Annotated in this window: 50 protein-coding genes (2 of these 50 running past the window's edge); 37 read left to right on the top strand and 13 right to left on the bottom strand. The window is 54.3% G+C overall.

All coding sequences use genetic code 11. The annotated features are described in order from the left end of the window. The 3 genes from FE784_RS07525 to FE784_RS07515 all read left to right on the top strand — a co-directional run. Window positions 1–950: the 3' portion of an extracellular solute-binding protein gene (locus FE784_RS07525; RefSeq protein ID WP_139601523.1), read on the top strand. It extends 709 nt beyond the left edge of the window; 950 of the gene's 1659 nt are visible here — the last part of the coding sequence; its start codon lies off the left edge, out of view; it ends in the stop codon at window positions 948–950. Window positions 951–1392: 442 nt separating this feature from the next. After that, window positions 1393–2250 (top strand): ABC transporter permease, encoded by an 858-nt coding sequence (locus FE784_RS07520; protein WP_139601552.1) that lies wholly within the window; start codon window positions 1393–1395, stop codon window positions 2248–2250. 17 nt (window positions 2251–2267) lie between these two features. Next, window positions 2268–3152, top strand: coding sequence for a carbohydrate ABC transporter permease (locus FE784_RS07515; RefSeq protein ID WP_139601522.1), 885 nt, complete (start codon window positions 2268–2270; stop codon window positions 3150–3152). A 16-nt stretch (window positions 3153–3168) separates the two neighbouring features. Here the strand turns inward: FE784_RS07515 and FE784_RS07510 are convergent, their stop codons facing one another. Continuing rightward, complete coding sequence (locus tag FE784_RS07510; RefSeq protein ID WP_139601521.1) at window positions 3169–3516, bottom strand: type 2 periplasmic-binding domain-containing protein; 348 nt, start codon at window positions 3514–3516, stop codon at window positions 3169–3171. Window positions 3517–3681: 165 nt separating this feature from the next. On the opposite strand from FE784_RS07510, the gene FE784_RS42340 reads away from it, so the two are divergent. Both FE784_RS42340 and FE784_RS07500 read left to right on the top strand, forming a co-directional pair. Beyond that, on the top strand, window positions 3682–3813 hold the full coding sequence (locus tag FE784_RS42340) for a hypothetical protein (protein ID WP_281287035.1): 132 nt from the start codon (window positions 3682–3684) through the stop codon (window positions 3811–3813). A 272-nt stretch (window positions 3814–4085) separates the two neighbouring features. After that, window positions 4086–5120: an NAD(P)/FAD-dependent oxidoreductase gene (locus FE784_RS07500; RefSeq protein ID WP_139601520.1), complete on the top strand. Its 1035-nt coding sequence runs from the start codon at window positions 4086–4088 to the stop codon at window positions 5118–5120. A 99-nt stretch (window positions 5121–5219) separates the two neighbouring features. Here FE784_RS07500 and FE784_RS07495 read toward each other — a convergent pair whose 3' ends face one another. After that, window positions 5220–5420 (bottom strand): hypothetical protein, encoded by a 201-nt coding sequence (locus tag FE784_RS07495; protein ID WP_139601519.1) that lies wholly within the window; start codon window positions 5418–5420, stop codon window positions 5220–5222. Between the two features lie 81 nt (window positions 5421–5501). Between FE784_RS07495 and FE784_RS07490 the strand changes: the two genes are divergently transcribed. The 7 genes from FE784_RS07490 (at window position 5502) to FE784_RS07460 (ending at window position 17388) form a co-directional block, all read left to right on the top strand. Then, entirely contained in the window at window positions 5502–6428 is a 927-nt protein-coding gene (locus FE784_RS07490) for an ABC transporter permease (RefSeq protein ID WP_342779078.1), read from the top strand. 24 nt (window positions 6429–6452) lie between these two features. Continuing rightward, on the top strand, window positions 6453–7325 hold the full coding sequence (locus FE784_RS07485) for a carbohydrate ABC transporter permease (RefSeq protein ID WP_139601518.1): 873 nt from the start codon (window positions 6453–6455) through the stop codon (window positions 7323–7325). Between the two features lie 70 nt (window positions 7326–7395). Next, entirely contained in the window at window positions 7396–8946 is a 1551-nt protein-coding gene (locus tag FE784_RS07480; protein ID WP_139601517.1) for an extracellular solute-binding protein, read from the top strand. 108 nt (window positions 8947–9054) lie between these two features. Then, window positions 9055–11463, top strand: coding sequence for a helix-turn-helix domain-containing protein (locus tag FE784_RS07475; RefSeq protein ID WP_139601516.1), 2409 nt, complete (start codon window positions 9055–9057; stop codon window positions 11461–11463). Then, window positions 11456–13381: an SUMF1/EgtB/PvdO family nonheme iron enzyme gene (locus FE784_RS07470; protein ID WP_139601515.1), complete on the top strand. Its 1926-nt coding sequence runs from the start codon at window positions 11456–11458 to the stop codon at window positions 13379–13381. Before FE784_RS07475 ends, FE784_RS07470 begins: the two co-directional genes overlap by 8 nt. A 568-nt stretch (window positions 13382–13949) precedes the next feature. Continuing rightward, entirely contained in the window at window positions 13950–16058 is a 2109-nt protein-coding gene (locus FE784_RS07465) for a glycosyl hydrolase family 28-related protein (RefSeq protein WP_139601514.1), read from the top strand. Between the two features lie 34 nt (window positions 16059–16092). Next, window positions 16093–17388 carry a hypothetical protein gene (locus FE784_RS07460; protein WP_139601513.1) on the top strand — a complete coding sequence of 432 codons (1296 nt, stop codon included), beginning with the start codon at window positions 16093–16095 and terminating at the stop codon, window positions 17386–17388. Window positions 17389–17941: 553 nt separating this feature from the next. Here the strand turns inward: FE784_RS07460 and FE784_RS07455 are convergent. Then, a complete protein-coding gene (locus FE784_RS07455) occupies window positions 17942–20905 on the bottom strand; it encodes a TIM-barrel domain-containing protein (RefSeq protein WP_176706025.1) in 2964 nt (987 codons plus the stop codon). A gap of 405 nt (window positions 20906–21310) precedes the next feature. Here FE784_RS07455 and FE784_RS07450 point away from each other — a divergent pair, with 405 nt between their 5' ends. From FE784_RS07450 to FE784_RS07435, 4 genes are all read left to right on the top strand, one after another. Further along, entirely contained in the window at window positions 21311–22624 is a 1314-nt protein-coding gene (locus FE784_RS07450; RefSeq protein WP_139601511.1) for an ABC transporter substrate-binding protein, read from the top strand. A gap of 206 nt (window positions 22625–22830) precedes the next feature. Continuing rightward, a complete protein-coding gene (locus tag FE784_RS07445; protein WP_139601510.1) occupies window positions 22831–24675 on the top strand; it encodes a hypothetical protein in 1845 nt (614 codons plus the stop codon). 67 nt (window positions 24676–24742) lie between these two features. Beyond that, window positions 24743–25888, top strand: a complete 1146-nt coding sequence (locus tag FE784_RS07440; protein ID WP_139601509.1) for a glycosyl hydrolase family 28-related protein — start codon at window positions 24743–24745, stop codon at window positions 25886–25888. Window positions 25889–25917: 29 nt separating this feature from the next. Further along, entirely contained in the window at window positions 25918–26358 is a 441-nt protein-coding gene (locus FE784_RS07435; protein WP_139601508.1) for a hypothetical protein, read from the top strand. A 739-nt stretch (window positions 26359–27097) separates the two neighbouring features. On the opposite strand, the gene FE784_RS07430 is transcribed toward FE784_RS07435, so the two are convergent. Continuing rightward, window positions 27098–28012: an AraC family transcriptional regulator gene (locus tag FE784_RS07430; protein ID WP_139601507.1), complete on the bottom strand. Its 915-nt coding sequence runs from the start codon at window positions 28010–28012 to the stop codon at window positions 27098–27100. 71 nt (window positions 28013–28083) lie between these two features. On the opposite strand from FE784_RS07430, the gene FE784_RS07425 reads away from it, so the two are divergent. The 3 genes from FE784_RS07425 to FE784_RS07415 all read left to right on the top strand — a co-directional run bounded on the left by FE784_RS07425 (window position 28084) and on the right by FE784_RS07415 (window position 31452). Next, window positions 28084–29115 carry a phosphotransferase enzyme family protein gene (locus tag FE784_RS07425; RefSeq protein WP_139601506.1) on the top strand — a complete coding sequence of 344 codons (1032 nt, stop codon included), beginning with the start codon at window positions 28084–28086 and terminating at the stop codon, window positions 29113–29115. A gap of 154 nt (window positions 29116–29269) precedes the next feature. Then, window positions 29270–30907 (top strand): hypothetical protein, encoded by a 1638-nt coding sequence (locus tag FE784_RS07420; RefSeq protein WP_139601505.1) that lies wholly within the window; start codon window positions 29270–29272, stop codon window positions 30905–30907. A gap of 11 nt (window positions 30908–30918) precedes the next feature. Continuing rightward, window positions 30919–31452, top strand: coding sequence for a type III secretion system chaperone family protein (locus FE784_RS07415; protein WP_139601504.1), 534 nt, complete (start codon window positions 30919–30921; stop codon window positions 31450–31452). A 35-nt stretch (window positions 31453–31487) separates the two neighbouring features. On the opposite strand, the gene FE784_RS07410 is transcribed toward FE784_RS07415, so the two are convergent. Next, a complete protein-coding gene (locus tag FE784_RS07410) occupies window positions 31488–32549 on the bottom strand; it encodes an S-adenosylmethionine:tRNA ribosyltransferase-isomerase (protein ID WP_139601503.1) in 1062 nt (353 codons plus the stop codon). A 21-nt stretch (window positions 32550–32570) separates the two neighbouring features. After that, a complete protein-coding gene (locus tag FE784_RS07405) occupies window positions 32571–33305 on the bottom strand; it encodes an SDR family NAD(P)-dependent oxidoreductase (protein WP_139601502.1) in 735 nt (244 codons plus the stop codon). Window positions 33306–34153: 848 nt separating this feature from the next. On the opposite strand from FE784_RS07405, the gene FE784_RS07400 reads away from it, so the two are divergent. Beyond that, on the top strand, window positions 34154–34627 hold the full coding sequence (locus FE784_RS07400; RefSeq protein ID WP_218103755.1) for a hypothetical protein: 474 nt from the start codon (window positions 34154–34156) through the stop codon (window positions 34625–34627). On the opposite strand, the gene FE784_RS07395 is transcribed toward FE784_RS07400, so the two are convergent. Beyond that, a complete protein-coding gene (locus FE784_RS07395; protein ID WP_139601500.1) occupies window positions 34624–35541 on the bottom strand; it encodes a LysR family transcriptional regulator in 918 nt (305 codons plus the stop codon). The genes FE784_RS07400 and FE784_RS07395 overlap by 4 nt on opposite strands. 147 nt (window positions 35542–35688) lie before the next feature. On the opposite strand from FE784_RS07395, the gene FE784_RS07390 reads away from it, so the two are divergent. From FE784_RS07390 to FE784_RS40705, 4 genes are all read left to right on the top strand, one after another. Beyond that, window positions 35689–36153, top strand: coding sequence for a DinB family protein (locus FE784_RS07390; RefSeq protein ID WP_139601499.1), 465 nt, complete (start codon window positions 35689–35691; stop codon window positions 36151–36153). A 302-nt stretch (window positions 36154–36455) separates the two neighbouring features. Continuing rightward, complete coding sequence (locus tag FE784_RS07385) at window positions 36456–36938, top strand: NUDIX hydrolase (protein WP_139601550.1); 483 nt, start codon at window positions 36456–36458, stop codon at window positions 36936–36938. 197 nt (window positions 36939–37135) lie between these two features. After that, a complete protein-coding gene (locus FE784_RS07380; RefSeq protein ID WP_139601498.1) occupies window positions 37136–37510 on the top strand; it encodes a chromosome partitioning protein ParB in 375 nt (124 codons plus the stop codon). Between the two features lie 61 nt (window positions 37511–37571). Next, entirely contained in the window at window positions 37572–37721 is a 150-nt protein-coding gene (locus FE784_RS40705) for a hypothetical protein (protein WP_176706024.1), read from the top strand. A gap of 749 nt (window positions 37722–38470) precedes the next feature. Here FE784_RS40705 and FE784_RS42785 read toward each other — a convergent pair. Next, a complete protein-coding gene (locus tag FE784_RS42785; RefSeq protein WP_176706023.1) occupies window positions 38471–38983 on the bottom strand; it encodes an RNA polymerase sigma factor in 513 nt (170 codons plus the stop codon). Window positions 38984–39264: 281 nt separating this feature from the next. On the opposite strand from FE784_RS42785, the gene FE784_RS07370 reads away from it, so the two are divergent. The 3 genes from FE784_RS07370 to FE784_RS07360 all read left to right on the top strand — a co-directional run bounded on the left by FE784_RS07370 (window position 39265) and on the right by FE784_RS07360 (window position 41151). After that, window positions 39265–39747: a pentapeptide repeat-containing protein gene (locus FE784_RS07370; RefSeq protein ID WP_176706022.1), complete on the top strand. Its 483-nt coding sequence runs from the start codon at window positions 39265–39267 to the stop codon at window positions 39745–39747. 91 nt (window positions 39748–39838) lie between these two features. Beyond that, entirely contained in the window at window positions 39839–40594 is a 756-nt protein-coding gene (locus FE784_RS07365) for a class I SAM-dependent methyltransferase (protein ID WP_139601495.1), read from the top strand. 23 nt (window positions 40595–40617) lie between these two features. Further along, on the top strand, window positions 40618–41151 hold the full coding sequence (locus tag FE784_RS07360) for a DUF1697 domain-containing protein (protein ID WP_139601494.1): 534 nt from the start codon (window positions 40618–40620) through the stop codon (window positions 41149–41151). 458 nt (window positions 41152–41609) lie between these two features. Here the strand turns inward: FE784_RS07360 and FE784_RS07355 are convergent, their stop codons facing one another. After that, on the bottom strand, window positions 41610–41939 hold the full coding sequence (locus FE784_RS07355) for an ArsR/SmtB family transcription factor (RefSeq protein WP_139601493.1): 330 nt from the start codon (window positions 41937–41939) through the stop codon (window positions 41610–41612). A 241-nt stretch (window positions 41940–42180) separates the two neighbouring features. On the opposite strand from FE784_RS07355, the gene FE784_RS07350 reads away from it, so the two are divergent. Then, window positions 42181–42555 (top strand): hypothetical protein, encoded by a 375-nt coding sequence (locus FE784_RS07350; RefSeq protein WP_139601492.1) that lies wholly within the window; start codon window positions 42181–42183, stop codon window positions 42553–42555. 78 nt (window positions 42556–42633) lie between these two features. On the opposite strand, the gene FE784_RS07345 is transcribed toward FE784_RS07350, so the two are convergent. Further along, entirely contained in the window at window positions 42634–43740 is a 1107-nt protein-coding gene (locus FE784_RS07345; protein WP_139601549.1) for an Ada metal-binding domain-containing protein, read from the bottom strand. 140 nt (window positions 43741–43880) lie between these two features. Between FE784_RS07345 and FE784_RS07340 the strand changes: the two genes are divergently transcribed. The 5 genes from FE784_RS07340 (at window position 43881) to FE784_RS07320 (ending at window position 50730) form a co-directional block, all read left to right on the top strand. Beyond that, the gene (locus FE784_RS07340; RefSeq protein ID WP_246131936.1) at window positions 43881–44528 is read left to right on the top strand and encodes a bifunctional transcriptional activator/DNA repair enzyme AdaA; all 648 of its coding nucleotides are present in this window, start codon (window positions 43881–43883) and stop codon (window positions 44526–44528) included. Next, the gene (locus tag FE784_RS07335; RefSeq protein WP_139601490.1) at window positions 44503–45057 is read left to right on the top strand and encodes a methylated-DNA--[protein]-cysteine S-methyltransferase; all 555 of its coding nucleotides are present in this window, start codon (window positions 44503–44505) and stop codon (window positions 45055–45057) included. Before FE784_RS07340 ends, FE784_RS07335 begins: the two co-directional genes overlap by 26 nt. Then, window positions 45050–45763 carry a 2OG-Fe(II) oxygenase gene (locus FE784_RS07330; protein ID WP_139601489.1) on the top strand — a complete coding sequence of 238 codons (714 nt, stop codon included), beginning with the start codon at window positions 45050–45052 and terminating at the stop codon, window positions 45761–45763. The genes FE784_RS07335 and FE784_RS07330 overlap by 8 nt, the downstream gene beginning before the upstream one ends. Window positions 45764–45814: 51 nt before the next feature. Then, window positions 45815–46633 carry an SPL family radical SAM protein gene (locus tag FE784_RS07325; RefSeq protein ID WP_139601488.1) on the top strand — a complete coding sequence of 273 codons (819 nt, stop codon included), beginning with the start codon at window positions 45815–45817 and terminating at the stop codon, window positions 46631–46633. Window positions 46634–46989: 356 nt separating this feature from the next. Further along, window positions 46990–50730: an FIMAH domain-containing protein gene (locus FE784_RS07320; protein ID WP_176706021.1), complete on the top strand. Its 3741-nt coding sequence runs from the start codon at window positions 46990–46992 to the stop codon at window positions 50728–50730. A 135-nt stretch (window positions 50731–50865) separates the two neighbouring features. Here FE784_RS07320 and FE784_RS07315 read toward each other — a convergent pair whose 3' ends face one another. Further along, entirely contained in the window at window positions 50866–52701 is a 1836-nt protein-coding gene (locus tag FE784_RS07315) for an FAD-dependent oxidoreductase (protein ID WP_139601486.1), read from the bottom strand. Between the two features lie 354 nt (window positions 52702–53055). Further along, the gene (locus tag FE784_RS42335) at window positions 53056–53187 is read right to left on the bottom strand and encodes a hypothetical protein (protein ID WP_281287034.1); all 132 of its coding nucleotides are present in this window, start codon (window positions 53185–53187) and stop codon (window positions 53056–53058) included. A 121-nt stretch (window positions 53188–53308) separates the two neighbouring features. Between FE784_RS42335 and FE784_RS07305 the strand changes: the two genes are divergently transcribed. Continuing rightward, window positions 53309–53887 carry a TetR/AcrR family transcriptional regulator gene (locus FE784_RS07305; protein WP_139601485.1) on the top strand — a complete coding sequence of 193 codons (579 nt, stop codon included), beginning with the start codon at window positions 53309–53311 and terminating at the stop codon, window positions 53885–53887. Between the two features lie 305 nt (window positions 53888–54192). Continuing rightward, window positions 54193–55233 carry an NADH:flavin oxidoreductase gene (locus tag FE784_RS07300; protein WP_139601484.1) on the top strand — a complete coding sequence of 347 codons (1041 nt, stop codon included), beginning with the start codon at window positions 54193–54195 and terminating at the stop codon, window positions 55231–55233. Between the two features lie 432 nt (window positions 55234–55665). Here FE784_RS07300 and FE784_RS07295 read toward each other — a convergent pair whose 3' ends face one another. After that, window positions 55666–55932, bottom strand: coding sequence for a hypothetical protein (locus FE784_RS07295; protein WP_176706020.1), 267 nt, complete (start codon window positions 55930–55932; stop codon window positions 55666–55668). A gap of 376 nt (window positions 55933–56308) precedes the next feature. On the opposite strand from FE784_RS07295, the gene FE784_RS07290 reads away from it, so the two are divergent. Further along, window positions 56309–57571, top strand: a complete 1263-nt coding sequence (locus FE784_RS07290; protein WP_139601482.1) for an ABC transporter substrate-binding protein — start codon at window positions 56309–56311, stop codon at window positions 57569–57571. A gap of 60 nt (window positions 57572–57631) precedes the next feature. Further along, a protein-coding gene (locus FE784_RS07285; RefSeq protein WP_139601481.1) for a hydroxypyruvate isomerase family protein crosses the window boundary here: on the top strand, window positions 57632–57671 show its beginning. It continues 749 nt past the right edge of the window; the window shows 40 of its 789 coding nt (coding positions 1–40); the start codon lies at window positions 57632–57634; its stop codon lies beyond the right edge, outside the window.

Here is a 57671-nt window from a genome sequence, read left to right as displayed (position 1 = left end):
TTTCGATGGCTGTCGGTCTGCTGAACGGCTTCGGCGCTTACGCGGATTTCTGGACTAAGGACGCTTCCGGCAATTTGGCGTACAGCGAAATTCAGCCTGAAATGAAGCAGGCGCTGACGAAGCTTAGCGAAATGTACAAAGCCGGCCATTTCGATCCGGAATTTATCGTCAAGGACGGCAACAAGGTGAACGAGAGCATCGGCGGCAACAAGATCGGCATGATGATCGGCGGCCGGGGATCGGCGAACTCGCCGCTCGTCTCGCTGACTCCGAATCAGGAGTGGCAGGCGTATCCGATGCCGACTGTGGACGGGAAGCCGTTCAAGGCGCAGCTGCCGCTGAACATTTTCAGCTACTATTGGGTTGTGAAGAAAGGCACGAAAAATCCGGAAGCGATATTCAAAATGATGGACTTCTGGCTGCAGACGTATTATTACAACAAGTCCGAAGACGTGTATTACAAATATATCGTGCCGAGCAAGGAAGACGGGTCGGCGCTCTGGACGTATTCGCCGGTGAAAATTTATTTGCCGGACAACAACATCGAGAACTACCGTCAGGCGACCGCGGTGCTGGACGGCAAAATCAAGCCCGAGGAGCTCGCTCCGGAACGCAAGAAGGTATACGACCGGATCATGCTGTACAAGGGCGGACAGAAAAATCTGTGGGGCGAATACGCGCAAAACGGTCCGGGCGGCTCGGCCGGCATTATCGACCAGATTATAAAGGACGACCGGTTCGTGCCGAACCAGTTCTACACGACGCCGACGGCGACGATGGCCGAGCGCAACGAGCAGCTGAAGAAGCTGCGGAACGAAACGTTCGTCAAAATCGTAACCGGCAATTTGGGACTCGACGCGTTCGACAAGTACGTAGCGGATTGGAAGAAGCAAGGCGGAGACATCATTACGAAGGAAGTCAACGACTGGTACGCCACGCAGAAAAAATAATACGTTGTGCAACATAGGAAAGGCGCAGCTGCTGCGCCTTTCGCATTTGCATCGGACGGGCCGATGACGTATTCCGTGCCGCAGCAACTATTCCGAACGGATGCGGCGGGGCATTTCCTGCGTATCGGAATAGAAGTAACGAAACGGATCGTTGTGGCGTCCGCGCTATGCCGCTAAGATTGGGTTACGGTATCCGGTTTGCATGTCGGACGACGGGACTGACAGGACGAGCGGAGCCGTTCGAAGGGACACCGCGGAAAGGGGCATACGAAGCTATGAAGAAATGGCCGTCCATATGTGGCAGCGGTTTCACCGATTGCGGCTTGCCGCAAGATCGATTCGGAAGCGGAATCGGGGAAGCCGGTAACGAACGGGAGGGGGCGGGTCGGTTTTGAGAGCGATACGAAACGCAAAGCGATGGAGGGAGCTGCCGCTCCATCTGATGATATTGCCGGGCGCCATCATCGTGTTCATCTATCATTATATTCCGATGGGCGGACTCGTCATGGCATTTCAGAAATATATTCCGGCCAAAGGCATTCTCGGCTCGGAATGGGTAGGCTTGCGCAATTTCACCTATGTCTTCAGCTTGCCGAGCACGATAGAAGTATTCTGGAACACGCTGTTTATCGCGATGATGAAAATCGTGGCAGGACTCATCGCCCCGATCGGAACGGCGCTATTGCTGAACGAAATCGGAAAGGCCGCGTTCAAGCGCGCTGTCCAGACGCTCATTTATTTGCCGCACTTTTTATCTTGGACGATTTTGGCCGGCATTCTCATCGATATCCTGTCGCCTGGCCAAGGCATTGTCAACAAAGCGCTAGGCTGGGGGGGAATCGATCCGATCTTTTTTCTCGGGGATAACAAATGGTTTCCTTACACGATCGTCATATCCAACGAATGGAAGGAATTCGGCTTCAGCACGATTGTGTATTTGGCCGCATTGTCCGGGGTAGATCCGGCGCTGTACGAATCGGCCGTAATCGACGGAGCCGGACGCTGGCGCCAGACGTGGCATATTACATTGCCCGGCATCCGTCCGGTCATCATTTTGCTCATGACGCTAAGCTTGGGGCAAATATTGAACGCGGGCTTCGAGCAGGTGTTCAACCTGTACAGTCCTTACGTGTATGAGAGCGGGGATATTATCGATACGATGGTGTACCGGATGGGACTCGAGAACGCCCAATACAGCTTGGCTACCGCCATCGGCCTATTGAAATCGGTCGTGTCGCTCGTCATGATCTCGGTCTCGTATTTGCTCGCTTACCGATTGGCCAATTATCGCATCTTCTAGAGAAGGAGGGAACAGGGGTGGTCGAAAGTCCGTCATTGAGCCGAAAGCTGTTTATAGCAGGAAATTACTTCTTCATGGCGTTGCTCGCCTTCTTATGCCTGTTTCCGATCATCCACGTCCTCGCGGTGTCGTTCAGCTCGAGCGGAGCCGCGGCGGCGGGGAAGGTCGGGCTGTGGCCCGTCGAGTTTACGTTCAAGGCCTATGAATTCGTCGTCCGCAAAGTGGAATTTACCCGTTCGTTCGGCATATCGCTCCAACGGCTCGTGCTAGGGACGATCGTCAATATGACGATGTGCGTGCTGATCGCGTATCCGCTGTCCAAGGAGGCGCGCGATTTCAAGCTGCGGACGGTGTACGTATGGTACTTTTTCCTGACCGCCTTGTTCGGCGGCGGACTGATTCCGACATACATGACCGTGAAAAACACCGGCTTGATGGATACGATTTGGGCGCTCGTGCTGCCGGGAGCGGTGCCGGTGTTCAACGTCATCTTGCTGCTCAACTTTTTCCGGGCCCTCCCGAAGGAGCTGGAGGAGGCCGCCTTCATCGATGGTGCTGGACATATGCGTACTCTGTGGAGCCTGTTTATCCCGCTGTCCAAGCCTGTGCTGGCCACGGTGCTGCTGTTTACGATGGTAGGCCACTGGAACGCATGGTTCGACGGGCTCATCTACATGAACGATCCGACGAACTATCCGCTGCAAAGCTATTTGCAGACCGTCATAATCCAACAGGATATGAGCGCCATGTCGGATAGCGAGGTGGAGATGATGAGGGAGCTGTCCAGCCAGACGGTCAAGTCGGCACAAATATTCCTCGGCGCCCTGCCGATTATCGCCGTCTACCCGTTTCTGCAGAAGTTTTTCGTCAAGGGGATCGTGCTCGGCAGCGTGAAGGGATGAGCGGAGGCTGCTGCCGTTACAAACGGCGCAGCTGCTCCATCAAGGCGTTATCGTCGATCATGCCGGACCAATACAGCTTCAATTGATGGTGGAGCGGGTCCAGCAGCCGGATCGGGAGTCCCAAATCCGCATGCCAGCGAAAGGACGGGATAATTTCCCGGAACAGCTGAAAATGCTCGGGACGGTTCAAGCCGTCCCCATCGGGCAAAGCCGCTTCGGCGGCGGGCTTCGAAGCGGGAATGCTGAGCGTGCGCGCCCGCACCTGTTGCTGGGCCTCGCGGGAAGAGGCATAGCTGACGAACAGCTTGACCGCTTCTTTGTGCTTGGCGCGGCTGCAGGAAATAGAAGCTGTGTATCGATTCACTACTCGATACGCGGCTTTTTGTTTTCGCAGATGAAAATATAGAATTGTGACCGACCAGTTCGGACAAGCGAGCGTTCCCGCGCATCCGAAGCGGGTGTCCGCGCTGTACTGGTGAAATAAACCCCGGCCTGCATAAAGGCGGGCTGGGAAGCGGCAGCCGACCATTTGTTCATCGCCTTCGACAAATGGTACAGCCAAGAGCCGGGAGCGGAGAGGCGGCTGCTCGCCGATCCGGTGTGGCAGGCGCTGCCGGCGGTGAGGAACGGCCGGGTGTACGAAGTGGACTTCCTGACGTGAATGAACGACGGCGTCATTTCCAACGGCAAAAAATCGATGAAGTGCTGCGAGTGCTCGCCTGACCCGAAAATGTTTCTTGTCCGGAAGACGCCCGGCATGGGGTGATCGGTAACAGGATCGATCCGGCCGGGTGACGTCATGCAATTTGTACAAAAAATCGAATGAGTTTGTCCATTGTCGGTATGGGAATTACGGGATACAATTGCTGATGTGAGATTGAGAATAACTATCAACTGCTTGAGAGGAAGAAGGGCATACAGGAGGTTTTCATTGTGGCGGAGCATTTGGAATTGTATGATGTAACGATCATTGGCGGAGGTCCTGCAGGGATGTACGCCGCTTTTTATAGCGGGATGCGCGATTTGAAGACGAAGCTCATCGAAGCCAAGGAGGAGCTTGGCGGACGCATGCTCATTTATCCCGAGAAAATGATATGGGATGTAGGCGGCTTCGCTCCGATCGTATGCGAGCAGCTGATCGTGCAGCTTGCCCGCCAGGCGCGGCTCTTCGAGCCGACCCTGGTCTTCGGGCAGCAAATTACGGGGCTGGAGCGGCGAAAGGACGGAACGTATGTGCTCGCAGCCGAGTCGGGAGAAAGGCATTGGACGCGTACGATCGTTCTCGCTCTGGGACGGGGCATTCTGAAGATGGCCAAGCTGGAGATTGAAGGAGCCGAGCGTTACGAGATCACCAACCTGCATTATACCGTGCAGGAGCTGGAGCCGTTCCGCGGCAAACGGGTGCTCATATCGGGCGGCGGCAATTCGGCGGTAGACTGGGCCAACGAGCTGGAGCCGATCGCGGCGTCCGTTACCGTCGCTCATCGCCGCGACAAGTTCGGAGGACATGAGAAGAGCATTATCCGGATGAAGACCTCCTCCGTCGACGTACGGACTCCTTATGCCCTGACCCAACTGCATAGCGGCAACGGGGAGACGATTCACAAGGTGACGATCAGCCACGTGGATACCGGAGAAATCGAGCAGCTGGATGTCGATGCGGTTATTGTCAACCACGGGCTGAAATCCGATTTTACGGGAATTACCGGGTGGGGGCTCGATATGGACGAGTGGAATGTGTTCGCGAACGGCAAGCTGGAGACGAACATGCCGGGCATCTATGCGGCGGGCGACTTCGTCAACTATGCGAGCAAGGTCAATCTGATTGCGGGAGCGTTCTCGGATGCGGTGTTGGCGGTCAACAGCGCCAAATTGTACATGGACCCGGAGGCGCCCCGTATGGCTTACGTCTCCTCGCATAATGACCGGTTCAAAGAGAAAAACCGGGCACTCGGCGTAATTGAATGAATAATGGCCGGCGGTATTTCGAGTCGCAGCGATGAAACTGGAGCTGCGGCTTTTTCGCGTTCGACGGCACGAAAGAAGGAAGCGGAATCGTCCATTCTGTCATTTCGCCAAAAAGACCGGTCCGCCGATGCGCGGGAGCCGGTCTTTTGGCTTGACGGCCGGTATGGTCTCGCCGCTGGCGGAGATTTGCAGCAACGTAGAAATTTGCATCATCTCCGGAATTGTGGCGAAAACGACTCCATTTCGCCCGTTTTGCCAATAGTCGCGGCGCGGCCGAACGGATAATCTGGAATCAGGCAAGAAATACATCCGACAGGAAGGGAGGAGATATCCATTCGACATGCGGCTCGCAATACTGCGGGATACGAACCTTTGAAAGCGGTGCCGGATGAAGCGGAACGGGGCTGGGCGTATGCGTACCGGCGCATGAAAAAGAGCAGGTACTACTATTTGATATTTGCGATCCCGTTTGTTTATTTCATCCTGTTCTGTTATGTTCCGATGTTCGGGATCGTCATCGGCTTCAAAAACTATAGCGTATTTGACGGCATTTGGGGCAGCCCGTGGGTGGGGCTCAAACATTTTCGCGAGTTTTTGTCGGACCCGTATTTTTACAAGCTTATCCGCAATACGCTCTTGATCGGTTTGTACCATATTTTGTTTTCGTTCCCCGCTCCGATCGTGCTGGCGCTGCTGCTGAACGAGCTGAGACACCGTTTGTTCAAAAAATTCGTGCAGACGGTCAGCTACATGCCGCACTTTTTATCGACGGTCGTCGTATGCGGCATTATAGTCAACTTCGTCTCCCACGACGGACTGATCAATCAGGTTCGCGAATTAATCGGCTTCGAGCGCGTGCAATTTCTGATGCTGCCGGAATGGTTTCGCACGATCTACATTTCGTCCGAAATATGGCAAAGCGTCGGCTGGGGCTCGATCATTTATTTGGCCGCGCTGACCGGCGTCGATCCGCAACTGTATGAAGCGGCCAAGATGGACGGGGCCAACCGCTGGAAGCAGATGTGGCATGTGACGATTCCCGGCATCGCTCCGACGATCATCGTCATGCTGCTGTTCAATATCGGCGCGATCATGTCGGTTTCATTCGAGAAGGTGCTGCTGCTGTCCAACGGAGCCAATTTCGAGACGTCGGATATTATCGCAACCTACGTATACCGCCGCGGACTCGTCTCCAGCGATTTCAGCTACGCTACCGCAGTCGGTCTGTTCAATTCGGTAATTGCCGTGCTTTTCCTGTCGATCGGCAACTACGCGAGCAGGAAAGTAAGCGAGACGAGCTTATGGTAGAGAACGGAAAGGAGGAGGACGAGGATGAAGCCGGGAACGGGCGGACGGTTGTTTGACGGGCTCAATATTGCGCTAATGCTCGGATTGGTTTTTGCCACGTTTTATCCGTTGTTTTATATTTTTATCGTATCGGTCAGCGACGGATCGGCGGTCATGCGGGGAGAAGTGAAGTTTTGGCCGAAAGGGTTCAACTGGGATACGTACAGTCTCATCTTCAAGGACCCGTCGATCGTCCGTTCCTATGGCAACACGTTTCTGTATACGGCCGTAGGCACGCTGATCAATCTGGTTTGTACGGCCTTATGCGCGTACCCGCTCTCCAAGAAAGATTTCTACGGAAGAAGCGCGTTCACTCTGATGATCGTCATTACGATGTTTTTCAGCGGAGGGCTTATTCCGACCTATTTGCTCGTGCAGAAGCTCGGCATGCTGAATACGATGTGGGCGCTCGTCATCCCCGGCGCAATCAGCGTATGGAACATGATCATCATGCGCACGTTTTTCCAGGGCATTCCGGCCGAGCTGTACGATTCGGCGCATATTGACGGGGCCGGCGAGCTGAAGGCGCTCGTGCGGATCACGCTTCCGCTATCGAAGCCGATCATGACGACGCTCGGCATGTTCTATGCCGTCGGCCATTGGAACAGCTTCTTTCCGGCGATGATCTATTTGGACGAGAAGGCGAAATTTCCGCTGCAAATCATATTGCGCAACATGGTCTTGATGGGCGAGATGTCGAACCAGTCTCAGGAGATTAGCGGCGTATTCGCCGCCGTAACCGCCACGAACATCAAATATGCGGTCATTATTATCGCCGTTCTGCCAATCGTCATGGTCTATCCGTTCATTCAAAAATATTTTATCAAGGGCGCGATGGTCGGGTCGTTGAAAGGTTAGCTCCGGCCGTCGCGACGGATTTGCGTCGCATCGCAAGGATACAATAAATAGAAGAACAGGGGCGAATACTATGAACAACAGAATGAAGGTTTCGACGGTGCTGCTCTCCGTCGTCTTGACCTCCTCGGCCGTATTGTCCGCTTGCAACGAGAAAGAGCCGAAAACCGGGACGGATTCCGGCAGCGGCGGGCAGAATGTCGCGCAGAAGGAAATTTCGGTCAGGATGACCAGAGGCGAAAATCCCGCGCAGGCGATCAAGACGGATACGCCGGTGCTGAAGGAAATATTGAAGCATACGGGTGTGAAAATCAGCCTGGAGCCGGTGCCGGGAAGCAACTATTTGGACAAAAAGCGCGTGCTGCTGTCGACGAACAACATTCCCGATATTATCGGTTTGGAAGCGCTTGAAGTGGCCGAGTTCGCCAAAACGGGCATGTTCGTGCCGATCTCCGACTATTTGGATAAGCTGCCGAACTTCTCGAAGGTACTGAAGGACAATCCGGAGATCAAGAAGCTGTATGTGGACGGCAAGCTATACTCGTTCCCGATTACGGAGAACTACAAAATTCAGGGCGCCAAAACGCTGCTCGTCCGTACCGATATTTTGGAGGAGCTGAAGCTGCCCGTACCGAAAACGTTCGACGATCTGTACAATGTGCTCAAAAAAATGAAGGAAGCGTACCCCTCCTCGTATCCGTGGACGACCCGCGGCATGTCGTTCATGGACGCATTCGCGCTCGGCATGGGCGGCGGATACGGAATGACATACGATTCGGACAGCAAACGTTACTTCTACGGCACCAACAAGCCGGAGTTCAAGGAAGTGCTCGCCTATTTGAACAAGCTATATGCGGAGAAGCTGCTCGACCCCGATTTCTCGATCAATACGAAGCAAAATTGGGACGAGAAGCTCAGCACCGGCAAATCGTTTTTCTATTACGACAACAATCAGTTCGCGGTCAACTACAATCAAGTGCTGCAGGAGAAAAATCCGAAAGCGAAGTTCGACCGCATCCCGTACTTGACCAACAGCAAAGGCAAGGCGAAAGGATTTCTGTACGCCAAAGGCTGGCTCGTCGACAATTACGCGGTCAGCGTCAAGACGAAGGACCCGGAGGCGGTTCTCAAAATGTTCGACTGGATGTACGGACAGGAAGGCACGATTGCCACAAACTTCGGAACGCTCGGACAAACGTACGAGATGGTGGACGGCAAACCGAAAATATTGGATTCGGTCGTCGCCAAGTACAAAACTGCAGGAGATCCCGTCCGAGCCATGCTTTCGGACATAGGAGCGGGGCTGCTCGCCATGGCGGTCAACATCGACGAAGGTCCGATGAAGCAGGTCACCCATCCGGATTTGCTCCGCTGGAGCGAGGAGCTGCTGGCCGATCCCGGCGCTTATATCGTGCCGGCGCTGACGCCCGGCTTCACTTCGGTGGAAAGCGAGAAGCTGAAACAGATTACGACGAAGATCAGTCCGCTCGAGCAGGATGTGGTAAAATTCATCATGGGTGCCAAGCCGCTCGCCGACTACGACAAATGGGCCGAATCGCTTAAATCGGCCGGCGTTCCGGAGATGGAGAAAATTTATAATGACGCGCTTGCCCGTGTCCAATAACGCCCAGATGGCGGTCGGCGACGGGGGGCGAGGAGTCCTCCCTCCGACCGGCAAGCGGCGTCACCCGTTTATACGGTTCGCAAGGACGGACGGATAGGGGGAAGCGGGATGAAAATGCGGCTCGCGCGTTTGCGTGTCAATCGGCTGTTCGTGAAAATTTTGCTCTGCTTCTTGTCGCTGCTCATTCCGATCTTGATCGTCGGCTTCTTTACGTACGTCAATTTCATCAAGGAACTGAAGCGCGATTTCGAAGAAAAAATCATGATGAACGTCCGGACATCGGCGGGTACGGTCGATTCCTATCTGCAGATGATACACGAGTCCAGCATCAGCTTCTTCAACGATTCCTCCGTTATTCGCCTGCTGAAGCCCGACAAGCTGTATTCGGTGACCGAGAGAGCCGAGTTGGAGCAGCTTGCGCGCAATATCGCGCGCACTCGCGTCAATATCAGCAGCTTTGTCGACGAAACGTTCGTGTATATCGATAACGAGAAAGTATATACGAGCGGCGGAGTCAACGATTTCGCGTCATTCCTCGGGAAATATTACCGTTTCGCCGATTACGACGCGTACGCTTGGGAACAGATGATGAATTCGGTAAAAATGATCGATATATTGCATCCGACGGACGTAGAGACGCCGTTTTCCCGCAGCCGAGTCATTCCGTTTCTGGCATTTGCCCCGCTTGGCCCGTACCGTGCGGTCATGGTCACCACAGTGCCCGTGAACACGATACAGCGGACGATGGATTCGGTGTTCGCCGGTCCTTCCACCAGGGTTATCGTAACGGATGATGCCGGAAGAATGATACTGAACTCCGATCCGGACTTCGCCAACATGGAAGCGGTTCGGGTCGTCGGCGAAATCTCCGGCACGACCAAACAGAAGCAGGGCGAATTCGCGGTGCAAGGGAGGCTGTATACGATATCTGCGGTCAATACCGATCTGTACGGCTGGAGCTTCTACGCCATAACCCCGATCGACGAGTTCAAGAAGCAGGCGTCCGGCATTCTCGAAATGGTCGTCATTATTTGTATCAGCCTGATCGTGATCGGCTGCTTCTTCTCCTTCGTGTTTACGTATATTATATACAATCCGATCCGCCGCATCGGGGTCGTGCTGACCGGGAGCGAGGAAGGCATCCGCGACCAAGGCCCCGTCGTGCGATCGGACGAATGGGAGCGAATCGGAAGCGGCATTAACCGGCTGATCGAGAACCGCAGGCGGATGCAGGACGAGCTGAACGTGCTGTCGCTGGAATATGCGGAGAACGTTCTCCTGCAATTGCTGAAGGGCAACGTGCCGACCGACGAGCAATCCGGCGAGATTCAAAGCGTGCTGGCCAGACAGCTCGGCTTCGTCCATGGCGACTACGTTTGCTTCGTCATCTCGGTCGACTTCCGAAATGAATTTTACGACGATTTTCAAGACGTGGAGCGGATCGTCATCCAGAGCAAGCTGAAAAAAATGATCGGCGGCTTGCTGCACGGCAGCTCTGCCCTGTATGTGCTTGAATATAAGCCGCACCTGTATATTGTCGTCGCGAATATCGGCAGTGACGAGGAAACGGTCGTTATCGAACGGAAGCTGCAGCAGATGATGCAGACGTTTCGCTATGACGCGTTGTACTGCCGCATCAATGCGGGTATCGGCAAAGCGTATGCCGGTCCCGAGGGCATTACGAGATCGTACCGGGACGCGCTGACCGCGATGCTGAGCGTCGGTCCGGCCGACCATTTCAAAATCGTGCGCGCCAAAGAGCTGCATATCCAATACGGCGTCCAGTATTCGTTCGCGGACGAAACGAGGCTGCTCGCCCTGTTGAAGACGGGAGACATCGCGGGCGTAACGGACGCGATCGAGAAGATGGCGCTCGAGCTTGCCTCGCACAACGTATCGTTCGACGAGCGCAATTCGCTGCTGCACGAGCTGTATAACACGGGTCGGCGCTTCCTCATGGAAAGGGGGCTGAAGCCGGAGCAGTTCGTTACGGCTCGGGAGCGGGAGCAGCTTGTCCGGCCTGGCGAGCATCCGCTCGCGCTCGAGGCGCGCAAAGGCCAACTGATCGCGTTTTTTGGGCGGATCGCGGCCTTCGTGTCGAAAAAGCAGTCCAACAAATCGAATTCGCTGGTAGCCTTGATTCAAGACTATGTCGAGGATCACTACACGAGCGATCTGTCTTTGGAAAAAATTGCGGACGAAATGGAAATTTCCGTAAAATACGCTTCCCGGGTGTTCAAGGATAAGCTAGGCGTCAATTTGACCGATTACATCAGCCGGCTTCGCGTAGCCAAAGCGAAGGAATTATTGAGCCAGACGAATATGAGCATCCAGGACATTAGCGAGAACGTCGGCTATTTCAGCCGTACCACCTTTTTGCGCACGTTCAAGAAATTAGAGGGCGTTTCTCCGCAGGAATTCCGCAATACGACGGCTTCCGGACGCGGAGGGAACCGACTGATCAAAGGATCCATGGAACGCACCGATCCGGAGGAGGACGAGGTCGATCATGATTAAGCAGTTGCCGATAGATCGCGAATATATGAACGGCATCGGGATGAAGCTGGTGCGAATCGCAGCCGGCACATATGCGAGGGGGGACGACGAAGGCGAGCTAAACGAACGTCCGCGTCATCCGGTGCGCATTACGAGGCCGTTTTATATGGGCGCCTGTCAAGTAACCAATGCGCAATACGAGCGATTCGACCCGGAGCATCGCAAGCTGCGGGGCAAGCTTGGATTTTCGTCGGAGGACGACGAGCCTGTCATATTTGTCAACTGGCACGAAGCGGCGGCGTATTGCCGCTGGCTGTCGGAGCGTGAGGGATTGCCTTACCGGCTGCCGACGGAGGCCGAGTGGGAATACGCCTGCCGGGCCGGCACCGAGACGTCCTATTCGACGGGGGAGGACTTTCCCGTGGAACAATACCGGCGCCAACAGCACTCTTGGTATCCCGATCCGATCAAGACGAAGCGGGAGTTCGAGGTCGTGCCGCTGACCGTGGGACAATTTCCCCCGAATCCTTGGGGACTGCACGATATGCACGGCAACGTGGAGGAATGGGTCAACGATTGGTACGGTCCGTACGAGGAGGGGGAGCAGACGGACCCGGTCGGCCGGGCCGACGGAGAATTTCGCGTATCTCGCGGCGGCAGCCATTCGACCGCACCCGTATACTTGCGCTCCTCGCAGCGAATGGCAGCGCTTCCGGAGGACCGGCATTGGCTGCTCGGCTTCCGCGTCGCGCTCGGCGACATGCCGGATACGGCACCGACGTCGCCTTGGGCCGATACGGAGGCTTACCGGCTCGGAGTAAAGCAGAGCATACCGGAATCGATCGGAGCGGGTCCCGACCCGGACCGACCGTATTTCGCCGAACCGAAGGTGTTCGTGAAGCTGGTCCCGTCCGAGCAGGGGCCGTTTTATCCGCATAATCACGTTCCGTCGATCGCGGAGACGGACAACGGCGATTTGCTGGCCGTCTGGTTCTCGACCAAATGGGAGGGCGGGCGGGAGATGGTGATTGCCGCCAGCCGTCTTCGCTATGGGTCGAACGAATGGGACGAAGCGTCGCTGTTCTGGGATGCGCCCGGCCGCAATATGTCGGGCAGCAGCCTGTGGTCCGACGGGGAAGGCGCGCTGTTCCATATTAACGGAATGGGGGCGGCCGGGACATGGGGAACATTAATGCCCGTCCTGCGAATATCGCGCGACAATGGAGCGACATGGAGCAAGGCGAGGATTATGGACTCCGAGCACGGCACGCGCCGGATGCCGATCCCCGCGCTCATTCGCACCCGCTCCGGCTTGCTGCTGCAGCCGTGCGATGCGGAGACCGGCGGCGACGGAGGCACGAATCTGTGGATCAGCAGCGACGGAGGGGACTCTTGGTACGACCCGGGCGGCTTGATCGCCGGCATCCATGCCTCGGTCGTCGAACGGGAGGACGGCAGCTGGCTCGCTTTCGGCCGCGGCGATACGATCCATGGTCACATGCCGCAAAGCGTATCCTGCGACAACGGGCGGACGTGGAGCTACAGCGCCACGGAGTTCGAGCCGATCGGCATGGGGCAGCGGCTCGTGCTGCGGCGGCTGCGGGAAGGTCCGTTGTTTTTCGCTTCCTTTGCCGAGGAGATGCCGATTACGGACGACTCGGGCGCCGTCAGGACCGTCAAAGGCTTGTTTGCGGCCGTATCGTATGACGACGGGGCCACTTGGCCGCATAAACGTCTCGTATCGACCGACCGGAACGGAGGCGTATGGAATGGGGGGGCATGGACCGGGGAGTTTACGATGGACCGGTCCTCCGCCGAGCCGAAAGGCTACCTCGCCATGGTTCAGGGGCGCAACGGGCTCGTTCATCTGATCAGCAGCCGTATTCACTATACGTTCAATTTGGCCTGGCTGACCACGCCTCCCCCGCCTCTGGACTGATGGAGCGGCATAACCGGATGTCAGCCGGATGACAGAACAAAGCGCTCCCGGGTTTGCGTGCCGGGGAGCGCTTTGTCATTCTTGTTTCGGATCGGCCGCTACCCGAAATCCTTTTGTCGCGTAACGGCCGGAGGCCGACCATATTCCGCGCGACCTTGTTCGCCCAATGATCGCCGTTCCCATCTACTGCCAAGGCGAAGGAGGGAGTCGATAACAGGATGGAATACGCTATGATACATTTGCCGCTATTTTCCTGCATTCAACCGATATTCCTCCCGATTGGTCCGATTCATTCCTGCTGAATATATAGCGAGTGAAGCCGAGCCGTTAGCTGAATGTTGCCTTGAAATTCACCTTTCCCGGGTCAATGCGGATTTAAAGGTCTATTCGGCAACCTAGGCTACGAATTGCCGTGATATTGGGAAAGCGCATTCATAGTACTATGCACATCGTGAAGAAGTCATTGGCGTACCATTTTTGTGCAATCGAACGCTATAGGTTCGTATAACCTTGTTTTATACAATAAAGAAGCAATGCATTTTGCAAATTGCAGAAGGAGGAAGGCAGGATGGATAAGAACAAGCCGCCCGAAAACGGAAGACCCGGGGAGACCCGTCGCGTCGGAAAGGAGGCGGGACTTTACGAGCCGGAGAAGACAGGCGGCGGGGAACGGATGAGCCGGCGCAAACTGCTTGCGGCCTTTGGCGTTACGGGCGCAGCTGTAGCATCCGGTGTGCTGCTGAACGCCATGAGCGGGGAAGCTTCCGTGACGGGCTCGGTATACGGAGGGGAGGATATCCCCGATGCCGATCAGATCATGTTCCAGTACACGGGGGCGTCTCCGGAACGGACCGTAGCGGACAAGCTGCGCGAATGGATCAGCATCCGCGACTTCGGAGCGGTGGGCGACGGCACCGCGAACGATGCGCCGGCCATTCAAAGCGCGATCGATACGGCCATTGCCGCGGGGAAGAAGGAAGTGCTGTTTCCGCCCGGCACATACAAGCTCGAGGCTGTGCTGAGCAACACTGCTTCGGTCGTGTTTGTCGGGGACAACGTCCAGTTCAGCGGAGGAACGCACCGGATTATCGGCTTGAGCGCGCACGAGGAGCAGCTCGCCATCCGGTTCAGACACAATATCAACGTGTTGTCCAAAGGGGCCGATCCTACCGGGGGAGCCGACGCAACCGCAGCATTTGAAAGCGCTGTTACGGAATTGCTGTCCAAGACGACGAGCAGATCGGATATATTCGGCGCAAACCATGAAGGAAATGCTGTCATAGAGCTGCCTCCGGGAACATTCGTACTGAACGCCGACGATCCGCGGCTGTTCTCCTCGACGGCCATCCGGACGAGAGGTCTGGTCCTTAAAGGGGCGGGCCGCGGCGTGACGAAGGTGTTGTTCAAGCCGACGAATAATGACGGATACTTGTTCTACAACAACGACAAATGGCTCCATATTCATATGGAGGGGATTACGTTTATCGGCGATTATGCGAAGAATACGAACTTCATGTTCTCGTATTCCACGGGCGGCGCGCAAAACTACACGTTCCATATGTGCGATTTTATCGATTTCAACTATGGCTGGAAATTGCAAGGAAACAATACGAATAGCGAGTTCTCGTTTTATCATTGCGGCTTCTACGGCTCATGGAACAAAACGGTGTACGCGGAAGCCTCCACTGCCAGCGATCAGTTTCTGAACTACAATTTTTTCGCATGTCAATTCGAAGTGACAAGAGGCGATTTTCTTCATTTCGAGAAAGGCGGCAACATCAATATATGGGGCGGGAGCTACATCAATACGAGTTCCGCCGGAAGCAGCACGTTCTTCAAGCTGTACGGCGGCGCCCACTCTTACGGCGTTCAGCGATTCCTGTGCATAGGGGCCAGATTCGAGACCAAATACGGAACGGGAGCGCTGATCGATTGCAAATGGAATGACGGCAACGTTTCCTTTATTAGCTGCGACGCCGATGCGCAAGCTTTCCAGACCGGGGCGGAGAGCTGGAAGGTTGCCAAGTTCACGTCCACGAACGAGAAAATGCCGGTTATTTCTTTTGACAAATGCAATTTAATGGGCATTCATGAGTATGCGTACACCGGGAACTCGTTTAAGTTTCCGCATAATGTTTCTTACACGAACTGTCAATTCGCCAAAAAAGCGTCTCCCTCCGCCTTCATCCAATATACTCCATCGGGTACGAGCAATACGGGAGGGCAGCCGGCTATTACGTTCCATAATTGCCGGGGAAATGCGGATACGAGAGCGGTAATCTGGAACATGGTATACGGGTACGACAAGGCGAGTACGGCGGTTTTGGGCAAGCACGTCATATCGATAAAAGGCGCGGACGGCAAATTTCCGGCGAATAACGGAACTGTCGCGATCGACCTTCCGCTTCAAGCGATCATTACCAAGGTCACCTTATACGCTCCGGCCGGCGCGGTAACCGAAGCGGATAGCGCGACCTTCACGGTTCAGACGACGGAGGCGGCTCCCGTCGTGCTCGCGCAAGCGTCGCCTGCGGCGCACAGCGACGGCTTTCAGGTTAGCGAGGAAGTTTTGTTTGTCTGCGATTCCGAGGAGAAACGGAAGCTGCAATTGGTCGCCGGCGCGGACGTGTCGAATTTCAACCCGCTTGCGTTATGCTTGATCGAATATATCGGGTAAAGCGATTTCCCATCAAATGACTGGAGTAGATAGGATGGATACGATCGTGTTGCTGGGAACGGCAAAAATGGACATTACTCCGGCCTTCCCGGCCGAGCTGCAGCCTGCCCATCCGCTTCGTCCGGATGCCGCGACGGAGACGGTACGCAGGCTCTATGCACGAGTGGCGGTGTTTCAAAGAAAGAGCGAACGGGGACAATCCCACTATGCAGTTGTTATTTCCGCCGATATTATTTATTTCGTGGATCAAAGAATCGACTCGTTGCGGAAGCAACTATACGAGAGATGGGGCATTCCGGGGGAAGCGATTTTGCTGCAGGGCACGCATACCCATTCGGCCCCCTATCCCGGGAGCCGATTCGGAGAAACATTCGACGGTCCGTACCGCCCGTTCATCGAGCTGCTCGAGACGGCCGTCCTGCAAGGGGTCGAGCTGGCGATGGCCAATCTGGAGCCGGTCGATGCAGAACGGGGCAGCGGCAGCTGCGGCTTCGCCACATACCGGCGCAAACGGGAAAACGGCAACATCGTAATGGCCCCGAGCGACGAAGGACCGACAGACCCGGAGGTGACGGTGATCCGGTTCCGGAAGCGGGATGGGCATACGAAATGCGCATTCGTCCACTATGCTTGCCATCCGACGACGACTTACGGCAATGCGTTCTCGTCGGAATTTCCCGGCGTGGCGACGGAGCAGGTGGAAGCCGCGCTCGGCAATGATGCGGTCGCGCTCTATTTGCAAGGGTGCTGCGGAGACATTAGACCGGCGGTTGTCCGGGACGGCCGGTTTTACGCCGGCTCGAATCTGGAAGTGACCCGCTTTGGCTGCGAGCTCGCGGCCGCTGCGCTGGAGGTGCTCTCTACCGGGATGGAACCGCTGCGCTTCGTCCCGTTCGAATTCCGCTGCACGCGGGTGCGGCTTCCTTTTCAGTCGCAGCCTACTTCGGCGGAACTGGAGGCGCATAAGGACAAGGCGGATGCATGGGGGGCATGGAGCCGCATTTTGCTCGAGCATCCCGAGCGCAATGTCCCGTTCGAGCTGCTGCGGATCGGTTATATCCGATTGGCGGACGGACTGGCGTTTTTGGCGATGAACGGGGAAGCCGTAGCGGAATACGGACTGTATACGAAACGCGTATTTGCCGGTAAAGTGCTGCCGATGGGCTACTGCAACGGGCATACCACTTATATCCCGACGGCGGCCCAATTGAAGGAAGGCGGTTTCGAATCGTACACTGCCTTTTATTCAAGCGGCAGACCTTCTCCTTACGATCCGTCGATCGAACAGGCGATTAAAGAGGCGATCCTCGAGCTGGTCGAGAAGTTGTGAGTCCGCTTGCATCTCGGAACTGTAGCCGACGACACTGGAGTGGCGGAGGTTTATTGCGATATCCGTCGCGATACATAGCTAGCGGAAGCATCCCGCAGCAGCCAGCGGCAAACATTTGAACTTGGCCTTATGTCCGAAACAGCTCCCGAGCGTGGTTATACAAAGGTTGCAAATGCCGTTAACCTACCGCCTTTTTAAGGCAGTAGGTTTTATTAATTTCAGCCAAGTGTCAAGCGATTGGATGCGCAAAGGAGCACATTTCGTATATAGCGGTACTGTATTCCGTTATTGTCCCGAATTTCGTTGCACTCCCGAATATAACGGCACAGTCTTCCGCTATTCCGATATTTCGGGGTGAAAAGGATGGTGGACAGCTGAGTAGTGTCCATATACAAAAAGGAATAAGTCATATACATTTAGGATCGAGGGACACGAAGTTTTCTGCAAGAACGGGAAACCGTCTCCGTTCGAAGCGGATAACGATCCGACCTAAGTTCGTTCCGGACAAAAAGAGACCCGCCAGCAACAGGCGGAGGCTCTTTTCCGATTCGCATCATCGCGTCGTTTTCTTTTTTTTGAGGGGAGCAATCAATTCTCCCGGGGTGGTTCCCCAATATTTGCGAAAGACGCGGCTAAAGTGACTGGAATCCTTGTAGCCGAGAGCAACCGAAACATCGGAAATCCGTTCGCCGGCAAGGAGCATTTGTTTGGCCTGCAGCATCTTCTTCTCCGACAGGAAGACCGAGAAGGGCTTGCCCAGCTCCCTCTTGAACACGCGGCTGAGGTGGGACGAATTCACATGCAATCGTTCCGCGATGTGCTGAAGCGTAAGCTCCCGGTCTATCTCCTGCTCGACAAGGGCAATGACTTGCTTGACCAGAATAGGGGTGGAAGCCGTTCGTGCCGTCCCGGAATAATCGATGAATCGCTGCAGAACCCGCCACAGGAGAGAGTAGGTTCCTTCGCTCAAGGTCATGCCCGGCAAATTCAACAGGTCGTTGTAGTCGTCCCCGGCAACCTCCTCCAGCCTCCAGCCTTGTCGTTCGGCTATATGCAAGAGCACCCCGCCGATATTCAACAAATATTCGCGAGTTTGGTTGGAGCTGCCGGCAATGTCGGGACGACTGCTCCATATCGATTGCAACGCTTCTTGCGCTTTGGGCAGGTTTCCGGAAATGAGACTGATCTCAAGCTTGTTCTCCCACGTGCCGACCGTTGCCCTCGCATGGCCGCCGGGCCCGATCATTCGATCATCGGGCATTGCGTCTTTCCGCTTCGCAAGTCGCGGATTCGCTGCCGAAGCGTCGGATATCAGCTCGATCCGGAGCGCATCGCGACTTTCCGGGGCTTCCATTACGAATGCATGAACGAGCCACGTATCCCGTTCGAAATGCCAACCCTCGTCAGCCGGATACTTTCCCGGCTCGCCGGTCCATTCCGCCAGCGGTCGGCCATTGACGGAAAGCCGAAGCGGCTTCGCCTCCATGTAAACGTACAGATCGTAGCCGCGCTGCCCGGGAATGCCGCAAAACTGGCCCGTTCTCGGCTCGATAAGGATGACGGCGTTCCCATCCTCCGCCCGGATGCATAGGTTCGTTTCCGAAAATTGCCCGTCCAGGTAGCCGTAAGTAACCCCGTCATCTTCATAAAGGGCATAATCGCCCGAGGCGTGAGGGTATATGCGCAGACCGATCCGTTCCGGCATGCTTTGTCCGACGGAACTCGTCTCCGGCCAGACGGGAATGATGGAGCCGGCTCTCGCGAATAAAGGACCTCCCGCATGCTCGGGCGCGGTATAAAGGAACTCCTTGGGCCCGACATGGCGTTCGTTCGTCCAATAATCGATCCACGTACCCTCCGGCAAATAGACCGTATCCGTGAATGCCGCAACAAGCAAGGAGTCGCCGAGCATGTATTGGTTCTGCATTTCGTCCGTCCTCGCATCGTCCGGAAAGCAGAGCGGCATGGCCCGAAGGATGGGCATTCCCGTTCGGGCCGCAACGTGAGCTGCGGAATAGATGTAAGGAATCAGGCTGTAGCGGAGCTTTGCATACATGCGGAACAGGTGCAGCAATTCCGGGTCCAACAAAGACGGATGCTGCCAATAAGCGAAATTGTTCAGGTGGGACCACGGCTGCAAAAAACCGAAATGGATACCCGCGGCGGAGTGGGGTTCCATGTCGCAGGTCGTGTGGGCGTGACCGGACAAGCTGTGATTCAGCAAAGAGACGAGCGAATCGACGCCTCCGCCCGATGTGCCCGCCCATGTCGCCGCATATTGCTGCAAGCCCGTATAACCGATCATGGAGTAGATCATCGCACGCCGGCCGGTTTGCTCCCGATACCCCGCCTGCATCTGCTTGAAGAGCAGCAGCGGGTAGAGGTTGTGAATTTCCTCGGAGCTCATCCCGTTCGCCCATTTGCGGTTGGGCCGGGCCACCGGCATATGGCTTCCGTCCAGCTTGAAGGCGGACACCCCCTGATCGACAAACTTGCGCAAATGAGCATACCAAACTTCGTTCTGACCGTCGTCGGTTCGGGTGTCGCCGGATAGGAGACGCTCCTCGTAAAGACTCAGATCGTAATTGCAGCACAGCCACAAGCTTAGCTTGAAGCCAAGCCGGTCCAGCGCGCCCATAAAGGTCCGCGAGCTTCTCGTAGCCCAGGTCGGGATGGAAAAACGTTCGGGGTGCCAGCGCTTCTCCGTGGAATGGTCGTAATAGGTTTCCATCCAGCCGGGCTCCAGACCGATCGTGTCGCAGGGGATGTCTTCCTTGCGGAAGTTCAGCGCATCCTCGACAACGTCGCGGGCGTCGGCCTGCTGATTGCAGGTGAAGGTCAGGCCGTAAGCCCATATGGGCAGCAATACCGGCTTGCCGACGATGTCCGTATACCGGTCGAGAAGCTGGCCGTAACGATCTCCCGCGAACAAGTAAAAATCGGGTTCGCCCCCTTCGCACTCGACGCGCAGCCGGTCATGAACCGTATGGCCGATGTCGATGGCGTGGCGCCAGACCGTATTGACCAGCATTCCCCATCCTCCGCTGCTCATCAGAAACGGGATCGGTATGCGCGATTGCTGCGGAGTTATTCGCATATCGGCCAGATGGCCTCTGTGCTGTATGCCGGATCGGGTTTCGTCCCCGAGTCCGTATAGTTTTTCCCCTTCGCTCAAGCGAAACTGCGCGTCGAATCCTCGGGTAAATAGATGCGTGCTGTCGGCGCTCCGGATCAGTATCCGTCCGTCCGAACGCAGCAGTGCGAAGCTTCCGTCCCGTTTGTCCATCCGGAGTATCGCTTCCGATGTTATTACGATCAGCTCAGATTCTTCGTCGTTCGCGGAATAATCCGAACGGGCCTGGAGACTATGCAAAATGCCGTATCGGTTCAGCGGAGGCTCCGGGAAGTCGTTCCGCGAGCTCGTCCGGATGCGGAACGTATGCGGGGCCGCAAGTTGAACGCGTACATAATTGCCGTTCAAGGCGCGGAATTGAATAGGGTCGGTCGCAGTATACACTCCATCCCTCCTCGAAGTATGGCGGAGCAGCCGCATGCCGATCGTTTTGCAAGCGCTCACATGGATAGGTTGCATGGAAAGGAGAAGGAATGCGCAGAATACCTTCCTCTCGCAATCATCATACCATAGCGATTCGAGAACAGTCATCTACGTACCGTAACAAGCAATCCATAAACCTAGAATTGACCGGAAATGACTTATACAATTAAGCCATGCCGGAAAAAGGGGGTTTTGGTCGAATGAGATTCATAGATTCGGATTCATTTGGAGTACACTCGGGGCGGTTTATCGGTTTTGAAGAAGGAAAGCGGCATTCTTTTTCGCGATCGCGAAGGTAAGCGCATACTCTTCGAATGCGGCAGCCGGACATGGAGGGTCAGATAATAAAGAGGGGGATAGAAACCAGTGTCGACAAAAGTGAAAATGATGGCAGCCCTGCTGCTGGTGCCGATGCTGTCGGCATGCGGAGGAAACCGGACGGAAAATCAATCGTCCGACAGCAAGACTCCGGAAAACAAGCAGGTCGAGAACAAGCCCGCGGAGCTGAAGTTTTACATGAACTCGATCAGCCAAGCGGAGTTCGACAAATTTTATGTGGAACCCTTAAAGCAGAAATTTCCGCATATTACCGTCAAGGGGATTCCGCCCGCGAAAGGCACGACGATCGAGGAGCTGCTGGCGGTCGGCGATGCACCCGACTTCTATATCGGGACGAAGGGCTCGATACCGAATCATCTGAACAACCTTCAATTGGCCGACGACCTTGATCCGCTCATCAAGAGCGAAAAATATGATTTGAACCGGCTTAATCCGGCAACCGTGGATATTATGAAAAAGGCTGCCGGCGGCAAAATTATCGGTCTGCCGCTGAATATCAATGTAAACGCTCTATATTACAACAAGGAGGTGTTCGATAAGTTCGGCGTCGCTTATCCGAAAGACGGCATGACCTGGGACGACACATTCGAGATTGCGAAGAAGCTGACCAGACAGGAGCAAGGCGTGCAGTACCGGGGCTTTACCGATCGTTGGGGCGATACGTTTTTTGCCTTGAATCCGTTCGAGCTGCCCTATTTGGAACCCGACGCGGATAAAACGACGTTCCAGAATCCGAATTGGAAGAAGATCATTGACAACTGGCTCCGATTCTATACGTTGCCGGGCTTGGCCTTCGATGCGAAGACGGCGTCCAAGGAGGAGGATCGGAAGCTGTTCGGGACCGGAATCTCCGGTATGACCGTCATGGCGCTGAATATTCCGGCTTGGAAATTCAATTGGGATATCGTGTCCGCCCCGACCTATAAAGAAAAGCCGGGCGTAGAAATGCAGGCTAACGTGCGTTATAACTTCCTGATCAAGGGAAGCAAGAACCAGCGTGTCGCCTTCCAGGTCGCCGCCTACATGACGTCTGACGAGTATCAGATGAAAATGTCCAAGGACGGACTGTTCCCCGTTCTTGCCGATGCGTCGTTCAAAAAAGTGTACATGGAGAACGATCCGCTCTATAAAGGCAAAAATATTGCGGCGTATTATTACAACAAGTTCGCTCCCGAGCCGCAGGGCAGAGCGCCGGGGCTGGTCAACAGCGTCAATGCGCAGGACAAATTTTTGCTGCCCGAGATGATGAACGTATTGATCGGCAAGAAAGATGTCAATACCGCCTTGCGGGAAGCCGATGAAGGGGCGACCAAAGCTTTGGCCGAAGCGAAAGCGAAGTAATATACGAATAGCCCGACACGCATCGCACTCGGGCGGGAAGCACGGCCGGGACGAAATCCGTGATGCGGTAAGCGCTTGATCCCAACCGCCCCGAGCGTCAGAGGCAGTAGTATCGATGTTTGCCAAAGCGACTTCGGGGCGTCCTATTTTCGGGGAACGCAAGCCTCCGCGAATTCCGGTAAGACATTATTTCTACGGAGGTATGTATGTCGAGCAAATGGGCTGGAGCGATTGGCGTGTTAGCGCTGCTGAGCGTACTTATCATGGGCGCAAAAAATACCTTTTTTCCTTATGAGCTGTCGGCCAAACAAGAAGGCGGCTCCGCCAAGCGATCCATAGCGGCCACTTCGCCCGGCAACAACGGAGGCATAACCACAGGCGTCATTAGCGGCGAGACGTTCGCTTATTTCAAGGACACCTATACGGTATTGCAAGATGCAACGAACCTGCAATTCATCCTGACCAATTATTACGGAGACAAAATCGGCAAAAACAGCTTGACGTTGAAGGTAGGCTTTCAGATTCTCGGCTCGGCGACGTTTTATCCGGTGCACTTCCAGGGAAGCAGGCAAATCGTGGTTGACCCGGGCGCGGATATTTTAACGGATCCGATCGGGGTATATGTAAAGGCGGGCGACAAGATCGTCGTTCAGACGAGAGTTGAGGTGCCGGCAGGGGGAGAGTGGCCCAAGGGCAATCAGGCTCTCGAGTATGTGGCCGGATCCGCTTCGGGCAGTCTGGATTACACTTCGCGGACGTTTCCTCTCGGTTCGGCTACGGTGGCGGGCTACAGTCCCATTGGCGTTCTGGGCACTGTCAGCGCGGACAACTGGCTGCCGACGGTCGGGATTTACGGAAGCTCCACGTTCGCGGGCACCAACGATAACTGGAGAGGGCTCGGCGCGGCTGCCTTGGAGGGAAAGCTTCCGTATTTTAAAGTGGCGAAGGGCGGAGAGATTTTGCAGCATATCACCTTTCCCCGGCTATCCTTGTTGAAATACGCTGACGCCGCTTTACTGTACGTTACCTCGAACGATTTGAATTCCGGTCATTCGTTCGAAACGATACAAACCCAATTAATGCAGCTGTTTAACCAGATGCATCTACAAGGCATTAAAATATATGTCTGTCTCCCGATGCCCCGAACCACGAGTACGAACAGCTGGGTGGATCTGGACGGCCAAACGCTGAATCCCGTCTACGGCCCCGGCGGAAATTGGGAGAAGGTCGTAGAATGGCTAAGCTCCGTTCCGGCCCCCGTATCCGGCGTATTCGATACGCTGTCCCCGGTGGAATACAGACTGCCCGACGGACAACGAACGGGAAAATGGAAGCCGCTCCTTACCAAGGACGGCTCGCATCTCAAAGGTCCGCTGGCTTACGATACCGTTTCCTCCGCTATTTATGTCGATGTTATTCAAACATTGGGAAAAACCGGTCCGTTACCTTTTGTTCCCATAACTGCAAGCGGAACGGATGCGCCAATGGCTGCAGTCGACCATGATTCGTTCGATCGGGCGGATGCGGCGACTCTGGGGGCTGGCTGGCTGGAAATGGAAAACGGTTTCGAGCAATTCCCCGTTTTCGGAATCGAATCCAATAAAGCCTACAACTCCAAGTATCAGGGAATGGCCATACGCAGAGTTGCCGACGGGGACAATTTTCACCTGACCGCGAACATCGAATTCCGATCGACTAACCAAGCGGGGCTCGCCTGGAACGTCATCAGCAGAAGCGACTTCTTCATGCTCAGAGGAGACAAGGGAGGCGGAGGCGGCGTCAAGCTATTTGCCATCAATTCGGGAGGCTACACGAACGTCGCCTCGGCCAACGTGCCCATCACGGCCGGTGCTCCCGTCAAAGTGGAGGTCATGAAATACAACGGAGTCATCACGGTCAAATTCGACGACGCGACCCTTTTGACCTATACGTTGACGGCTGCCGAAGCGAGCAAGTTCAACGCGGTCAACAACGCCGGAATATTTGTCAACGATGGGGCGCACTCGGCCTCCAGATGGTTGGATTATACGGCGAGAAAAGCGGTGGATTGATGCGGGTGCGCGCTCCGAGATTAAGCAGGTGCGGCTAGTAGTAACCTTATCGGGAGGGTAAAATCAAATGGATCAACAGAAGAGGCAGCATTTCGAGTCGGAAAATCCGGTTGAATCCGGCGAGAGCGGTCGATGCGACCATACGGACAAGGAAGCGACGGGCGGCAAGGCGATCAGCCGGCGGAAGCTTCTGGCTTCGCTCGGCATGACCGGGGCGGCTTTCGTATCCGGAGGGTTCGTTACGAACACATTCGGTCAACAAACGGTCAGCGGCGCTGTATATGACGAAGCGTCCGACGCCGACGACATTTCTTACAGGCTGGCGACCGGACTGGCGGAAAGAACCGTAGGCGACAAATTGCGAGAATCGGTCAGCGTCAAAGATTTCGGCGCGGTCGGCAACGGCATTGTTAACGATACCGCCGCCATTCAAGCCGCTGTCGATTACTTGAAAGGCATCGGCGGGGGGAGCATTTACTTCCCGGTAGGCGTCTACCGAGCAACGGGGGTACGGTTGTATTCCTTTATCACGTTGCGCGGCTCGGGACACAACATGTGGGGATTTGCGAACAGAGGGAAGAGCTCCGTCATTAAATCGTGGGACGAAGGCGACATTTTTTATTCCTCCGGGGATACGATAGAGAACGTTATGTTCGAAGGCATTACGTTTGTCGGTCTGCAGGCGATCGGCACGAAAAATACGCAAGGCATCGTCTTTCACAATTCAATAGGCGTCATCATCAACAACTGCGACTTTTTCCTGTTCAAGAACGAGGCGGTTTGGCAGAAGGCCGGCGGTACGCTGCGCATAAACAATTGTAAAATATTTGGCGGGAGCCGCAGAAACGAAGCGTTCACGGAACGGACGGGAGCAGTCCGTCTGAGCGGTCACGACAATATGATTGCGAATACGGAAATCGGAGCGGATTATTCGGGGGATTCTACGAATTTATGGAATTGCGCGGTCAAGCTGGAGAAAGCCTCCGCCAATATGTTCGTCAACTGCGTTTTCGAAGGGGCGGACATCGGTATTTATGTCGCCGGTCCCGACAACAACTTCGTCAATTGCCGCGCGGACATCAACTACGGTCCGGATGGTGGTTCAGCCGCGAAGCATCCAATCATGTCCCGCCTTGGAGGAACCGTCTCTCCAATTGCTGGGGGCACCGCAACAGCCGCTATGGGAGCAACCTGTTCGACAACTTCAGAATAGAGCCGGGCCAGGCGATCAAAGGCATCCAGATGACGAACTGCAAGTCGTCCTCCAATGTAAGCAACGATAAGTGGGCTCACCGGTACGGACTGTACGACGGCGCCGGAGACACGTTGGTCGTGGCGTTCAAAGACGAAGATGCCATAACCAAATGGTTTGATGGTGTAAGCGGTTACGCAGGTCCGCTGAGCAGCTTCAACCAGCAGGTAGTCGTCCCTGCCAGCGGAACGACTGCTCCGGATGTGACGGCTCGGGGTACGATCCGGTTCAACAACGCCGACCCTACGACAGTGACGAGCTTCGCGAACGGAGTAAACGGACAGACGCTGGATATATTGACGGTCAACGCGAATACGAGCATCGAGCATAACTCTGCGATCAAAACAAGTACGCTTGCGACCAAGGCGTTAGTCGCGCAAAAGCTGTATCGGTTTAAAAACATTTTGGGGACATGGTATGAAACGAATTAGTTTTTGTCACGACGGCATAAGGTCGCATACGCACAATCGGCAAGGTTGCATCCTGCTCGATTAAGCGAAGGAATAACGGAATTCGCATGCGTTATTTACTCGAAACCAGCCGTCAACCGCACAATAAAGGAAAATCGTTCCGTTAGTTCACCGTTTGCATTCCTTTTCACTCCCGAATGGTCGGACTAACGGAACCAAGTTCCGCTAATTCCGGGGCAAGCTCAGAAACCGCGATAGTAACGGAATACAGTTCCGTTATGCTTCGAATCGGATTGTTCCGCGGGAAAAGGGTATGCCAATCTTGCCATAAGAGGATCGCGCTGTATCAGGAATGCGGTTTGGAGACTTAGAGCGTTGTAATTTCTAGATGTCGCAGCCGGATGAAGCTCTAGAATACACTAGAAATGAATTTCATGTCTACAAAGAACCTTCATCTCCACTTAATTTTGTGGTTTTGGAGGTTCTGTTGCATGAAATATGGGACTCATGTCTTTATGCGATCACGTTCGGGGAAACCCCGGGAGGAACGGGTTCAGCCGGTACATAGAAGCAAGCGACAGATTCGTTCGTCCGCAGGAATGTGCAAAAAATTCGATCGCAACGTCCAAATTCGTCCGGCCTCTTCCGTGGTAAGCTGGGAGAGAGTCTGCTCCGATCGATCGTACCTCGCGGCCTTACGTTTTGGAAGCCGCTTGTCGCGCCTTCTGACCTATCCGGCAAGCGATTGGTGCAATCCATTTTACTCGCGCAGGTGAGGGCCCGTTCGATGATCGGTATCGGTCTCGATCCGGTAATCGACGATCCTGTACCGGTCCTCAACGGTAAAATGCCGGCCGCGCTTGGCTCTCTGCCTGTATTCGAGCGGGGACAGCCGTTCCTTTCGCGAGAAGAAGCGGCTCAAGTAATGGACGCTGCCGAACCCGACGCGTTCGGCTATGTCCGTGACGCTCATATCGGTGGAGATAAGCAGCTCCTTCACCTGGCCGAGCCTCAATTCGTTGACATACTGGATCGGCGACAGGCCGAACGCTTTACGGAACGAGCCGCACAATCGGGTCACGCTGGAATGAAACGTGTTCGCAAGCTCCGTCAATGTCAGCGGCTCCGTATAGTGCGTCTTAATATAGGCGGCCACGGCTGCCGGATAGTTATCATCGTCCGCGAGAGTATCCGTTTCGGGAAGTCGGGACGGGGACGTGCCCGCCGGTTTCTCCCCCTCCTCATGGATGCGGATCAGCTCCAGCAGCAGCTCGATGGAGCGGACCGTAATCATTTCCTTATATAGGGGCTTTTGCGCGATCGCTTCTTCGACCATCCGCTCCAAAGCCGTCTTGATGCCTGTTCCGCGTCCGGCAAAGAGGAACGGGATACAATGAAGCCGCTCATACAGCTGGGCGTCGTCCGTATGAAACTTCCATTCAAGCGTACGGAGCGGCTGTGCCGGGTCGGAGGAAATTTCGTGGCAGATGCCCGGCGGGATAAAGAACACGTCGTCGGAGGAAGCCTCCCGGGTATGTCCGTTTACGGCAAGCTTGCCGCATCCGCCGGTTACGACGAGGACATGGTGGAAATTATGGCTGTGGCTCCGTACGTGGGATTCCTCGTCGTACACGTACCGAGCAACGGATAAAATGCGGGTGGAATCGAGCTTCACGCGAATTCCTCCAGAACCGAATTCGTATTACAAACAGAATATCATAATCCGATCCGGAGGTGGTCCGATTTATGGAACAACAAGAAACCGAACGGCAAGCGGTGCTGGACGCGATGGAAGCATACGGCATCCGGCGGGATTCGCCGTTCGAGACGATGGCGGGAGGTACGGCCAACCGGAACTATACGATCCGCTCGGAAGGGCAAACGTATATTATGCGCAAACGCAGCGCCAAGTACAGCGCCGACGCCTGGATCGAATACGAGGAGCAATATTTGCTTCACGCGGCGGAGAAAGGGATCCCGGTTCCCGTCCCGATGTCTGCGGCAAACGGTGCGCGCCGCTGCACGGTCGGCAAGGATACGTTTCAGCTGTTCCCTTATATGAGCGGAGAACGTTACGATCCGTTCGATGCGGAGGAGCTCGCGGATGCGGGAGCGTTTCTCGGCAGCGTACACCGGGCGGGGGAAGATTTCCGTCCGGATATAGAGAAGACGTTGCCGCGATATGACGATCCGGCGGTTATAGCGGAGGCATTGAAGAAAGTGTCCTTTGAACGCGGGGATATGGCGCATTCGGAGAGGAAGACACTCGATCTGATGCTCGCCTGCGCCGAGAGAGTGCGGGAACGGCTGACGGACGAGGCTTACCGCTCGCTGCCGCATACGATCATCCATGGCGACTATCATCCCGCCAATGTTGCATTTCGTGACGGCCGCATCTGTGCCCTGTACGATTTCGATTGGATCAGCAGACAGCCCCGTCTGCGCGATATCGCCGATCTGATCGTATATTTTGCCGCGCTTCGACCCGAGCCGCTGGATGGCGGCAGCATTTATTCGCTCAATCAAGGGTGCACGTTCGACATCGTCAGAGCCGAAACGGCGCTTCAGGCCTACGTCGATAACGCGGTAATGCCGCTTGCCGGAGAGGAAGCCGCCGCGCTCCCCGATTTCATGATGGCCCGCTTGCTGCACAGTCGGGTGCAGGCGCTCGCCAAAGTTCCGTCCGAACGCGCAATCCAGGTGCTCGTAGGAGCCATCGAGCCTGCGCTGATCTGGATCGAGCAGCATCGGAAAGCGTTAACCGAACGAATACGTTGAGCGGTTGTGCAAATTGAAGCGTACGAAAAAATATGTTCCACATTCTCCCTCATTTTCCGGTATAATTTTAGGTAAATGTGCCCATGCCCTTTTGTTTCATGTGCCCACATTACCTACAGGAGCTAGTCGTCTTTATGAGGATGAGGAGGATCATATGGTTTTTCATTCCCAGTCTCCGAACCACCACCCCAAATCGGCTTCCCCGGTCTCGTCTTCCCATTCGCAGCATGAAGTCGAATCGACGGGATCGGCCGAGCTTGGCGAAGGTGTAAGCCGCGGATTGCCGCTGTCCGCGGGGCACATTATGCAATTGCAGCGTACGATAGGAAACCAGGCCGTACAGCGGATGCTGTCGGGTATAACGGCACAGAGTGCGGAGCAACGGGCGAATGATCGGAAGATTAACAGAATGCAGGCCGCGGGACAACAGTCCGTCGGCAGCACGACAGCCCATTCCGCGGTTATACGACGAGCGGGGGAGGCTGCCGCCGCCGTTCCGCAAAGCGCCGCCGCGCCCAGGACCCCCGGGGATCTGCGCAACAAGGGCGAATACCATACGATCTACAAATGGCTGAAAAGCGAAGCGGAAAGGTCCGGCAAAACGGCATTGTTCGGTTATTTCGACAGCCTCGATCCCGGTCAGAAGATGACCGCCATCCGCTTGATGGCCGACAACGCCAGATATCCCGACCTGAGCAAGGTCAAGGAAACGATGATAACCGGTTTTATTAGAAAAAGCTTCGACTGGAACCGCTTCTCGGAAGTGTCCCGCGAAGCGAACAAGACGGATACCGCGAATTACAACGCCGATCAGGCTCGCGACTATGCGAGTTACGCGGCGATCGGCACTTCGTCCGCCGCGGGAGGGACCGGGGGCAGCGCCAAGATCAGCACGGAGCTGGGCGCGCGGGGGGCGCTTCCCGTATCGACGAACGTCGCTCCCGTAGCCGCCGGCTTAAGCGGATTGGCCTCGGTCTCGCAAATGTACAACGCCTCGCAAAACTATGACTCCAGCCTGTCGACGGCCGACAAGGCGCAGCTCGTCGTCGGCGAAGGCGGGGGCGGCGCCGCCGATTTCGCCCGATTCGCCGCAGGCGCGGCCGACGGTCCGAGAGCGGTGGCGAGCGGGGCGGCCACCGCCGCAGCGGGAGTCGGGGCAATCGTCGGCGGAGCGGCCTATATGGTTGGCGGCGTTGTCGGCTATCGCGAGGGCCGCAAAAATGCGGCGAAGCTGGAGCAACTGGAGCGCGGCTTTAACGAAAAGGCCGGCGACGAACGGGCGGAGAAGCTTGGTCATGCGGCGAATCTCGGAGCGTCCACGCAGCATATGAACAAGAACAAAAGCGCCGCAACCGCAGCCAAAGGCGCGCTGATGGTAGTCGGCGGAGCGGTCATGCTCGCGGCCGCGGCATCCCCGATCGGGCCGATGCTCATAGCCGCGGCCGCCATATTGGGCGGAATCGCCGCAATCATCAAATTTTACAAAAAGAGCAAGCGCAAGGAAGCTTTCGTCGATAAAGTGCTCGGTACCGAGCAGGAAACGGCGAAGCCGGAAAATGCCGGCTTAGGCAAAGAAAAAGTAAGGCAGAAGCTGATGGAATCCCGCGGCTTCAACAGCGTCGATCAATGCTATGCCCAAATCGTGACGGATCTTGCCGGCATGCTGTTCGACGGCGGCGTCAAGGGCGAGGACGAGGAATGCAAGCAGATTGTGGAGGCTATGGGGCTCAAGATCGATAAGAAGAAGCAAAAACCGAGCAAAGAAATGATCGCGAAAAAATTGCACACTTGATGGAGGCTGCCATGGTCGGTACCGACGCGCTACCTGATTCGTTTCTGCTGCAATGCTACCGGTATTATGAATCGTTGGGCATAGCCGTCCGCTGGGCGGAACCAACCGAGGAGTCTCCCTTTTATTCCATGATTGTCCGTTTCGACGACATTGGCGAGCGGGGCACTACCGTTGATCTGGAGCTTTGCTTTATACCCGGAATGGAACTGCTTGCCCAAGAGGGCGTATACATTTTGCAGTCGTTTGCCGCGCTCGCCGAGGGGGTTTCGCCGGATAAAGCCGCCGAGCTGCTCCATGCGGCGGCGTACATCAACATGCAGCTGCCGCTCGGCGCATTCGGCTTGTATGCGGACAGCGGAACGTTGTATTTCAAGCATAATACGATGCTGCATCGCGCATGGTTGACAGAGGAGACGTCCGTGAACGGCGTCGACAGGCAGAACGGACTTGTATTGCACCAATTGTATCAATACGCCGAGCCCTTGATCGACGTCGCGGAAGGCCGCAAAACGGCGGAAGAGGTGCTGCGGGACGCCCTTGTATAAAACCCGCTTCCAATCGGAAGGCAGCTGGCTCCGCGTTAAAGAATAAGATGCGTGTCGCCGAACTCATGCCATAAATAGTTTTCCCGGATCGCCTCGGCGTAAGCGAGGCGCAGCGCGCCGATCCCCGCGAAGGCGGACAGCATGTGCAGATGGCTCGCTTCCGGCTCATGCAGGCCGCTAATCAGACCGTCGGCCACGCGCAGCGGAAACGACTCGTCGATATACAGCCTCGTATCGTCCTCTCCCGGACGTACGAGGCCGTTCCCGGCTGCGGCCGATTCCAGACAGCGGACGACGGTAGTGCCGACCGCGATGATGCGGCCTCCGTTCCGCTTGGCTCTGTTGATCGTATCCGCAGCTTCGGGCGAGACTGCGTAAGATTCGGCGTTATGGGCCGGATCGAGCCGCGATCCGTACAAATAAGACAATCCGGTATGCAGCTGAACGAAGGCCAAGCGGATGTTCTTTAACCGCAGGCCGAACAACATCTCCCATGTGAACGCCCGGCCGGCGGAAGGCATCTCCACCGAACCCGGTACGGTTCCGTACACCGTCTGGTAGTAGTCGAGCTCCCACGGCTTCTCGGCATACTCGTAACGCACCGGCTCGCCGAGCGCGTAAAACTCGCCGAACAATTCATGGCCTCCCCGATTGAAGCTCAAGGTGACGAATGGGGAAGAAGAACGCCGCGCCGTTTCGGCGTGCAGGGAGGGGGAGAACCGAAGCGTTTCTCCGTCCGTCGGCTCCACGGCCGAAGCCGCACCGGTTTCCCCGTTCGTCCGAAGCAATAGAGCATCCCAGGCCGATTCTCCTACCCGTCTGGCCAATCTGACCTCGAGCGACTCGATGCCCGCGTTCCCGATGAATCGCTGCGCTTTCAGCGATGCGGGTATCGTGCGGCTCTCGTTGAACACCAGACAATCTTCCGGTCGCAAATAGTCGGCGAGCCGGTGGAAGCTCGAATGGCTGACCGTTCCGTCGGAACGGTTCTGGACCATCAGCCTGACGCGGTCTCTCCGCAGCCCCCTTCTCTCCGGTGGGGACCCGGCATTCCGGTTGTCCGGCAATTCGAATGCGAATGTCGATACGGTCTCCATGCCGCTCACCTGCTTTCCTTTCTAGGAAGAGCTCTTATCGGCAGCGTATTGCTGCGCTTCGAAACGCCGGCCGTTGACCTCTTTCGACTCTCCCGAGGCGAGGTACAGAAACACGCCGGTCAAATCGTTCGGATCGGCCAACTCGTAATCGCAATCCGGTACCGCCAATGCATGCATCTCCGTATCCATTTCCCCCGGATCGACCATGTTCACTCTCACTCCGCTGCCGTCCACCTCCGCCGCCCACGTCTCGGCCATTCCTTCTACCGCGAACTTGGATATGCCGTAAGCTCCCCACCCGGAATACCCGACATTCCCCGCTTCCGACGTTATATGGATAATGGAGCCCGATCCGCGCCGGAGCATGCCCGCGATGACGCGGCGCGTAACGAGGAAGGTACCGATGGCGTTGACGCGCAGCACCTCGGCGAAATCGTCCTCGGGATAATCGAGAAGAAGCGGCATCGGGCTAGGTCCGAGCATAGAGGCATTGTTGATCAGGACATCGATGCGTCCGAATTGCGACTCCGTTAATGCAACGAAACGCTCGACGTCTCTAGCCGAGCCAATGTCCGCCGTCACCGCCAGTACGGAAGCGGCCCCGTTCGATTCGGCTTCGGCTTGGACTGCTTCCAAGCCGGCCGCCCCTCTGGCGCATAGAGCCAATTTTGCCCCTCGTTTGGCGAATGCCAACGCCAATGCTTTTCCGAGTCCTTTCGAAGCGCCTGTGATCATGACTACCTGGGATTCGTTCATATTCATCCTCCGTTCATTAAATAAACATTTTAAACATAAATGTATGTTAAGTTATGATGGTTTCATTATATGCAGCTTTTTTGGTGAAATCAATACTTGATAATAATTATTTTAAATAAATGGGCTGATGTTACCGTTTGAAGACGGTAGCGGAACTTGTTAAGGAATGGAAGTTACGGAAAAGCGTCCGGATGTGCTGTCCGATTTTCGGTCGAGACAGCGATGTATGATATGCTGACCGTTATGCTTTATCGGAAAGTCGTACTTCCCGAAGTAGGGCGACGTATACGAATTCTGGGTCGGGAAGGACCGCAGTCGACTGCAGGTCGCGCTCCGGTCTTTGTCGTGCTTTACACAACTTTTTGCGATCCATGTCGTCTAAATAATGGAAAAACGGCCTATCCGGCAAAAACCTGTACAGGAATGCTCACGGGAGGGATAACATGTCGCACAACCGGGCACGAAACGAAAGACGGGTTAGAACGTTCGGGCTGTTTCTTGGCGTTGTTTGTTTAACGATATTGGCATTCTATATATTGGCGGCTTTACTGGGTGCAACCGGAGATGAAATGCCAGTCGTTATAGGCATGATCATTTCGCTTCAGCTCTCTTTCCTCATTGCTTACGTAATTATGTATTCGAAGTAAATCCGGACATAACCGAACAGACGGCAATGGCCATGCCGGGCAAACGAGATCAAACGTATTGCTTTCGGATACGGGGGAGATCTATGTTTTTTCTTCAAATGTCGGGATAACTCGATAATAGACTGAAAACACGCAAACGTATGATAAGCCAAATTGCCGAAATACCGTCGGAGGTCAAACCGAAAATGAGGTGAACAATCTTTGAAACGATTTTGGAAAGCAGGAAGAATCATTCTCCTTTCCCTGCTTCTGTCATATCTTGCTGTCTTGCTCGTCTATTATGGACGTGTCATGCTGAATCAGAAAAGCGTGGAAAAGAAAGTAGGCGCGTTTTTGAAAGCCGTGCAAGAGCGGCATGTTCAAGAGGCGGTCGAGCGATATGGCGGAGCCATCGATATGGAGAGCATGCGGGTTCTGCTGCAAGAAGAAGGTTCCCGATTGCTGTCGTACAGTCGCGTAAAAGCGGAGTTTGACGATGGATGCGTTTGCGGCGGGCATGTTGATCTGACCTTTGAGGTGAACGGGAAGCCGCTGAACGTGTCGGCGATTTTTACCCTCGGTCCCGGAAACAAACCGAGACAAGTATGCGCTCTGACCCCCTCTGGCACCGAGCGCGGATCTATTCCCGCACTGTCCGGCTGGAATCGGACCATTTGCGGAGGGGACTCCTTTTAATCGGCGATTAAATTCCGGCCTGCGGCCTGCTCCGTCGCTGTCCGGATGTAGGCCTGCAAAGCATCCAGGAACGCTCGGGCGGCAAACCCGATATATTTGTCCGAACGATACAGGATACAGATGTCCTGGCTGGGCGTTGGGTCGGTAAGCGATAGGATGGCGATTTCCGGCTTTTTCAGATTTTCCAAAAGCAAACGCGGCAAAACGCATGCGCCGATCCCCTGCTCGACCAAGGACAGGAGAGAGGATAAGGTAGTGGTTTCAATATGCGGCCGCAATCGGAAGCCTTCCTGTAAACCATAACGTTCGATTAATTGCCTGACTTGATGATCAGGCGCAAACATGACCATTTTCAAATGCTGCAGCTGGGCGAACGGTACGGAGCTCTCTTGAGCGAGCGGATGGTCAGCCCGAGTAGCCAATGCAAATTGCTCGTGAAATAACGGGATTACGGTCAGGCGTTCATTCGGAGAAGGCGCAGTGGCGACACCGATGTCGATTGTGCCGGCCGTGACCTGCTCCGAGATTTTGGTAGTCTCGATAACGGATATGGAGATGTTGGGATAAGTCCGGTGAAAATCTACGAGCAAGGCATCGAATAATAGATCCGCATCCCCAGGCAGGACGCCGATCGTAAGCGTTCCCCCCTGAACGGTTCCCATTTCCGCAATGGCGTCGCGAGCGTATTGAATATGGGCAAAAACGTGCCGGCTCTGCTCCAGCAAAACTTTCCCCGCATCTGTCAAAGCAATGCGTTTACCCATACGATCGAATAGCGGAACCCCCAACTCGTTCTCTAAAAATTTGATCTGCTGACTGAGATTGGACTGCGTCGTACAAAGCCTCTCGGATGCCCTCGAGAAATGCATCTCCTCGCAAACGGCGATAAAGTATTCCAGCTGTCTTAGCTCCATGTAAACCTCTCTCCGGCGTTTATTATCATTTTTACTTATCATTATAATCGGAAACAGGTGATTGTTCCGACATTTCTTCCAAGGTAAACTTGTTTTTGACGGCAGCGCGCGCGGTCAATACCGGAAAAGGAATGGAGGAATTGCCTCATGTCTCCGAGCTGTATAAATACGTCTATGTCCGTTCGCCAAATCGTACTGCACCAGCTCCAATCGATTCCTGAACCATTATTTGACGTTCAACCTCAAGCGTTCGGCAATACGATTAGATGGAACGTCGGACACATCGTTTTCTACATGGACTATTATCTCTCGCTGGATTCATCGTATCAATCCAATCTTCCGGAAACCTATGCCCGTTTATTCAACACGGGAACGAAGCCTTCCGACTGGATAGTATCGCCGCCGACGAAAGAGGAGCTTGTTCAATTATTATCCGGCCAGTTGGATCGCCTGTCTGACGTATCTCCTAATACGTTGGAAGCGCCGCTGGCATCGCCGATAGAAATGGGGCCGTTTCGATTCGAAACGTTCGGCGACGCGTTCCACTTCGCTTTCATCCATGAAGCCATTCATCTCGGGACTATTTCCAGCTTATTTAAAGTCGTCCGATAGGCGGGCGAGTACTTTCGACTTATTTCAAAGATGAAAAAAGACCGTTTTTAGCCGCAAGATGGCTTTAGACGGTCTTTTCGTTGTTTTTTTGTAACATCAAGCTTAATAATCGATGCTTCACGAAAAAAACGTGTCTTTTGCAGTGGCCTCCTGGCGGCGGCAGGGGGCTTTTTGCGGCGAGGTTAAATAGTCATTGTGCTATCATGGATTTCTCAGCCATATGCTATTTGTTGCAGCTCGAGTTTATGGGAAGCTTGAAGCAGCAATTTCCGGTTTCCATATTAGGTTGGGAGGTTATCAAAATGGCAATGCCCACACATATTGTAGCGGTAGGCGGTATCGTCGAAAATGGTCAAGGAGAAATACTTCTGGTGAAGACACATCATGAAAGATGGGTATTTCCCGGTGGGCAGGTGGAAGTCGGGGAAAATCTGATGGAAGCGTTAATCAGAGAAATAAAGGAGGAAAGCGGAATAGACGTAGAGGTTTCCTGCTTGATCGGAGTTTATTCCAATACGGGGATTTATAAATGGCATGACGGGACAACGGATGTTCCTACCAAAGTCATGTTTGACTTTATAGGCAAGCCCGTTGGCGGTCAATTGTGTACCTCGGAAGAAACATCCGAGAGTTGCTGGGTGGCTAAGGATCAAGTGCTCGACATGATTACGTCCCCGGCGATTCGCACCCGTTATCAAGCTTATTTGGATTTTCGCGGAGAGATCCATTATATGGACTATGTCACGAATCCCGAGTTCGAGTTGAAACTGAAAAGGACGATATAGAAAATAGGATTGAATGAAGAATGTAGGAACGTTCCTTATGCATAGTCGGCTGCCGAGAGGTCCATCGGCGGCTTTTTCTGCGGCTCTCGGACGGTAAAGTTTAATAAAACAAGTTGTTTCTCTCATGCTGACGAACCATTAGCGGTATAATTTCACCTATGAAATGTATATCACTCTCGAGTATAGGGGCGATCATAATGGAGGAGTCACTGGCACGGATCAAGCATAAGCATTCCAGGATCATCGACGAAAGACGACATGTTTGGGACGTGGAGAAGCTGTGGGAGCTAACGGCCCATTTACCCGTTCAAAAGATCGACATCGATTCCATAAAGGAACTGGATCAAGATTGCTGGTTCGGGTACGGGAGTACGACGGTTCCGACCATACGGAATGTGGCGAACCATTGCAAGCGAATTATCCAAGCCGATATGGAGTACCCGATTTTATTAACCTCGGACGGGCTACTGGTAGATGGAGGACATCGCATCGCGAAAGCTCTAATTAACGGACAGCAGCAAATCGATGCCGTTTTTATTGAAGCTTTGCCGCCTGCGGATGTTATTATTTGAGCGCGGATTACCATCCTACTGACGACATTCATTCAAATTAACGGTTGGAGTACATGATTGTATGGTAGAAGGTAGCGGTAATAAGAAGGCCGCATTTTGCGACGGCTTGCAAGTTGGACTTGTATCGGATTTGCAGAAATCGCTTGCCTATTATCGGGATGTGCCGGGCTGCGGGACCAGCGGTTGGGGGCATGCGAACGAGGCGGCATGAAGCTGATTCTCCAGCAAGCGCAGCAGCCGGGCGGTGTACGGCCGAATCGGGCTTCGGCGAAGCGTAACACGTATCCGACGAATTGGCAAGGTCCGGATTTGGGATGGGATACCTTTGTCCATGTCGATTACAACGAGTTTGATTTGCTCGTGGAAGAGCTGAGGGCGAAAGGCGTCAACATCGTCTTGGGTCCCATGGAGGCTACCGATAGCAACGGCATGCATTTTAAAAAATTGTACATCCAAGATCCGGATGGATACATCATCGGTTCGGATAATAAATGTAATCCAATTGTAATATCCGCTTCACCTTACATTAATGTTCGAAGATTACTATGTAGTAGACCCCCTTTTTCATATAAATCATTGAACCCGCGGCCCGTTGCCGGCGGGTTTCTTTTTGTACGACAGTATAATCCGCGAATTTCTACCAACACGTCATGCTTTATAACGGAACGTTTTTCCGTTAGTGTCCCGTTTTCCGCGACATTTCCGAAAATAGCGGAACAGCGCTCCGTTATATCCGCTTTTCGTGAAGAAAAGTGTCTGAAGCTGCGGAATAGCGGAATTCTTTTCCGTTATCGTGCCGTCGATAGCAGTATACGAAAATATAACGTACGCACTTTCCGCTATTTGCAGAATTCAAAAGCGGTAAAAAAAGACGGTGCTTTCGCCATACTTTCCTTCGGAGAATCGTTTTCCGAGCTTGTCAATCATTCTGGCGAAACAGCTCGCATACCGCTCTTTGTCCTATCCCTTGCTTTCGGTATTTGCGCAAAAAAGCAGTCGATCCCGCATCTTTCTCGTGATCCGAAACTGCAACGATCTGATGGCCGTTTCACTTGCTCTCATGCGGCTAGCGGTTTCTTTTATCGACAAATCATCGAAAAAGCGGTATTCGATTATCAGGCGGCCATGCATCGGGAAGGTTTGAATGACGGCGTGCATCTCCGCGAACAATTCCGTTCGGATAACGACGTCTTCGACCGTATCCCGGGAAACGTGCGCCAAAGCCGCTTCCAACGGATATGGAAGGGGGCGCCTTTTCTTTTTGCGGAATTGGTCGATAATCAGATTTCGGGAAACGGTTTTCAGGAAAGCCGCCATGTTGTCGGGAGGCGCGCGCCGTTTGCGGATCGAATCGAAAGCTTTCAGGAACGTTTCCTGAAGCATATCTTCCGCGTCGAACGAATTCCTTACTCGCCTATAGATGTAAGCGTATAGGTCAATGCGATGCTCGTTCCATACTCGGTCCCAATTCATCGGCTTCTCCTCGATATCGCGTAGTCGTACCCCCATCATGACATAGCTGCGTGACAACAATATGACATAAGGCAAACAAACGAAGCAGAAGCATTCTATGAAAGGAAATCGAAAAATTATAAAATAAGGTTGGTAGATTTTCGCAGCGTCCGGCATCTGTGGAGCAGGGGGGATGGAAGTGGAGTCAGAGGCGATAATCGTACCCGGTCTGAAAGGGGAGCGGGAGGAGACGGAGCGAGAACTTGCAGAACGGGCGCATAAGGGAGACCGGGATGCCAGACATGGATCAACTCATTCAAAAGCCGATCAGGGGGAAGCGCCATATGCATTTGGAAAATGAAAAGAAGGCCGTGACCGTAACCAATTCCGATATTACGGGCTCCAGCTTCAAAAATGTTCGGGCCGAGCAGCTAGCGTTTAAATGCTGCAATCTTGGCGGGATGAAGATGAACGATGTCAACTTGACCGGAATGAGCATCTCCGACGCGAATATGAGCGAGCTGGACATAGACGGGGCCCAGTGGGGCGGAGCCCATTTTCGGTATATCGGCTACTCCGACAAGGATGGCCCGGAATCCGAACATCCGAAGAGGGCTCCTGTTCAATTCACACATTGCACGTTTAAGCAAGGAACACTTACGGAATGCGATTTCACGAATGCGACGTTGGACAATTGCAATATTACGGGTCTGGTTATAAACGGGGTTAGCATCGAAAACTTGTTCAAGCAGTTTGCCGAACTGAACAAGAAAGTGGCGGACTAACGGAACGATATGGGGAGCTTGAAGCGGATGTCGTAACTGCGATTCGGAACGGTGCGGGCTGGCGTTCTGCATGGAAAGGAGGAGAGCTTGAATGAATTCGAATCAGGTTGATTATAGAAGCTTTTACGATCGGGTCGGACTATTGAACGGCTGGGATTTCGGTAAAATAAAAGTTGTCTCGGAAGGAGAGCAATGGGATTTTTACGAAGAGGTAACCCGAAGATGCAAGAAGTCCGATGTGCTGCTGGATATCGGCACCGGGGGCGGGGAGAGACTGCTGTCTATCGCGGATCGCGCTCTGCTGCTGGTCGGGATCGATCAAGCGAACGGTATGATCCGGACGGCGAATGCGAATTTGCTGAAGACGGGCAAACCGAATATACGCTTTTTGCAAATGGATGCCGAAAACCTCGAATTCCCGGAGGGCTTTTTCAACATCGTCTCTTGTCGGCACTGCGCCTTCCATGCCGAAGAGGTTGCCAAAGTGTTGGTCCAAGGCGGCATTTTTCTCACCCAGCAAGTATGCGAAGGGGATAAGCGGAATATTGCGGAAATGTTCGGAAGAGGACAGTTCTCCGGCAGTCGGGATGATCAGTTAATCCATACATATAGGTCGGAATTGAATGAGGCCGGATTCAGCGACATCCGGTCGTTCGAATATGATGCGACCGAGTATTATCAAACCTACGAGGACCTGGTGTTTCTTTTAAAATATACTCCGATCGTTCCGGGCTTCGGGCAAAGCGAAAACGACTTCGCCGTACTTGAAAAATTTATCGAACAAAACCAAACCGATCAGGGGATCAGAACCAATTCGAAACGGTTCATGTTGATTGCGACAAAATAAAAACAAAGGAAGAGAGTGCCGGGATGACGGTTTATATAGGATTTCTTCGTGGGATTAACGTAGGCGGGAACAACAAGATCAAGATGGCCGAATTGAAGAAAGTGTTGGAAACGATGGGCTTTGCCGGGGTGCGGACGTATTTGCAGAGCGGTAATGTCCTGTTCCGGTCGGAGGAAGCGGAGGAGCCGCTGCGACGGCGTATCGAGCAGGAGATCACGAGCAAATTCGGCGTATCGCCGACCGTAGTGTTGCGTACGGCGGACGAACTGCAGCGCATTATCGCTGCCTGTCCTTATGCGCCGGACTCCTTGACCGAAGGCCAGAGCGTACAGGTCTCGGTGCTGACGGACGCGCCGCCGCAGCAAACCGCGGACATCTTATCCAATGGCAAGAGCGACATCGATGAGTTCCATATTGAAGGACGCGAGATTTATTTTCTGTTCCGTCAAAGCGTGCTGGATTCCAAGCTGGCCAGCAATGTCCAGAAGCTGGGCGATGCGGCGACGACGCGCAATTGGAATACGATCGGCAAGCTGGCCGAATTGGCGCAAAACTAACATTTTGTTCCGTCACGAAAGAAACAAAAACTACGACAGCATAATTCTCGTACAAAAATGAATGTACCGCATGATCGGTGAAAAGGCTGACTGCCTTTGCTTGTGCCCGGGATCGCGAATCCAGCAAATAGCGGAAATTGAGTATGCTATTGTCCCGAGTACTCCTGTTGATTGCAAAATAAGGGAAAACCTTTCCGCTATTCCGCTAATCACGATCGTTTTCACCCCGAAAGATCGAGAGAACGGAAGCCTGTTCCGTTATATTCAAGCGTGTAACGGAATTCGGGACAATAACGGAATTCAGTTCCTCTATTTCCGTCAACACGCTGCTCCCGCTTCATCTAGAGACTCCAAGTTATATGCGGATTATGCTGGCGTAGAAAAAGTTGCTGCCGTTCGCAAAACTGCCGGGAACAGAAAAAGGCTGCTCCCGTAGAAGTGGCGAGGCGGCCTTTTCGTTATCGATCCTGGTTTTGCTGCTGTTGAAGCTTGCGAAGATAAGCATCCAAATTATCGAATCTTTCTTCCCACATGCGGCGGTAAGAATCCAGCCAAGAATCCATCTCCTGGAACGGCTGGGGACGCAGCTTGTATATTCGTTTATTGGCGACCGGCTGTACCTCGACAAGACCGGCATCGCTCAAAACGCGCAAATGCTTGGACGTTTGCGGTTGGTTAAGCTCCAGACGATCGGCGATTTCGCCTACCGGCATCGGTCCGTCGCACAAGAGCTGGATGATGTCCAGCCTATTGGGCTCGGCAAGCGCACTGAAAGTAGTCACATTCATCTCGGATCTACTCCAAAGGATAGTTTTCCTTTCAATATATCCAATATGGAATATGTCTGTCAAGGAATAATTAGCGGAGAAAGCTTGGATTCGAGGCTCGCCACGCATTGTTTGCCGATATGTCGAAATTTAGCCGTTGGGGCTCGTCCCGAACTTCCCGGAAAATCGGGACTGCGGCAGCATGCTTCCAAATATCCCCTTTTGTTATACTGAATCAGGAAAAAACGAAAGGGTTGATAAGATGAAAAGGAACATGCTCGCAAAAGGCGCTATCCGTCTCGTTTTGGCTGCGACGCTCGTGACCGGCGGAACGTTAATCGCCAATGCGGAAACGTCTTCAGCGGATAGTATGGGCTGTTACGGCTGGTTCGATTACGTGTACAAATCTACGGGCGATCTCAATTTCGCCAATTGGCATTACGAGCAGTGCCGGTCGTGGAATTCTGCCGTGAAGGCGCAGCTGGCACCGATCCTGCTGCAGCAACCGTTAATCCCCATTGACGGCTCGGCGCCCGTAAGGCCGACGTTCCCGATTGCGGAAGGGACAAATCCCGTCACCGTAGTACCGCAGCCCGACCGTCCGCTAAGCAGGACGTTGCCGTATTCTTTCAGATAAGCACAGGAAGATCGGATCAAAGCGCGCTTTGATAACGATCTTCTTTTGTTTTGGTTTTGGCGCTTATGAGTCAATCGTTCAATAGAGAAACCTCCACAAATAAAAAGTGGCGTACGATTCCCAATTGGTCCATGCTGCAGACAGCTTGACGAGCTCTTCCTTCGTCGGCTTCCGCTCCGCGCCCGTGAGATGCTTGATGGCATTGTGCAAACCGACATCGTCGATCGGAAAAGCCGAGGGCATTCTCAGGCAGCGCATCAACACGTAGTTCGCCGTCCACGGGCCGATGCCGCGAATGCCGACGAGCTGCTTCTCCGCTTTTTTATAGGTCCCCGTACGGAGCAACAGCTCCTTGGTCAGCTTTCCTTCCGCCATGAGCCCGGCTACGCCGATCAAATATTCGCATTTCTTGACCGTCATCCGCAAAACGTCCAAGTCCTCGACCTTCAGCGCGGCGATCTCGTGCGCGCTGGGGAAAATCCAGTACGTTTCACCCTCGCAATCCACGCGCCGCCCGAACGTTTCCACGAGGCGCCTTTTCAGCGTATAGGCGAAAGCCAGGTTAATTTGCTGGCCGATAATGCCCCAGCAGATCGCTTCGAACAGATCCGGAATGCCCATATTGCGCAGGCCATGAAACTGTCGAACCGCCGGCTGCAGCAGCGTATCGGTTTTGGCCAGCTCGTAGAACGGGAGCAGGTCCGTATCCAGGTCGAACCAATCCCGGACATAACGGGCCACCGCTGCGCGCACCCATTTGCGGGAAGGAGCCGTATTTCCGATAAATCGGACGGTTATCTCGCTGTCGCGGTCCGCGCTGATTTCGACGACCGGCGTCTCCCGCTCGATCGGTATCGCTTTATAGATCCGCCCATTTTTGCTATGAAATAAGCATTCGTTCGAAGCGTTGGACAAATAGCGCACATTCTCGGCAAAGCTGAAAGGCTCGGGGGTCGCCAGTCTCAGCTCCTGCTTGCGATCCTCCCAGGAGCCGTGCGGCAATCCGGAGCAGCAGTTTTTGCACGGCCGGTAGCCTGCCAGCTCGGCTTCGGACCGCGATCTGAACCGGATCGCATTCTCCGGCTTGGGCTGTCCGGAGCACCAAGGAAAACAATAAACACGCATCGTCGCGACGCCGGTGAAATAAGGAGCGTCCCACTCCGGGTAATCCGCGCTTTCCGTCATTTTCATCCTCCCTTTCTCCATTGCTCTGCTATAGTTGTATCACAAACCGGCTGCCTGCAATTTCGATATCTTGCTATTACATCCGCAAAAACGTACACAGCGCCGTTATCGGGGGTATACTGAGGATGGAGGTGATCCGGATGATTCATGACGAAAACGTGGCGGAAGTTGGCGAGGAAAGGCTGACGGAACAAAAGCTGACGGAAGAAAAGTGGCAGGCGATCATAAACAACGATGCGTCGTACGACAATCGCTTTTTCTACGCGGTGAAGAGCACCGGTATTTTTTGCCGGCCGTCCTGCAAGTCCAGACCGCCCAAAAAAGAAAATGTCCGCGTGTTTCCAAACGCCGAGCAAGCGCTGGCGGAGCAATTCCGGCCGTGCAAACGGTGCAAGCCGAACGGCCTGCGACTGCCTGACGACGATTGGGTCGATCAGATCTCGCAATATATCGACTCGAATTACGGCGAGACGCTGACGCTGGAAACGTTGGCCGATATGTGCCACGGCAGTCCTTACCATCTGCACCGTACGTTCAAGCGGATCAAAGGGATTACGCCGGTCGAGTACGTTCAGCATACGCGCATGGCCAAGGCGAAGGAGTGTCTGTCCCGTTCGGATCAACCGGTCGCGGATATCGCCATGGCTGTCGGAATCCCGAATGCGTCATACTTTATAACCTTGTTCAAAAAACGGACGGGGCGTACCCCTGCGGAATATCGCCAATGGATCCGAAATCAATCTATAGCGGAGGTGCTGCAAGATGGAAGCAAAAGCAAAAACGATTAATACGGTGTACTGGACGCTGCTCGTACATGGAACATGGAGTTTGTACATCGCAGCGACGTCGAAGGGGCTTTGTTACGTAGGCTCCCGGAATAAGCCTTTCGAGCAATTGGCCGATTGGACGAAAAGTAGGATTCCCGACGCGACGCTTGTACGCGACGACGAGAAATTGCAGCCGTATGCGGCCCAACTCATCGAATATTTCCAAGGATCGCGCCAAAGCTTTTCGATTCCGTTCGACTTTCACGGCACCCCGTTCCAGCTTGCCGTGTGGGAAGCGCTTTGCGGAATCCCTTACGGACAAACCCAATCTTACTCGGATATCGCAGAGTGTATCCAAAAGCCCGCTGCGGTACGCGCGGTTGGAGCCGCAATCGGGGCGAATCCCGTATTGATAACGGTGCCGTGCCATCGGGTTGTCGGCAAAAACGGCTCTCTGACCGGCTACCGGGGAGGGCTGGATATGAAAACGGAGCTTCTCCGGCTGGAACGGGAGAGCGCGATCGTCGAAGGGAGTGCGATGCATGCCTAATCGCCTTGCGGAGCGCATTGCGGCTTTGGATTGGAGCTCGCTGGAGCACACGCTGGACGAGCGGGGTTACGCTCAGACTCCCATTTTGCTCGATGAAGATCAATGCGAGGAGCTGATCGGTACGTACGAGGAAGAAGAGCGCTTCCGAAGCACGATCGATATGGCCAGATACCGGTTCGGGAGCGGGGAGTACAAATATTATCAAGCTCCGCTGCAGGATTTGCTGCAGCAGCTTCGGGAAGGCTTGTATCCCGGGCTCGCCGGAACGGCCAACCGTTGGCTCGCGCGGCTGGGACATGAACCGGTCTATCCGGCTTCGTTGCCGGAATTTCTCGGCCGGTGCCATGCGCAAGGGCAATCGCGTTCGACGCCTTTGATTCTTAAATATGGAGCCGGCGGATACAACTGTCTGCATCAGGATTTATACGGGGATGTCTTTTTCCCGTTCCAGGCCGTATTCGCCTTGAATCGGCACGGAACAGATTATACCGGCGGGGAATTTCTGCTGGTGGAGCAACGGCCGAGGGCGCAAAGCAGAGGGCACGCCATAACGCTTGCACAAGGCGCGGCGCTTCTTTTTCCTACCAACCATCGTCCTGTTGCGGGCTCGCGGGGGTACTACAAGACGACGCTTCGGCATGGCGTCAGCACGGTTGCATCGGGTACGAGATTCAGTCTCGGAATTATTTTCCATGATGCCAAATAAGCGTAAAATGGAATATAGAGAGGAGGAGCTTATGATGAGAGGCGGTTTGTCATGAAATTCGGTCCGGTCTACAAAACTCCCAAAACGCTTCTGAATAAAGGGACGGGCTTTCTGTCCGATTACAGCCATTCCTTGAACCCGTATACGGGCTGCTCCTTCGGCTGCTCGTACTGCTACGTTCGTCAAATGCCGGTATCGACGTTCCGCAAGGAGGAATGGGGAACTTGGGTCGATGTCAAGAAGGAAGCGGCCGAAATATTGCGGAAAGAGCTTCATAAGGCGAAGGCGAAAGGGAAAGTAACGATTTTCATGTCGTCGAGTACCGATCCTTATCAGCCTGTCGAGTATAAGGAGAAGGTGACGCGATCGCTGCTTGCGGTCATGGCGGACGATCCTCCCGATTTTCTGTTCGTGCAGACACGGAGTCCGCTCGTACGCCGGGATATCGACCTGTTGCTGCTCTTGAAGGAGAAGGTCCGGGTAAGCATGACCGTGGAGACGGATCTGGAGACCGTACGCAAACATTTTACGCCGAAGGCGCCGCCGATCGCCGCCAGGCTGAAGACGCTCGAGCTGTTGGCCGAAGCGGGCGTGCCGACCCAAGCGACGATTGCCCCGGTGCTGCCGAGCAGCGAAGCGTTTCCCGACAAGCTGAAGTCGTTGGTCGACCGCGTCTGCGTGGACGATTATTTCATGGGCGACGGCAGCGGCGGTAAACGAACGCGGAGCTTGGGTATTCGCTCCCTATACGAGGAGCTTGGCATGGAGCAATGGTACGACCCTGCGGCCTATCGGATCGTGCAGGAACGGCTTCTGACCGTTTTTCCCGGGGATAAGGTCTTGGTGAGCCAAAAAGGCTTTGCTCCTTGAGGCAGGAAGAGTTTGTTAATAGATTCATAAGGAAGTCGAGAGGAGGCTCTCGGCTTCTTCGCGCTTTATTAAGTATCCGTCTGTAACCTGTATTAAAAAAAGATTGCAATCGCTCGCTTATTATATATACTATATGATGTAGTGGAAAAATTTTCCGATTGCAAGAAAGACGAATGCGAGAGAGGGAAGGTGGTCCGGGAGCTTTGCAAGGCTAAAATCCAAATCCAATGAGGAGGTTCACCTTGAACAAGAGCAGAAAAATTAGGAAGATGGCGAATTCCGTTCTTTGTTTCGTTTTGGTTTTTTCCCTTTTGACCGGCTGGTGTATGGTCAACTCCCAGGAAGCAGGTGCAATCATGAATGATCCTTATGCTCATCTTTTCGAAGGAAAGCTTCTATTCGAAGGCCCCGTCAACGCGCACGACCTGCTGCTGCATCAATTGGATTGGCCCGATACGCCGGGCGGTATCGTCGCCGAAGCGGACATCCAGCCTGTCGCCCAGCCGGGCAGCTCATGGGCTCCGGCATTGATTCTATACTGGGGTACGGCCCAATACGTATCTATCGGAATTGCCGGCAACGCCAAATTCAATTTGAATCCGGGAGGGTACGCCGGAAGCGCGCCGCTCGGCAAAACGTATCGGGTCCGCATCGTATGGGAGAACGGTACGGTGCAATTGTGGGGAGGCGAGAAGGGCGCGGACCCGGTGCTGCTGAAGACGGCACCGGCACCGGCCTCGGGACCGCCCCCGTATTTGATCGCCGGCAAGGGCTTTGGAAGCGCGTCCGTGTATACGAAGCCTTTCCTGGCCAACGACTATACCGACGTTGGCACTAATGGAACCGTATACATGGATAATATCGCCTTATACGCGGACGGAGTGCGGAAGCTCGACGAACAGTTTGAGAACGGGATCGATTTCAACCGTTGGCAATTGCTGATGTCGCCATCGGCCGAGCCGAGCCCGCCGGTAACGATCGAAGATCTGTTCCCCAATTGGGTCGAGCCGTCGGAACGCGGCGTCGCTTCGCCGCCAAAAGTACTTTACAAGCAAGCGGACTGGAACGCTTATACCGACAAGGTGCAGACGTCGGCGGAATTCCGGGCTTTGTCGGAGCAGCGGATCAACTCGATGAAAAGTGAAGTTTCCCTCGCGATGAGCTACAACGATGCCCAAATCGAGAACATGGTTCCGGCAACGACGCCGAATGCGGACTTGTTCACCCCTTGCCCGAACGCTCCGGATCTGGGCTTCCCGCACGGAGATTGGAAATGGAGTGCGAATGAGCCCGACGTCATCTATTGCGGCAGCATGGCGTTCCCGAACGATCAATATTCCGAGGAAGGCGTCATGATTGCCAAATGGGGCGGCGTCGAGCAACGGATCACTTATTATAACAGACAGTCCTACGATTTCAGCGGCTTCAAGCTTAGTCCGAGCTTTACTTCCTACATACGCGCCAAAAAAGTAGTGTATATGTCCAATATAGCAGGCAAAATCTCGGTTCTGTATAAACTGACCGGCGATCCCGCCTATGCCCGGCAAGGGAAAAAAATATTGATGCGCTTCGCCGAGGTGTATCCGCATTGGCTGCTCCACTCCGGTTACGGCGAATATGCGGATATGGATCCGAAAACGGCGGCGTTCTCGATCAACAAGCTGCCGAGGCCGGAGCTTACGGCTCCGCCAAACGTCGCGAACCGGGCGCTTCACGCCGGATATTGGATGGCGGGACGCGGCGATGCGAACGGCATGGAAGGCTCCATTATTTTGCCGCTCGTCACCGCATACGATTTGCTGGGCGATGTCCGGGTAGACGGACAAACGCTGCTGAGCGACAATGACCGGCTCGTTATCGAGAGGGATTTGCTGCTGGAGTCGGCTTCGCTGTTTTTGGCCGATCCGGCCCAAAACAACAAATCGATATCCAACCGTACGGCAGCGGCCGCCATCGGCATAGCGGTGTCCGAGCCCAAGCTCGTGCAGTTCGGATTGCAAGGCTTCAACCGGTTCATGAGCGATTGGTACAAGGCCGACGGCTCGCCGATCGAAACACCAGCCTATGGACTGCAGGTGCTCGATTATTTATGGCGTCTCGGCGAAATTCTCGAAGGCTATTCCGATCCGCCGGGATATACGCCGCCGACGGGACAGCGCACGGACAATTTCTCCGTCTACGGCCGTTCCGATTACCGAATGGTGTACAAGACGTTGGGCGACGCTCTGCTTCCTTCGATGAAATACCCGTCCGTGGGCGACTCTTATACGACAAGCACGCCGGCGGGGTATTGGCTGGGAATCGGCGCGAAGCGAACGGGATTGCCAATATTGTCCAGCTTGCTCCGTTTCGGAGGGTTTTCGCTGACCGGCGTGGAAAGCTTGCTGTATCGGCCCGATAATCTGGAGCAGGCCGAGCCGCTGGAGCTGTCGGACGTCCTGTTCCCTCAGTGGAAGCTGGCGTATTTGCGAGGAACGCCGAATAACATGGGCAGCGCCGCAATTGTGAACGCAAGCGATTGGGGGGGACATCGCCACCTGGACAGCCTCGATCTGAGCTACTGGGCGAATGGCGGGGAATCGTTATCCGATCTCGGTTACTTATGGGACAATCCGCAGCAGGGGATGACCGCCCGCTCGGCCGCCCACAATCTGGTCGTCGTCGACGGGAAAAACCAGAAAAGCGCCGGAAGAGGGGGCAGTATCGGATTTTTCGAAGCGTCCGGACCGGTGCACGCTACGGAAGCAAGCTCCGCCGCCTATGCGGAGACGGACGTGTATGGGCGTACGCTGCTGCAAATGCAGAAGACCGACCGCAAGCCGGAATACCTCGTCGACTTTTTCCGCGTCCGCGGAGGGAGTACGCACGATTATACGCTCCATGGCTCGACGGACAGCATGACTACGGACGGTATCCAGCTTGCGCAAGGCAATGATTCCGCGGTCGCGGCATACGGCTTGACGGATGTAAGGACGACCGGAACGGATCAGGTCTGGACAGCCGGATGGCAAAATGCCGGCGGCGCCGGACGCACCCAATCGTGGCAAGTTCCATTGTCGGTGACGGAGTCCGTCTATATTGGCGACGGTTGGGGACAACGGGGCAAATACGACGCGGGCGCCCAATTGCCGTATTTAATCCGGAGGCTCGATAATTCGACGGGAGGAAGTACATTCGCTACCGTATTCGAATCGTATGCGGACACTCCGGGAATCCGGCGTGTAGCTCCGTTGACCGTGACCGATAACGTGTATCGCCCGGATGTCATTGCGCCGGTCGGCCTGCAAATAAGCGGGGACGGATGGCACGATTACGTTCTCGGCTCGCAAGGAATCTTGAATGCGCCAGCTGCCTTCGACGGCGGATCCGGCGCGAGTCCGATTGCGTTCAGCGGCCGGCTTGGCGTCTTGTCCTATAAGGACGACAACGGGAACGGGAGGCTGGAGTATGCTTTCCTGGCCGGGGAAGGCAAGATCGAGCAGGACGGCTTGGGCCTAAACATCGAACCGGGTCAGCTGAAGGAAGGCAATATCGCGCAACGGTATCAGGACGGGTTCGCGGCTTCCGGTATCGTGACGGATGCGGATAAATGGATAGGCAGCCATGTCCTGGTCAAGAAAGGGACGGACTGGACGGCGTATCCGGTGCTGGACGTGAAGGCGGAGGAAGGGAAAACCCGGTTCGTCACCTATTCTCCCAACGAAGGATTCCCGTTTGACGGCGGGGAGGCGTGGAAGCTCGTCCCTTACGCGGTGGCCCATCGGGACGCGAACGGGGCGTGGGTAATTGCGGAGTCCGGCGGCAGAGCGGCGATCATCGACAACGCTCCGGCAACCGTTCAATCGTTGCTCGGGCATGTCGCCCGGTTTGAAGCGTCCGGCGACATCAACCATACATTCGCGGCGGAGCTTGCATACCGGTTGGGAATTATCCGGATTGTGGAGGAGCAGGGGGAGCTGCAAACCGCGGTCGCCTACATGCGGGACTTCCTGGACCATATCAACGATCCGGCCGTACAGGCGCAGCGACTGGTGTCCGCGGCCGCGACGTCGATTCTGGGAGAGGAGGGCGAGGCGTACATACGAGACCGGACTTGACCCGGAATCAGACAAACTTCCGGTCTCTGCATGCGGAACGATCCGATTAGACGGAAAAGAGGTCATGGAGGCATACGAATCCGTATGTCTTCATGACCTCTTTATTCGTCCGTCCGTCTGTCGGAGAGGTGACATTCAGGACGGCTGCTGCGGCACAGGCTCGTCGCTGTAAATCGTAATGACCCGGTTCAGATTGTCCCAGTATGTTTTGTAGCCGAACAAGTCGCTAATCTCCCGCAGGTTGACGAGCACGCGATTGTTCAGGATGTGAATCGGAGCAAGTATCGTGCGCACCCGGTCGGGGTCGTCGGTGCGCGTATACTGGATTTCGTTGCGGTCCAAATCGATCCGGATCCGCTGCGCACCGAATGCGCTCATCAGCTCCTCCACGGGCGTCCATGTCTTCCCGTCGACGATGACCGGCTTATGCGCCGTAAACTTCACTTCGTTGTTGTTGTAATAGACGCGGATGAATGGCAGCGTCCTCGCTTGGTTTTTGTTCCCGAGCAAAGTAATATGGCCCGCGTTCAGCTCGGCGATATCTTCGGGGGACATCCCTTCGATTTTATTGTTGCCTTTGCCCGGTTGAAGCTCGACGCCGTACGATGCCCTCATTTCCTGCTGGAACGCGCTCATGATGTCCGGTGTAACCTGCTTCAGACCGATGCCCGTGCCTTCCAGACGGGAGATCAGCACCCCGATGCTTTCCGCGGCGAGCGAACCGTTCGGCTGAATGCGCGCGCTGCCGTAGGCGACAGGCGTTGCGCCGACGAGCTTGCCCGTCAGGATGACGTTATCCGCTTCCTTGAGCAAATAGCTGCGGAGCGGCATCCCGTATTTGTCCGGCCGTCCGATGGCGAAGCCTTCGCGGTTGGAGCGCGATCCCTGGATGTCGATGAAATAGCCGCCGATGCTTACGTTGTCCCAGAACATATCGCCGCCGAGCAAATCGGAAGCTTCCAGCGTGTACTCGGTCGGATAGTGGTCGTATTCGCGGATGTACAAATATTCCGGCTCGCCGTTCAACTCCAGATTTTGAAATCCGGTAATGTGCTTCTTCAGATGGTCGCGAATCCGGGGCATCTCCTCCCGGGCGTAGCTCATCGCCCGCGCGACCGTCTCCGGGTCGCTCGGATCGACGTCGTACACCTGAAGCGCGTTAATGATAATTTCCCCGTCCTTCTGATTCAAAATGTTAAGTCCCCGCAAATTGACCTTGTCCGGGTTTTTCGGCTCATAACGGGCGACGATGGGCGGAAAGCCGTAGGCGATATTGGCGTCCACGTACGTTTCCGGACCGTACATCGTCATCCGCTCGGCTTTGTTCATTTTCCAAAATTGGCCGTAAAACGTTTGCCAGTCGACGTTTTTGAATTTCATCATATACGTCGCGCTCATATATTCTTTTTGCGGATTTTGGTAAAGCGCTTCCAGTCCAGGCTTTCTCTCGACTCCGAGCAGGTTGACCAGCGCCCCGTTGTCGGTATTGTCGACGAAATAATCCGCTTCGATCGTCCGGGTGCGACCTTTGCCGTTCTGATACGTCAGCGAGCGGATCGCGCCGTTCTCTTTCTCGGCCGCGGTCAGGGTGGCCTGCCGGATGATCGGTATTCCTCGTACCAATCCGTTGAAATAGGTCTGGAAATCTTTCAGCTTGCGAATGTTCCCGGCATAGTAGTCCTGGAACAGCTGCTTGATCGAGCCTTGCACCAATGAATTTCCTTTATCGTCGAACGTTTCGTCCAAATAAATCATTTCGCCCCGAAGCAGCTGTCCTCCGACGCCGTCGTCCGTCTCCAGCACGGTGACGTCCAGCCCAAGGTCATGCGCCCGCCTGGCCATGTACATGCCTTCCAGCTCCGTGCCGATGATGACCAGATCCGCCTTGCGGTCCGCCATATATCGGTAACCCGCAATGGACAACGCGGCCGCGATCACGAGCAGCGCTCCAACCCAAACCGTTTTTTTCACTTGATGCAACTCCTTGACGACTTATACGACGAGAGCGTGATTACAGCCTCTATTGTACGGGAAAAAGCCGGGCCCGGCAACGGGGGAACGCGCGTGGGAAATGGCGGGCGGAACCGCGTCGGGCTTGACGGATTCGACTTGTATGGCGACTGACGCGATAAATGTGACAAAGGGGGACAATAAATGGCTTCGGTGTTACCGATTCCGGTCCGATATGATGTTGCAATTTGTCGTGTGCGCTCATGATTCGCGATCGGTTCATCAGCCGTTTTTTTGAAAGTTTTTTTGTAGTGTACCCTCCCGGAAGGTAAACAATACCGGAACAGGTCTGAAAACTATAAATGTCAGGTCGGTTTATTGGTGAGTAGAGGCGGAGCGGTCCTGGCGAATCACGCGGAACACGTTGCTGTACAACGGAGCGTTTATCGTGATCGATTTGACGCTCGGGGTGACGCCGGCGATTTTGGCGAACGAAATCAGGAGCAAGCTGGCGTCCCGATTTTACCAAGGAAGCCGGGGGCAAATGCACGGGCCAAGGCACACGAAGGTTGGAAGGGGCGCTGAAACAATTTTTGACTTCGCGGTCAATAACTGATAACATGTTGCTATGAGCAGACCAAGAGAATTTGATGTCAATCGTGCACTTCACCAGTCCATGGAAGTATTCTGGACAAAAGGCTATAAGGGGACTTCCTTTGAAGATTTAACCCGCACGACGCAGGTTAAGAAGCAAAGTTTCTATTGCGTATTTAAAGACAAGCGGGCTTTGTTTTTGAAGGCATTGGCGCTGTATCGCGAACAGAGTGTATTCGTGCTGGAAAAATTGGCTTCTCAGGAAGCGCCACCCTTAAAAAAGCTTGAGGCCATTGTCGACGTTACGCTATGCCATGGTGACGAAACAATCGGTCGAGGATGTCTTATGGTAAACTCCGCGCTGGAAGGAACCGATGACGAAGAGGTAACTCGCGAAGTAGAGTTGATGTTTGCCGAAGTCGAACAAATACTTGAGAAGATCATCCGCAGCGGTCAGGAGCAGCAGATGATTACGACCCGTCGTACCAGTAAAGAACTTGCGGCTTATCTGAACAACGCTCTGCTCGGCGCAAAAATCATGGAGAAGTCGGGTGCTTCGCGGGAGCGTATCGATGCGGTCTTACGTACTTCTTTGGCGATGATCGCCCCTTGATTTTTTTTGTGAAGTTATTGACTACACAGTCAATAAGGGATTAACGGTAAAGAAATAATAACAAAGACAAGGCGAGGAGGCGGTTCTCTTGCAAAGATAGCCCTCCGCTCCTTTTTTTACGAAGTTTTTGACTGTGTAGTCAATAATGTGAAGCGGTAATAAATGAACGATAAAGGGAGATGAAGGAGGTGGTTCTCCGGGCAGGAGCATAAATCCAAATTCAAGTTGCGGATTGTAATTCTTTTAGCGAAACTGCTAATCTGTTGCAGAGATTTATTTGCATAATTTAACATGGAGGTTTTTGTATGAATTCTTCTCAATCCGTTCAGACCCTGTTCAAGCCTATTGCAATAGGGAATTTGACACTAACTAATCGTATCGTAATGGCGCCGATGACCCGACAATTTTCTCCGGACGGAGTACCAGGTTCGGATGTAACCGCCTATTACCGTCGCAGAGCTGAAAACGACGTTGGACTTATAGTGACTGAAGGTACGGTGATCAATCATCCGGATTCGTCCAATCAAGCCAATGTACCGCACTTTTATGGTGAGGCTGCGTTAAACGGCTGGGCAAACGTAGTGACCGCGGTACATGAGGCGGGCGGACGGATCTTACCGCAGATTTGGCATATGGGAGCGCGAGGCCATGTCGGGGATTATACGGAATCGGAAATCGCGGCTATTGTCCAAGCCTTCGCACAGGCAGCATATGAAGCCAAGCGGCTTGGCTTTGACGGCATCGAACTCCACGGTGCGCATGGATATTTGATCGACCAATTTTTCTGGGAGAAAACCAACCCGCGCACCGACAGCTATGGTGGCGATATGGTTGCGCGCACCCGCTTTGCGGTGGAGGTCATCGAAGCTTGCCGCCGGGCCGTCGGACCGGAATTCCCGATCCAGCTCCGTTTCTCGCAATGGAAGGGGAGTGATTATTCGGCGAAATTGGCTGAAACACCGGCACTGCTGGAGCAGTTTTTGGCGCCATTAGTCGATGCGGGTGTCGATATATTCCACTGCTCCACTCGCCGTTTCTGGGAACCTGAATTCGAAGGCTCAAATCTAAATCTTGCTGGATGGACAAAAAAGCTGACTGGGAAACCGACCATTTCGGTTGGATCGGTTGGCCTTGATGGTGATGTTTCGGGTCTTTTTACGGAAGGAAAGGGGGCCAGTAATGTCAAGATCGACGGGCTGATCGAGAGACTCGAACGTGAAGAATTTGACCTGGTAGCCGTAGGCCGGGCATTACTGGTTGATCCTGCTTGGGCAAACAAGATTCGCGACGGTCGAATAGACGAATTGGCCCCCTTTTCGGCTGAGGCAATGAAAACACTTTTTTAAATCCCCGTTCGTTTAGCGACATACTACACATTTCGAAAGACGTAGGACGATAGCTCATTGAGGCATTTGAAGGCAGCCGGCATTTTGTGTTCGGCTGCTTTTCTCAACTGCCCTGGAAATAGCTTGAACCGAGTGGTTGCATAGTGAATTTCCATTATTCCGTGGTGTCCCCTCATGGGGCGCGGATGGACGGGCAGTTTAGTTTAACATCATTCACGGTGAACCGTACCTATGTTCACAATCCTAAAAATGAAAAAGACCCGAAAAGGGTCATTTTTTGTACGTGGCAGCCGTTTGCCACGATTCCTCCTGCCTATTTCGCGTAAAGGAAACTAATCTTTATCTACGCCAATCAACATTTACTTGGGGTAATACAAGCGTAGCAGACACCACCGCTTATTTTGTCCTGTGGAAGGCTCATTTGTCCGCTTACTACGTCCCCTCGTTTAATGCAAATGAACCTTCGACGAACGAGTTTACTTTCTCAATCGTAATCCCTTCCGCGTAATGCATCTCCAAGTAATCCAGCCCTTTTAGTAGACAATTACCGGTGCTTTCTCCCTTTCTGTTCTCCCGCTCGGCGCCACGGATTGTCAATGCATCGACCACTTTTAAAAAAGCGCCGAGCTTGGCCAAATCCGACGTCCGGGAAAGCAAAAGCTGCGCTTTGCGGCGTGATGACGTGTTTTGTCTGTTCAACCGTTCCCACGAATATTTTCGCCGCGGATCGCGATCCGCCGCAAATCTGGCGTCCACTGCTTTGCTAGCAGTAGAAGCGAGACAGACCGGCGGTGACAACCGTCGATGCGGAAAAAGGTCAAAAAATGACAAACGGTATTGGACAAGTTCTGACATGGACGGAGCCGGTGCGAACCTGTTATAGTTTAAATATCCAATAAAACATATTGAAATTATAGGTTTTAAAACCGGATGTCGACCATTCCAATGGGGCATAGAATCGCCGAGCGCGAGTCTATGCCTTTTTGTTTCAAAGCATACACAAGCCCGGAAAACCGCCGAGCCCAAACAGGTTCGCGTCACGCCGGCCATCACAGACCATGGGGAGGATACTCGAATGAAAAAACAATTTACGATTTTCGGCTCGCTGCTGGCGGCCATCTTGACGGCTGCCGGATGCTCGCAACAAGAAGCGGGAGCGCCGGCCGGACAAGACGTCAAAGCCGCTCCGGCTCCGGTCGAACTCCAGGCCCAGCTTTCCGCCGCCTACAAAGAGGTGTTTACGAAATATATGGAGCCGGCGATCCGGGCGAAGCTGCCTCACATTACGGTCCATTATTCGGACGAAAAGCTTACCTTGCAGGACAAAATCGCCGCCGGTGACATCCCCGACATTTTGCTGCCGAATGGAAACTTGAGACCGATTATCGAAGTCGGTCTCCAGTACGATTTGACCGAGCTGATCGCCACAAACAAATTCGACTTGACCAAGCTCGATCAGACCTTGATCCAAAGCATTCGGGCTTACGGTCCGAAAGGCGAAATTTACGCGTTACCCGGTGACCGCAGTGTAAAAATATTGCTGTACAACAAGGACCTGTTCAATAAATTCAATGTCCCGTACCCGACAAGCGGGATGTCCTGGGAAGAGGCGATCGGATTGGCCAGAAGGCTGACCCGGACCGAGGGCGGCACCCAGTACTACGGATTGAATACGGCCGGCTACGGCAATTTGAAGTCCCAGCTGCAGCTCCCGGTATTCGATAAAGAGGGCAAGGCGCAGCTCTCGACGCCGGACTGGCAGAAGCTGACCTCGACTTGGAAGACGATTAATGAAATTCCCGGAAACCGGACGACGGCAAACGCCCGCGATCTTTTCGCGAAAAACCAAAACACGGCGATGTTGCTGAACAATTCCTCCTGGCTGCTGCGCAATCCGGTGCCCGGTCTCGAGTGGGACTATGTGGTCGCGCCGACGTTCGAAAACAGGCTTGTGCCCGACTTGCTCGGCTCCATGCTGTCGATTGCCTCGACGAGCAAAAACAAAGACGCGGCCTTCCAAGTGTTGGCCTTGTATTACTCCGACGAGATTCAAACGGCCATTGCCCGGGACGCGGCGCTCGTCGTCGGCTCCAGCGTTCTTGAAATCCAGAAGCAATACGGCGTCAATACGGCCAGCTCGGCAGGAAAAAATGTGCAGGCCGATTTCGCAGGGAAAGCCGCCGTCAAAGTAATCGAGCAGTATGACTACGTGGCGAACCCGATATTGAATCAAGCGTTCAACGACATCGCCGACGGAAAAAAAGATATCAATACGGCTCTGAGGGAGGCGGAAGAGCAAATAAACTTGAAGGTTCAGGAGGAAAAGGCGAAAAAGTAAGCGGAACATCGGCTCCGTTTGCTTGCCTTGAAATAAATAAACGATAAGGAGGCGTCGGCGATGATCAAATTAGCGGCGCATTTGGAAATCAATTTCGGGA

Origin of the sequence: Paenibacillus hemerocallicola (assembly GCF_006265175.1) — a bacterium.
In the GTDB taxonomy this organism is placed as follows: domain Bacteria; phylum Bacillota; class Bacilli; order Paenibacillales; family NBRC-103111; genus Paenibacillus_AB; species Paenibacillus_AB hemerocallicola.
Note: the sequence above shows the minus strand (reverse complement) of the source record. Positions and strands in the feature narration are given on the sequence as shown.

Excerpts from the sequence above, each read along its gene's own strand:
- FE784_RS07320 (WP_176706021.1), top strand. The coding sequence starts at position 46,990 with ATGAATGATCCTTATGCTCATCTTTTCGAAGGAAAGCTTCTATTCGAA.
- FE784_RS07370 (WP_176706022.1), top strand. The coding sequence starts at position 39,265 with ATGGATCAACTCATTCAAAAGCCGATCAGGGGGAAGCGCCATATGCAT.
- FE784_RS40705 (WP_176706024.1), top strand. The coding sequence starts at position 37,572 with ATGGTAGAAGGTAGCGGTAATAAGAAGGCCGCATTTTGCGACGGCTTG.
- FE784_RS07460 (WP_139601513.1), top strand. The coding sequence starts at position 16,093 with ATGGATACGATCGTGTTGCTGGGAACGGCAAAAATGGACATTACTCCG.
- FE784_RS07350 (WP_139601492.1), top strand. The coding sequence starts at position 42,181 with ATGAAAAGGAACATGCTCGCAAAAGGCGCTATCCGTCTCGTTTTGGCT.
- FE784_RS07390 (WP_139601499.1), top strand. The coding sequence starts at position 35,689 with ATGTCTCCGAGCTGTATAAATACGTCTATGTCCGTTCGCCAAATCGTA.
- FE784_RS07420 (WP_139601505.1), top strand. The coding sequence starts at position 29,270 with ATGGTTTTTCATTCCCAGTCTCCGAACCACCACCCCAAATCGGCTTCC.
- FE784_RS07395 (WP_139601500.1), bottom strand. The coding sequence starts at position 35,541 with ATGGAGCTAAGACAGCTGGAATACTTTATCGCCGTTTGCGAGGAGATG.
- FE784_RS07405 (WP_139601502.1), bottom strand. The coding sequence starts at position 33,305 with ATGAACGAATCCCAGGTAGTCATGATCACAGGCGCTTCGAAAGGACTC.
- FE784_RS07365 (WP_139601495.1), top strand. The coding sequence starts at position 39,839 with ATGAATTCGAATCAGGTTGATTATAGAAGCTTTTACGATCGGGTCGGA.
- FE784_RS07465 (WP_139601514.1), top strand. The coding sequence starts at position 13,950 with ATGGATAAGAACAAGCCGCCCGAAAACGGAAGACCCGGGGAGACCCGT.
- FE784_RS07440 (WP_139601509.1), top strand. The coding sequence starts at position 24,743 with ATGGATCAACAGAAGAGGCAGCATTTCGAGTCGGAAAATCCGGTTGAA.
- FE784_RS07445 (WP_139601510.1), top strand. The coding sequence starts at position 22,831 with ATGTCGAGCAAATGGGCTGGAGCGATTGGCGTGTTAGCGCTGCTGAGC.
- FE784_RS07380 (WP_139601498.1), top strand. The coding sequence starts at position 37,136 with ATGGAGGAGTCACTGGCACGGATCAAGCATAAGCATTCCAGGATCATC.
- FE784_RS07325 (WP_139601488.1), top strand. The coding sequence starts at position 45,815 with ATGAAATTCGGTCCGGTCTACAAAACTCCCAAAACGCTTCTGAATAAA.
- FE784_RS07415 (WP_139601504.1), top strand. The coding sequence starts at position 30,919 with ATGGTCGGTACCGACGCGCTACCTGATTCGTTTCTGCTGCAATGCTAC.
- FE784_RS07290 (WP_139601482.1), top strand. The coding sequence starts at position 56,309 with ATGAAAAAACAATTTACGATTTTCGGCTCGCTGCTGGCGGCCATCTTG.
- FE784_RS07340 (WP_246131936.1), top strand. The coding sequence starts at position 43,881 with ATGATTCATGACGAAAACGTGGCGGAAGTTGGCGAGGAAAGGCTGACG.
- FE784_RS07345 (WP_139601549.1), bottom strand. The coding sequence starts at position 43,740 with ATGACGGAAAGCGCGGATTACCCGGAGTGGGACGCTCCTTATTTCACC.
- FE784_RS07485 (WP_139601518.1), top strand. The coding sequence starts at position 6,453 with ATGAAGCCGGGAACGGGCGGACGGTTGTTTGACGGGCTCAATATTGCG.
- FE784_RS07300 (WP_139601484.1), top strand. The coding sequence starts at position 54,193 with ATGAATTCTTCTCAATCCGTTCAGACCCTGTTCAAGCCTATTGCAATA.
- FE784_RS07470 (WP_139601515.1), top strand. The coding sequence starts at position 11,456 with ATGATTAAGCAGTTGCCGATAGATCGCGAATATATGAACGGCATCGGG.
- FE784_RS07435 (WP_139601508.1), top strand. The coding sequence starts at position 25,918 with ATGACGAACTGCAAGTCGTCCTCCAATGTAAGCAACGATAAGTGGGCT.
- FE784_RS07475 (WP_139601516.1), top strand. The coding sequence starts at position 9,055 with ATGAAAATGCGGCTCGCGCGTTTGCGTGTCAATCGGCTGTTCGTGAAA.
- FE784_RS07520 (WP_139601552.1), top strand. The coding sequence starts at position 1,393 with ATGATATTGCCGGGCGCCATCATCGTGTTCATCTATCATTATATTCCG.
- FE784_RS07330 (WP_139601489.1), top strand. The coding sequence starts at position 45,050 with ATGCCTAATCGCCTTGCGGAGCGCATTGCGGCTTTGGATTGGAGCTCG.
- FE784_RS07355 (WP_139601493.1), bottom strand. The coding sequence starts at position 41,939 with ATGAATGTGACTACTTTCAGTGCGCTTGCCGAGCCCAATAGGCTGGAC.
- FE784_RS07480 (WP_139601517.1), top strand. The coding sequence starts at position 7,396 with ATGAACAACAGAATGAAGGTTTCGACGGTGCTGCTCTCCGTCGTCTTG.
- FE784_RS07385 (WP_139601550.1), top strand. The coding sequence starts at position 36,456 with ATGGCAATGCCCACACATATTGTAGCGGTAGGCGGTATCGTCGAAAAT.
- FE784_RS07305 (WP_139601485.1), top strand. The coding sequence starts at position 53,309 with ATGAGCAGACCAAGAGAATTTGATGTCAATCGTGCACTTCACCAGTCC.
- FE784_RS07360 (WP_139601494.1), top strand. The coding sequence starts at position 40,618 with ATGACGGTTTATATAGGATTTCTTCGTGGGATTAACGTAGGCGGGAAC.
- FE784_RS07425 (WP_139601506.1), top strand. The coding sequence starts at position 28,084 with ATGGAACAACAAGAAACCGAACGGCAAGCGGTGCTGGACGCGATGGAA.
- FE784_RS42785 (WP_176706023.1), bottom strand. The coding sequence starts at position 38,983 with ATGAATTGGGACCGAGTATGGAACGAGCATCGCATTGACCTATACGCT.
- FE784_RS07410 (WP_139601503.1), bottom strand. The coding sequence starts at position 32,549 with ATGGAGACCGTATCGACATTCGCATTCGAATTGCCGGACAACCGGAAT.
- FE784_RS07335 (WP_139601490.1), top strand. The coding sequence starts at position 44,503 with ATGGAAGCAAAAGCAAAAACGATTAATACGGTGTACTGGACGCTGCTC.